Annotated in this window: 56 protein-coding genes, 2 tRNA genes and 1 riboswitch (1 of these 59 cut by a window edge); of the genes, 26 read left to right on the forward strand and 32 right to left on the reverse strand. The window is 68.6% G+C overall.

What is annotated here, in order from left to right; translation table 11 throughout:
- From RMN86_RS07335 to RMN86_RS07345, 3 genes are all read right to left on the reverse strand, one after another.
- On the reverse strand, positions 1–261 hold a 261-nt coding region (locus RMN86_RS07335), incomplete at its 3' end, for a GTP-binding protein (RefSeq protein WP_309605182.1).
- Positions 262–294: 33 nt separating this feature from the next.
- Positions 295–368, reverse strand: a tRNA-Gly gene (locus tag RMN86_RS07340).
- 28 nt (positions 369–396) lie between these two features.
- A tRNA-Tyr gene (locus RMN86_RS07345) sits at positions 397–481 on the reverse strand.
- A gap of 132 nt (positions 482–613) precedes the next feature.
- Between RMN86_RS07345 and rlmB the strand changes: the two genes are divergently transcribed.
- Entirely contained in the window at positions 614–1,414 is an 801-nt protein-coding gene (gene rlmB / locus RMN86_RS07350) for a 23S rRNA (guanosine(2251)-2'-O)-methyltransferase RlmB (RefSeq protein WP_405041331.1), read from the forward strand.
- 36 nt (positions 1,415–1,450) lie between these two features.
- The gene (locus RMN86_RS07355) at positions 1,451–2,191 is read left to right on the forward strand and encodes a YjbE family putative metal transport protein (RefSeq protein WP_309605184.1); all 741 of its coding nucleotides are present in this window, start codon (positions 1,451–1,453) and stop codon (positions 2,189–2,191) included.
- A 22-nt stretch (positions 2,192–2,213) separates the two neighbouring features.
- Here the strand turns inward: RMN86_RS07355 and metG are convergent, their stop codons facing one another.
- Positions 2,214–4,013: a methionine--tRNA ligase gene (metG, locus tag RMN86_RS07360; RefSeq protein WP_309605185.1), complete on the reverse strand. Its 1,800-nt coding sequence runs from the start codon at positions 4,011–4,013 to the stop codon at positions 2,214–2,216.
- A 110-nt stretch (positions 4,014–4,123) separates the two neighbouring features.
- The gene (locus RMN86_RS07365) at positions 4,124–4,477 is read right to left on the reverse strand and encodes a DMT family protein (RefSeq protein WP_309605186.1); all 354 of its coding nucleotides are present in this window, start codon (positions 4,475–4,477) and stop codon (positions 4,124–4,126) included.
- 105 nt (positions 4,478–4,582) lie between these two features.
- Here RMN86_RS07365 and RMN86_RS07370 point away from each other — a divergent pair, with 105 nt between their 5' ends.
- The 4 genes from RMN86_RS07370 to RMN86_RS07385 are packed head-to-tail and all read left to right on the forward strand — an operon-like array spanning position 4,583 to position 8,323.
- Positions 4,583–5,671, forward strand: a complete 1,089-nt coding sequence (locus RMN86_RS07370; RefSeq protein ID WP_309605187.1) for a polyamine ABC transporter substrate-binding protein — start codon at positions 4,583–4,585, stop codon at positions 5,669–5,671.
- A gap of 20 nt (positions 5,672–5,691) precedes the next feature.
- A complete protein-coding gene (locus tag RMN86_RS07375) occupies positions 5,692–6,654 on the forward strand; it encodes an ABC transporter ATP-binding protein (protein ID WP_309605188.1) in 963 nt (320 codons plus the stop codon).
- A complete protein-coding gene (locus RMN86_RS07380; protein ID WP_309605189.1) occupies positions 6,651–7,529 on the forward strand; it encodes an ABC transporter permease subunit in 879 nt (292 codons plus the stop codon). Before RMN86_RS07375 ends, RMN86_RS07380 begins: the two co-directional genes overlap by 4 nt.
- A complete protein-coding gene (locus RMN86_RS07385) occupies positions 7,526–8,323 on the forward strand; it encodes an ABC transporter permease (protein ID WP_309605190.1) in 798 nt (265 codons plus the stop codon). Before RMN86_RS07380 ends, RMN86_RS07385 begins: the two co-directional genes overlap by 4 nt.
- Before the next feature lie 2 nt (positions 8,324–8,325).
- Here RMN86_RS07385 and RMN86_RS07390 read toward each other — a convergent pair whose 3' ends face one another.
- The 3 genes from RMN86_RS07390 to RMN86_RS07400 all read right to left on the reverse strand — a co-directional run bounded on the left by RMN86_RS07390 (position 8,326) and on the right by RMN86_RS07400 (position 11,266).
- On the reverse strand, positions 8,326–9,243 hold the full coding sequence (locus tag RMN86_RS07390; protein ID WP_309605191.1) for a PEPxxWA-CTERM sorting domain-containing protein: 918 nt from the start codon (positions 9,241–9,243) through the stop codon (positions 8,326–8,328).
- 52 nt (positions 9,244–9,295) lie between these two features.
- The gene (locus RMN86_RS07395) at positions 9,296–10,744 is read right to left on the reverse strand and encodes an amidase (protein ID WP_309605192.1); all 1,449 of its coding nucleotides are present in this window, start codon (positions 10,742–10,744) and stop codon (positions 9,296–9,298) included.
- A gap of 81 nt (positions 10,745–10,825) precedes the next feature.
- Positions 10,826–11,266, reverse strand: coding sequence for a VOC family protein (locus RMN86_RS07400; protein WP_309605193.1), 441 nt, complete (start codon positions 11,264–11,266; stop codon positions 10,826–10,828).
- A 230-nt stretch (positions 11,267–11,496) separates the two neighbouring features.
- Here RMN86_RS07400 and RMN86_RS07405 point away from each other — a divergent pair, with 230 nt between their 5' ends.
- The 3 genes from RMN86_RS07405 (at position 11,497) to RMN86_RS07415 (ending at position 16,384) form a co-directional block, all read left to right on the forward strand.
- Complete coding sequence (locus RMN86_RS07405; RefSeq protein ID WP_309605194.1) at positions 11,497–12,561, forward strand: efflux RND transporter periplasmic adaptor subunit; 1,065 nt, start codon at positions 11,497–11,499, stop codon at positions 12,559–12,561.
- A 27-nt stretch (positions 12,562–12,588) separates the two neighbouring features.
- A complete protein-coding gene (locus tag RMN86_RS07410; protein WP_309605195.1) occupies positions 12,589–15,819 on the forward strand; it encodes an efflux RND transporter permease subunit in 3,231 nt (1,076 codons plus the stop codon).
- Between the two features lie 85 nt (positions 15,820–15,904).
- Entirely contained in the window at positions 15,905–16,384 is a 480-nt protein-coding gene (locus RMN86_RS07415) for a GNAT family N-acetyltransferase (RefSeq protein WP_309605257.1), read from the forward strand.
- A gap of 112 nt (positions 16,385–16,496) precedes the next feature.
- Here the strand turns inward: RMN86_RS07415 and RMN86_RS07420 are convergent, their stop codons facing one another.
- Complete coding sequence (locus tag RMN86_RS07420) at positions 16,497–18,335, reverse strand: ABC transporter ATP-binding protein/permease (RefSeq protein ID WP_309605258.1); 1,839 nt, start codon at positions 18,333–18,335, stop codon at positions 16,497–16,499.
- Between the two features lie 36 nt (positions 18,336–18,371).
- Positions 18,372–19,169 carry a hypothetical protein gene (locus RMN86_RS07425; protein ID WP_309605196.1) on the reverse strand — a complete coding sequence of 266 codons (798 nt, stop codon included), beginning with the start codon at positions 19,167–19,169 and terminating at the stop codon, positions 18,372–18,374.
- A gap of 98 nt (positions 19,170–19,267) precedes the next feature.
- Between RMN86_RS07425 and RMN86_RS07430 the strand changes: the two genes are divergently transcribed.
- A complete protein-coding gene (locus tag RMN86_RS07430; RefSeq protein ID WP_309605197.1) occupies positions 19,268–19,855 on the forward strand; it encodes a TIGR00730 family Rossman fold protein in 588 nt (195 codons plus the stop codon).
- Here the strand turns inward: RMN86_RS07430 and RMN86_RS07435 are convergent.
- Positions 19,852–21,894 (reverse strand): NAD(+) synthase, encoded by a 2,043-nt coding sequence (locus RMN86_RS07435; RefSeq protein WP_309605198.1) that lies wholly within the window; start codon positions 21,892–21,894, stop codon positions 19,852–19,854. The genes RMN86_RS07430 and RMN86_RS07435 overlap by 4 nt on opposite strands.
- Before the next feature lie 193 nt (positions 21,895–22,087).
- Between RMN86_RS07435 and RMN86_RS07440 the strand changes: the two genes are divergently transcribed.
- From RMN86_RS07440 to RMN86_RS07455, 4 genes are read left to right on the forward strand one after another with little or no spacing between them, the layout of a single operon-like run.
- Positions 22,088–22,654: a Chromate resistance protein ChrB gene (locus RMN86_RS07440; RefSeq protein ID WP_309605199.1), complete on the forward strand. Its 567-nt coding sequence runs from the start codon at positions 22,088–22,090 to the stop codon at positions 22,652–22,654.
- Positions 22,638–23,174 carry a PepSY-associated TM helix domain-containing protein gene (locus RMN86_RS07445; protein WP_309605200.1) on the forward strand — a complete coding sequence of 179 codons (537 nt, stop codon included), beginning with the start codon at positions 22,638–22,640 and terminating at the stop codon, positions 23,172–23,174. Before RMN86_RS07440 ends, RMN86_RS07445 begins: the two co-directional genes overlap by 17 nt.
- Before the next feature lie 26 nt (positions 23,175–23,200).
- Complete coding sequence (locus RMN86_RS07450; protein WP_309605201.1) at positions 23,201–24,415, forward strand: hypothetical protein; 1,215 nt, start codon at positions 23,201–23,203, stop codon at positions 24,413–24,415.
- Positions 24,416–24,420: 5 nt separating this feature from the next.
- Positions 24,421–25,632, forward strand: coding sequence for an MFS transporter (locus RMN86_RS07455; RefSeq protein WP_309605202.1), 1,212 nt, complete (start codon positions 24,421–24,423; stop codon positions 25,630–25,632).
- A 15-nt stretch (positions 25,633–25,647) separates the two neighbouring features.
- On the opposite strand, the gene dksA is transcribed toward RMN86_RS07455, so the two are convergent.
- Both dksA and RMN86_RS07465 read right to left on the reverse strand, forming a co-directional pair.
- Complete coding sequence (dksA, locus tag RMN86_RS07460; protein WP_309605259.1) at positions 25,648–26,076, reverse strand: RNA polymerase-binding protein DksA; 429 nt, start codon at positions 26,074–26,076, stop codon at positions 25,648–25,650.
- A 92-nt stretch (positions 26,077–26,168) separates the two neighbouring features.
- A complete protein-coding gene (locus tag RMN86_RS07465; RefSeq protein WP_309605203.1) occupies positions 26,169–26,600 on the reverse strand; it encodes a flagellar assembly protein FliX in 432 nt (143 codons plus the stop codon).
- 230 nt (positions 26,601–26,830) lie between these two features.
- Between RMN86_RS07465 and RMN86_RS07470 the strand changes: the two genes are divergently transcribed.
- The 7 genes from RMN86_RS07470 (at position 26,831) to RMN86_RS07500 (ending at position 32,028) form a co-directional block, all read left to right on the forward strand.
- Positions 26,831–27,940 (forward strand): flagellar basal body P-ring protein FlgI, encoded by a 1,110-nt coding sequence (locus tag RMN86_RS07470; protein ID WP_309605204.1) that lies wholly within the window; start codon positions 26,831–26,833, stop codon positions 27,938–27,940.
- Positions 27,940–28,287: a rod-binding protein gene (locus tag RMN86_RS07475; protein WP_309605205.1), complete on the forward strand. Its 348-nt coding sequence runs from the start codon at positions 27,940–27,942 to the stop codon at positions 28,285–28,287. Before RMN86_RS07470 ends, RMN86_RS07475 begins: the two co-directional genes overlap by 1 nt.
- Positions 28,287–28,745, forward strand: coding sequence for a flagellar basal body protein (locus RMN86_RS07480; protein ID WP_309605206.1), 459 nt, complete (start codon positions 28,287–28,289; stop codon positions 28,743–28,745). The genes RMN86_RS07475 and RMN86_RS07480 overlap by 1 nt, the downstream gene beginning before the upstream one ends.
- Positions 28,746–28,822: 77 nt before the next feature.
- Positions 28,823–28,989: riboswitch (FMN riboswitch) on the forward strand.
- Positions 28,990–29,074: 85 nt separating this feature from the next.
- Complete coding sequence (locus RMN86_RS07485; RefSeq protein WP_309605207.1) at positions 29,075–29,602, forward strand: 6,7-dimethyl-8-ribityllumazine synthase; 528 nt, start codon at positions 29,075–29,077, stop codon at positions 29,600–29,602.
- Between the two features lie 11 nt (positions 29,603–29,613).
- On the forward strand, positions 29,614–30,054 hold the full coding sequence (locus RMN86_RS07490) for a PaaI family thioesterase (RefSeq protein WP_309605208.1): 441 nt from the start codon (positions 29,614–29,616) through the stop codon (positions 30,052–30,054).
- Between the two features lie 370 nt (positions 30,055–30,424).
- Complete coding sequence (locus tag RMN86_RS07495; protein WP_309605209.1) at positions 30,425–31,327, forward strand: LysR substrate-binding domain-containing protein; 903 nt, start codon at positions 30,425–30,427, stop codon at positions 31,325–31,327.
- A gap of 230 nt (positions 31,328–31,557) precedes the next feature.
- Positions 31,558–32,028, forward strand: a complete 471-nt coding sequence (locus tag RMN86_RS07500) for a DUF1203 domain-containing protein (RefSeq protein WP_309605210.1) — start codon at positions 31,558–31,560, stop codon at positions 32,026–32,028.
- Positions 32,029–32,065: 37 nt separating this feature from the next.
- On the opposite strand, the gene RMN86_RS07505 is transcribed toward RMN86_RS07500, so the two are convergent.
- Positions 32,066–33,166, reverse strand: coding sequence for an alpha/beta hydrolase-fold protein (locus RMN86_RS07505; RefSeq protein ID WP_309605211.1), 1,101 nt, complete (start codon positions 33,164–33,166; stop codon positions 32,066–32,068).
- A 224-nt stretch (positions 33,167–33,390) separates the two neighbouring features.
- Here RMN86_RS07505 and uvrA point away from each other — a divergent pair, with 224 nt between their 5' ends.
- The 3 genes from uvrA to RMN86_RS07520 all read left to right on the forward strand — a co-directional run bounded on the left by uvrA (position 33,391) and on the right by RMN86_RS07520 (position 37,407).
- Positions 33,391–36,291 (forward strand): excinuclease ABC subunit UvrA, encoded by a 2,901-nt coding sequence (gene uvrA / locus RMN86_RS07510; protein ID WP_309605212.1) that lies wholly within the window; start codon positions 33,391–33,393, stop codon positions 36,289–36,291.
- 69 nt (positions 36,292–36,360) lie between these two features.
- Positions 36,361–36,717: a DUF559 domain-containing protein gene (locus RMN86_RS07515; protein WP_309605213.1), complete on the forward strand. Its 357-nt coding sequence runs from the start codon at positions 36,361–36,363 to the stop codon at positions 36,715–36,717.
- Between the two features lie 63 nt (positions 36,718–36,780).
- Positions 36,781–37,407, forward strand: coding sequence for a glutathione S-transferase family protein (locus RMN86_RS07520; protein WP_309605214.1), 627 nt, complete (start codon positions 36,781–36,783; stop codon positions 37,405–37,407).
- Here the strand turns inward: RMN86_RS07520 and RMN86_RS07525 are convergent.
- Together RMN86_RS07525 and RMN86_RS07530 are read right to left on the reverse strand one after the other, a co-directional pair.
- Positions 37,404–38,222: a hypothetical protein gene (locus RMN86_RS07525; RefSeq protein WP_309605215.1), complete on the reverse strand. Its 819-nt coding sequence runs from the start codon at positions 38,220–38,222 to the stop codon at positions 37,404–37,406. The two genes, RMN86_RS07520 and RMN86_RS07525, sit on opposite strands and share 4 nt — an antisense overlap.
- A 14-nt stretch (positions 38,223–38,236) precedes the next feature.
- Positions 38,237–39,163 (reverse strand): hypothetical protein, encoded by a 927-nt coding sequence (locus RMN86_RS07530; protein WP_309605216.1) that lies wholly within the window; start codon positions 39,161–39,163, stop codon positions 38,237–38,239.
- A gap of 150 nt (positions 39,164–39,313) precedes the next feature.
- Between RMN86_RS07530 and trmFO the strand changes: the two genes are divergently transcribed.
- Positions 39,314–40,792 (forward strand): methylenetetrahydrofolate--tRNA-(uracil(54)-C(5))-methyltransferase (FADH(2)-oxidizing) TrmFO, encoded by a 1,479-nt coding sequence (gene trmFO / locus RMN86_RS07535; RefSeq protein WP_309605217.1) that lies wholly within the window; start codon positions 39,314–39,316, stop codon positions 40,790–40,792.
- On the opposite strand, the gene RMN86_RS07540 is transcribed toward trmFO, so the two are convergent.
- From RMN86_RS07540 to yajC, 6 genes are all read right to left on the reverse strand, one after another.
- Entirely contained in the window at positions 40,730–41,428 is a 699-nt protein-coding gene (locus tag RMN86_RS07540; protein ID WP_309605218.1) for a squalene/phytoene synthase family protein, read from the reverse strand. The two genes, trmFO and RMN86_RS07540, sit on opposite strands and share 63 nt — an antisense overlap.
- A gap of 99 nt (positions 41,429–41,527) precedes the next feature.
- Positions 41,528–42,142 carry a urate hydroxylase PuuD gene (locus RMN86_RS07545; RefSeq protein ID WP_309605219.1) on the reverse strand — a complete coding sequence of 205 codons (615 nt, stop codon included), beginning with the start codon at positions 42,140–42,142 and terminating at the stop codon, positions 41,528–41,530.
- A gap of 68 nt (positions 42,143–42,210) precedes the next feature.
- Entirely contained in the window at positions 42,211–42,570 is a 360-nt protein-coding gene (locus RMN86_RS07550; protein ID WP_309605220.1) for an Mth938-like domain-containing protein, read from the reverse strand.
- 12 nt (positions 42,571–42,582) lie between these two features.
- Positions 42,583–43,548, reverse strand: a complete 966-nt coding sequence (secF, locus tag RMN86_RS07555) for a protein translocase subunit SecF (protein WP_309605221.1) — start codon at positions 43,546–43,548, stop codon at positions 42,583–42,585.
- Positions 43,549–43,560: 12 nt separating this feature from the next.
- On the reverse strand, positions 43,561–45,165 hold the full coding sequence (gene secD, locus RMN86_RS07560) for a protein translocase subunit SecD (protein WP_309605222.1): 1,605 nt from the start codon (positions 45,163–45,165) through the stop codon (positions 43,561–43,563).
- Positions 45,166–45,181: 16 nt separating this feature from the next.
- Positions 45,182–45,547: a preprotein translocase subunit YajC gene (gene yajC / locus RMN86_RS07565; RefSeq protein WP_309605223.1), complete on the reverse strand. Its 366-nt coding sequence runs from the start codon at positions 45,545–45,547 to the stop codon at positions 45,182–45,184.
- A 128-nt stretch (positions 45,548–45,675) separates the two neighbouring features.
- Here yajC and RMN86_RS07570 point away from each other — a divergent pair, with 128 nt between their 5' ends.
- A complete protein-coding gene (locus RMN86_RS07570; RefSeq protein ID WP_309605224.1) occupies positions 45,676–46,533 on the forward strand; it encodes an ATP-binding protein in 858 nt (285 codons plus the stop codon).
- 9 nt (positions 46,534–46,542) lie between these two features.
- Here the strand turns inward: RMN86_RS07570 and RMN86_RS07575 are convergent, their stop codons facing one another.
- The 10 genes from RMN86_RS07575 to nagZ form a co-directional block, all read right to left on the reverse strand.
- Positions 46,543–48,081, reverse strand: coding sequence for a LysM peptidoglycan-binding domain-containing protein (locus RMN86_RS07575; protein ID WP_309605225.1), 1,539 nt, complete (start codon positions 48,079–48,081; stop codon positions 46,543–46,545).
- Positions 48,082–48,190: 109 nt separating this feature from the next.
- Positions 48,191–48,853 carry a protein-L-isoaspartate(D-aspartate) O-methyltransferase gene (locus tag RMN86_RS07580; protein ID WP_309605226.1) on the reverse strand — a complete coding sequence of 221 codons (663 nt, stop codon included), beginning with the start codon at positions 48,851–48,853 and terminating at the stop codon, positions 48,191–48,193.
- 1 nt (position 48,854) lies between these two features.
- Positions 48,855–49,628 (reverse strand): 5'/3'-nucleotidase SurE, encoded by a 774-nt coding sequence (surE, locus tag RMN86_RS07585; RefSeq protein WP_309605227.1) that lies wholly within the window; start codon positions 49,626–49,628, stop codon positions 48,855–48,857.
- Positions 49,625–50,914, reverse strand: a complete 1,290-nt coding sequence (gene serS, locus RMN86_RS07590; RefSeq protein ID WP_309605228.1) for a serine--tRNA ligase — start codon at positions 50,912–50,914, stop codon at positions 49,625–49,627. Before serS ends, surE begins: the two co-directional genes overlap by 4 nt.
- A gap of 65 nt (positions 50,915–50,979) precedes the next feature.
- Entirely contained in the window at positions 50,980–51,900 is a 921-nt protein-coding gene (gene tatC / locus RMN86_RS07595; protein ID WP_309605229.1) for a twin-arginine translocase subunit TatC, read from the reverse strand.
- Positions 51,897–52,406, reverse strand: a complete 510-nt coding sequence (tatB, locus tag RMN86_RS07600; protein ID WP_309605230.1) for a Sec-independent protein translocase protein TatB — start codon at positions 52,404–52,406, stop codon at positions 51,897–51,899. Before tatB ends, tatC begins: the two co-directional genes overlap by 4 nt.
- An 87-nt stretch (positions 52,407–52,493) precedes the next feature.
- Positions 52,494–52,706 carry a twin-arginine translocase TatA/TatE family subunit gene (locus tag RMN86_RS07605; RefSeq protein WP_309605231.1) on the reverse strand — a complete coding sequence of 71 codons (213 nt, stop codon included), beginning with the start codon at positions 52,704–52,706 and terminating at the stop codon, positions 52,494–52,496.
- 96 nt (positions 52,707–52,802) lie between these two features.
- Positions 52,803–53,447 (reverse strand): SMC-Scp complex subunit ScpB, encoded by a 645-nt coding sequence (gene scpB, locus RMN86_RS07610; protein ID WP_309605232.1) that lies wholly within the window; start codon positions 53,445–53,447, stop codon positions 52,803–52,805.
- Positions 53,444–54,253: a ScpA family protein gene (locus RMN86_RS07615; RefSeq protein ID WP_309605233.1), complete on the reverse strand. Its 810-nt coding sequence runs from the start codon at positions 54,251–54,253 to the stop codon at positions 53,444–53,446. The genes scpB and RMN86_RS07615 overlap by 4 nt, the downstream gene beginning before the upstream one ends.
- A protein-coding gene (gene nagZ, locus RMN86_RS07620; RefSeq protein ID WP_309605234.1) for a beta-N-acetylhexosaminidase crosses the window boundary here: on the reverse strand, positions 54,250–55,234 show its 3' portion. 41 nt of this gene lie beyond the right edge of the window; only the last 985 of its 1,026 coding nucleotides appear in the window; its start codon lies off the right edge, out of view; its stop codon occupies positions 54,250–54,252. Before nagZ ends, RMN86_RS07615 begins: the two co-directional genes overlap by 4 nt.

Below are 55,234 nucleotides of genomic sequence, written 5' to 3' on the forward strand. Positions count from 1 at the left end.
GTCCGCGTGGCCCGGGCAGTCGACGTGGGCGTAGTGACGGTTCTTCGTCTCGTACTCCACGTGCGCCGTGTTGATGGTGATCCCGCGCGCCTTCTCCTCCGGCGCCGCGTCAATGTCGGCGTACGCCATCGCCTTGGCCCCGCCCGCCTTCGCCAGGATCATCGTGATCGCCGCCGTCAGCGTCGTCTTGCCGTGGTCAACATGGCCAATCGTGCCAATGTTGCAGTGCGGCTTGTTGCGTTCGAACTTCTCTTTGGCCATCGGGTCCTGCGGGCGTTTGCGTTTCAACTAACCTGGAGCGGGTAGCGGGAATCGAACCCGCATATTCAGCTTGGAAGGCTGCTGCACTACCACTGTGCTATACCCGCGATATCCGTCTCCTATAGCGCCGAGGCGTGGTGGGGGAAGTAGGACTCGAACCTACGAAGGCTACGCCAGGGGATTTACAGTCCCCCCCCTTTGCCGCTCGGGACATTCCCCCTCGCGCTCGGAGCCACACCGAGACCTCGAACAAAAGGCTTCCGCCAGGGCGCGCGCGGGGCATAACAGCGCCCAACCCACGGTTCCCAAGGCGGCTGCCCGTCCGGGGCCCCAATTTGGAGCGCGTCTTATAGTGGCCTCGTCCCCCGAACGCAACGACGCCCGGAAAGGCCGGAGCAAGCGCCCCCACGGGAGTTTTTCGCGACGTCCGGAGGCGGTGGCCGATGACTGGATCTGGGGCTGGCACGCGGTCGAGGCGGCGCTCGCCAATCCCGCGCGCGGCGCGCCCGAACTGATCCTGGCGACGCCCGAACGGATCAAGCAGGTCCTGGCGAAATTCGGGGCCCTGCCGGTGCTGCAGCAGGCTGACAACCAGCAGATCGCCCAGCGCCTGCCGCAAGGCGCGATTCACCAGGGCGTGGCGGTGCGCGGGGCGGTGCTAGAGCCCGCCGACCTGGCCGACTTCGAGCCCCGCCCCGGCGCGGTGCTGCTGATGCTCGACAGCGTCACCGATCCGCAGAACGTCGGCGCCATCCTGCGCTCGGCCGCGGCCTTCGGCGCGGTCGGCGTGGTGCTGCAGGACCGGCACGCGCCGCGGTTCACCGGAGCCCTGGCCAAGGCCGCGGCCGGCGCGGTCGACCGGATCGCCACGGCCCGGGTGGTCAACCTGTCGCGGGCGCTGGACGAGCTGACCGACGCCGGCTGGCGCGCGGTGGGCCTCACCGGCGAGGCGGACAAGGATCTTGGCGACGTGCTGGACGGCGCCCCCACCGTTCTGGTGCTGGGCTCCGAGGGCGAGGGCTTGCGCCGGCTGGTGGCCGAACACTGTGACGAACTGGCCCGGATCCCCATGCCGGGCGGCTTCGAGAGCCTGAACGTCTCGGCCGCGGCCGCCGTGGCGATGTATGAGGCGTCGCGTCCCAGGGGGCGGTAGCTTGCAGCCAAGCGCCCCCTGTCGCATTCAGGGGCGATGCAACTGTCCGACCTCTTGACCGCCGGCGCCCTGGCCGCCTTTGTCCAGGTGGTGCTGATTGACCTGGCGCTGGCCGGCGACAACGCCGTGGCCGTGGGCATGGCCGCCGCCGGGCTGCCGCCGCATCAGCGCCGCCGCGCCATCGTCCTGGGGCTGGCCGGGGCCGTGGTGATGTTGATCGGCTTTGCGCTGATCACCACCCAGCTGCTGAACGTGGTTGGCCTGCTGGTGGCCGGCGGCATCCTGCTGCTGTGGGTCTGCTGGAAGATGTGGCGCGACCTGCGCGCCCAGGGCCGCGAGGAAAGCGCCGAGGGCGAGGCCGCGCTGGAGGCGGCGACAGGGGTGGAGATCGGCGGGACGCCCGCGCACCAGGCGAAGCCGAAGACCCTGCGCCAGGCGCTGATCCAGATCCTGCTGGCCGACCTGGCCATGTCACTGGACAATGTGCTGGCCGTGGCCGGCGCGGCCCGCGAGCACCCGATGGTGCTGGTGGCCGGCCTGATCCTGTCGATCACGCTCACCGGACTGGCCGCCAGCTGGATCGCCAAACTGCTGCACCGCCACCGCTGGATCGGCTACCTCGGCCTGGCGATCGTCGTCTATGTGGCGCTGCACATGATCTGGCAAGGCTCACGCACCGTCGCCATCGATCTGGACAAGACCGGCGCCTACAACGCCGCCATGCCCAAACCGCTGGACATCGCGCCCTCCGAAGTGGTCCGGCGCAAGGGGAAGTAGAACGCTCGGGTTCCCCGTAGTGCTAACTGCCGAAGCGTTCGCGCCAGGCGGTGACCTGATCGTCCTCGACCTTTTTGAAGAGCACCTCGGGCGCTTTCACCGGACGGCCGGGGGGCAGCATGTCCAACGGCGCCTTCCCCGTCAGGCCTGGCCACCTGCCCGGGACGCTCTCACCGACCGACAGAGCGATGGTTTCGGCGGTGAACGGAATGAACGGTTCGGCGACCCTGGCGAACAGGGCCACGAGGTTGAGCCCGGTGCGCACGGCGACCGCGGCGCGCTCGGGATCGGTCTTCAGCGCCGTCCAGGGGGCGGCCTCGGTAAGGTACTGATTGCCCAGCACCCAAAGCTGGCGGATCGCGGTCGAGGCCTTGCGAAACTCACGAGCCTCCAGGTGTTCGGTAAGCTCGCGCAGCTTGGCCAGGACATCGACGTCGAGCCTGACCTCGAGGGGACCGGGTTCTCCCCCCGCCGGGACCACGCCCTCGAACCGGGTTTCGGTGAACTTGCAGATGCGGTTGACGAAGTTGCCCAGCACGTCGGCCAGGTCGGCGTTCACCTGGGCCTGGAACTGTTCCCAGACGAAGCTGGCGTCGGAGGTCTCCGGCGCATTGGCGATGATCCACCAGCGCCAGTAGTCGGGGGCCAGCAGCTCCAGCGCCTGGTCCATGAACACGCCGCGGTTCTGCGAGGTCGAGAACCGCCCGCCATAGTAGTCCAGCCAGTTGAAGCCTTTCAGCTCGTCGACCAGTTTCCACGGCGCGTTGCTAGTCGGCGACCAGGCGCCGTCCGCCGCGCGCGTTTCGTTCAGGCCGATCAGGGTGCAGGGAAAGCCCACGGTGTGGAAGGGCACGTTGTCCTTTCCCATGAACTCCACGTAGGTCACGTCGGACGCCTGCGGCAGCCGCCACCAGCGTTCCCAGTCGGCTTCCTGCGCGGCGCCCTTGCCGGCGGTGGCGGCCCGTGCGTCCGCCCACTCCCAGGTCGCGGCGATATATTCGATGGGCGCGTCGAACCAGACGTAGAACACCTTGCCCGCTAGGCCCGCGATGTCCGGGGTCGCGCCGTCCGGGTTGGGGCCCCAGTCGGCGGCGTTGACCGGCACGCCCCAGTCCAGGTCGCGGGTGACGCCGCGGTCCTGCAGCCCCTCGTCCAGCCACTTCAGCGCGATGGAGGTGACCAGCAAGGGCCAGCCGCCCCGCTTGGCGTCGATCCAGGCGCGCAGCTTGTCGGCGAACAGGCTCTGGCGCAGGAACAGGTGCTTGGAATCGCGGATCTCAATGTCGGTGGATCCGGAGATCGCCGAGCGCGGATGCAACAGGTCGGCGGGGTCCAGCACGCGGGTGCAGTTTTCGCACTGGTCGCCGCGAGCGGCCTCATAGCCACAGTGCGGGCAGGTCCCGATCACATAGCGGTCGGGCAGGAACCGCCGGTCGGCCTTGGAATAGACCTGCTGGGTCACCCGCTCCTCGAGGAAGCCGGCCTCCCACAGCTGCTGGGCAAAGCGCTGGGTGAGCCTGTGGTTCTGGGGCGAGGACGAGCGGCCGAAGTGGTCCCAGGATAGGCCGAACCGGCGGCCCAGGTCGTCTTGGATGGCATGCTGTTCGGCGCAGAAGGTCGCGGGGTCCTGACCTTTTTCGGCGGCGGCCAGTTCGGTCGGCGTGCCGTGCTCGTCCGTCGCGCAGATGTAAAGGGTCTCATTGCCACGCGCACGCTGGAAGCGGGCGTAGACATCGGCCGGCAGCATCGAGCCCGCCAGCGTCCCCAGATGCTTGATCCCGTTGATGTAGGGCAGCGCGGACGTGATCAGGACGCGGGGCATGACGGCTCTCGAAAGGGGGAGAAGGCGCGGCTTATAGGCCGGGCGCCGCAATTCGCCAAAACGTTCGCCAGGGCTTGCAGCAAACCTCCGGCGCAATGCTGGCGGCGGGGCTAGAATGGCCCCTTGAAGACGAAGAAGGCGCCCAGGCCGATGAAGGCGAAACCAAGCGCGTGATTCAGGGTGACCGGCTCCTTCAGCCAGGCCACCGAGAACACCGCAAAAACAACCAGGGTGATCACCTCTTGAATGGCCTTGAGCTCGGCGGGATCATAGACCGCGCGGCCGATGCGGTTGGCCGGGACCGCCAGGCAATATTCGAAGAAGGCGATCCCCCAGCTGATCAGAACGATGGTCCACAGCGCCCGGTGTCTGACATTCAGCTGCCCGTACCAGGCGAAGGTCATGAACACGTTGGAGACGATCAGCAGCAGGATCGGGCTGAGCGCGGTCCAGTTGATCGGCATAGGCGAACTCCGGAAGCTTTGGCGTTGAGGCGCGCCGTACCCACCCTATAACTGCCCCGGGACCTGGGGGGCGCGGCGATGCCGAAATGGCTGAGATTCGGATCTATGGCGACGGCGCTTGCCCTGGCGGCGTGTGGGCCGTCGGCCAAGACCAATGGTGCTGGGGCCGCGTCCGGCACACTGAATATCTATAACTGGTCGGACTATATCGACCCGGCGCTGCTCGCCCAGTTCACCAGGGAGACCGGGATCAAGGTGCGCTACGACACCTTCGATTCCAACGAGGTGCTGGAGACCAAGGTCCTGCAGGGTCGCACCGGCTACGATCTGGTGGTCCCCTCCAACCACAATGTGCCGCGCTACATCGAAGCCAGGGCGATCCAGCCGCTCGACAAGGCAAGGCTGCCCGGCCTGAAAAACCTCGCGCCCGACGTCATGGCCCACATGGCGCCGTTCGATCCGGGGGCAAAGTACGCCGTGCCCTACATGCAGGGCACCATCGGCGTCGGCTACAACATCGACGCTGTCGCCAAGCGCCTGCCCGGGGTGAAGATCGACAGCTGGGCGGTGGTGTTCGACCCGCGGAACCTGGCCAGGTTGAAGGACTGCGGGGTCTATTTCCTCGACGCCTCGGAAGACATGTACGCCGTGGCGCTCAACTACCTGGGCAAGGACCCCAATTCGCACGACCTGAAGGACTATGCGGCGGCGACCGACCTCTTGATGAAGGCACGGCCCTATGTGCGCAAGTTCCACTCGTCCGAGTATATCGACGCGCTGGCCAACGGCGATATCTGCGTGGCCATCGGCTATTCCGGCGACGTGATGCAGGCCAAGGCCCGCGCCCAGGAGGCCAAGGCCAAGGTCCGGCTGGCCTATGCCGTGCCCAAGGAAGGCAGCCAGGTGTGGTTCGACGTCTTCACCCTTCCCGCCGACGCGCCCAACGCCGCGGCCGCCTACAGCTTCCTGACCTTCATGCTGCGGCCGGAGATCATCGCCCGGGCGTCGAACTTCACGAAATACGCCGACGCCAATGCCGCCGCGACCCCTCTGGTGGACGCCTCGGTGCGCGACGATCCCGGCGCCTATCCGCCGCCGGAACTGGCGAGGCGGTTGTTCGTCACCACGACGAAGGACCAGGCCCTGCTGCGCGAGGTCAACCGCCAGTGGACCCGCGTCCTGACCGGCCAGTGAGCGGAGAGCCTGCGCCCCTCGTGCGTTTCGAAGGCGTCACCCGACGCTTCGGCGAGGTCGTGGCGGTCGACGGGGTGGACCTGGATATCCGGGCCGGCGAGTTCTTCGCGCTGCTGGGCCCGTCGGGCTGCGGCAAGACCACGCTGATGCGGATGCTGGCCGGCTTCGAGGCGCCGGACGCGGGCCGCATCCTGCTGAACGGCCAGGACATCGCCGGCCTGCCCCCGCACCGGCGGCCGTCGAGCATGATGTTCCAGTCCTACGCCCTGTTCCCGCACCTCCACGTCGAGCCGTACGTGGGGTTCGGGCTGCGCCAGCAGGGCTGGTCGAAGGCCGCCGTCGGGCCCCGCCGCGAGGAGATGCTGAGCCTGGTGCGGCTGGAGGGCCTCAACCGCCGCCGGCCCGACCAGCTCTCCGGCGGCCAGAAGCAGCGCGTGGCGCTGGCCCGCGCGCTGGCCCCCAACCCGCAGATCCTGCTGCTCGACGAGCCGCTGGCGGCGCTCGACCGCAAGCTGCGCGAAGAAACCCAGCTGGAGCTGATGGCCTTGCAGCGGCGGCTGGGCCTGACCTTTCTGATCGTCACCCACGACCAGGACGAGGCCATGGTGGTCGCCGACCGCCTGGCGGTGATGCAGGCCGGCCGCATCGTCCAGGTGGGGCCGCCCCGCGAGGTCTATGAGCGGCCGGCCAGCCGCTATGTGGCCGGCTTCCTCGGCGAGACCAACCTCTTCACCGAGGGCGCGGGCTGGCGGGCGGTGCGGCCCGAGGCGATGCGCCTCACGGCGGCCCCGACCCCCGCCTCGATGGCCGGCCGGCTGACCGAGATCGCCTATTTCGGCGACCGCACGCGCTACGTCGTTCAGGTCGACGGCCAGAAGGTCCTGGTCAGCCGCGCCAACCTCGGCCCGCCCCTGGGCTTGAGCGTCGGCGCGCCTGCCTGGGTCGGATACGCCCCTGACGCCGGCGTGGTGCTGACCTCATGAGGCGACCGTGGCGCGCAGCCCTCGCGCCCTATCTGTGGCTGCTGCTGTTCTTCGCCCTGCCGTTCGCGCTGGTTGCCAAGCTGTCGCTGTCGCACACGGTGCTGGCCATGCCGCCCTATGCGCCGCAACTCGACCTGTCGCGGGGCCTGGGCGGGGTGAGCGCCTTCGTTCGTCAACTGAGCGTCGAGACCTATGGGCGACTGGCCAGCGACCGGCTCTATCTGGCGGCCTATCTGTCGAGCGTGCGGCTGGCAGGCCTGGCGACGGCGATCCTGCTCGCGATCGGCTATCCCATCGCCTATGGCATGAGCCGGTTCGCAGCCGGCGCGCGGCAGGTCCTGCTGATGGCGGTGATCCTGCCGTTCTGGACCAGCTTCCTGATCCGCATCTACGCCTGGATCGCGATCCTCAAGCCGGCGGGCCTGCTGAACCAGGCGCTGGGGACCCTGCGCCTGGGGCCGCTCGACCTGCTGAACACCGACTCCGCCGTGATCATCGGCCTTGTCTACGCCTATCTGCCGTTCATGGTGCTCCCGATCTACGCGGTGCTGGAGCGGCAGGACGCGAGCCTGATCGAGGCGGCCGAGGATCTCGGCTGCACGCCGACCATCGCGTTCTGGCGGGTGACCTTTCCCCTGTCGCTGCCGGGCGTGGCGGCCGGCGCCCTGCTGTGCTTCATCCCGATGGTCGGCGAGTTCGTGATCCCCGACCTGCTCGGCGGATCGCAGACCCTGATGCTGGGCCGCACGATCTGGACCGAGTTCTTCGCCGACCGCGACTGGCCGGCCGCCTCGGCCGTGGCCGTGGTGCTGCTGGCCACGCTGATCGCGCCGATCCTGCTGTTCCAGCGCCAGCAGGCCAAGGTGCTGTCGTGAGCCGCCGTGGCCGCAGCGGCGGCCCCTCGGCGTTTAATTGGGGCAGTGTGGTCCTGGGCCTGGCCTTCCTCTACGGGCCCATCGTCCTGCTGGTGATCTATTCGTTCAACGCCAGCCGGTTGGTGACCGTGTGGGGCGGCGTCTCCATCCGCTGGTACGCGGCCCTGGCGCGGGACAGCCAGATGCTCGACGCAGTCTGGGTGACGTTGAGGGTCGGCCTGGTTTCGGCCACGGCGGCCACCGTGCTGGGAACCCTGGCGGCGGTGACGCTGGCGCGCTCGGCGCGATTTCCCGGCCGGACGCTGCTGGCCGGAATGATCTATGCGCCGCTGGTGATGCCGGAGGTGATCCTTGGGCTATCGCTGCTGCTGCTGTTCGTGGCGCTGGACCTGCCGCGCGGCTTCTGGACGGTGACCGTCAGCCACGCCACGGTGACGCTGTGCTACGCGACGGTGGTCATCCAGGCGCGGCTGGCGTCCTTCGACCTAAGCCTGGAGGAAGCCGCCCAGGACCTGGGCTGCACGCCGGTCGGGGCCTTCGTGAAGGTCACCCTGCCGACCATCGCTCCGGCCGTGGCCGCGGCCTGGATGCTGGCCTTCACCCTGTCGCTGGATGATCTGGTGATCGCCAGTTTCACCTCGGGCCCCGGCGCCACCACCTTGCCGATGCGGCTCTACAGCCAGGTGCGGCTGGGGGTGAATCCAGAGATCAACGCCGTCTCGACACTGCTGATCGCGGTGGTTTCGCTGGGGGTGGTCGCCGCCGCCCTGATCCAGCGGCGGCGCACGGCCTGAGCTCAGACCCGAGCCTGAGCCCGGCGGGGCTGGGCGCGCAAGGCCGAGCCCAGAGCCGCGAAGCCCGCCAGCAGCATCAGCCAGGTCGCCGGCTCGGGAACGCCGCCAGCATGGCTCCCCGCGGGGCCGTCGCCCGGACCGCCGCCGACCGGGAGCGGCTCAAATCCGCCTCCGGGCGGGGTGAAGGGGCCGCCCGGGCCGGGGGCGGTGGGTCCAAAGCTGGTCGGCGTCAGCACGGGCGGGCCGCCTGCGGGCGGGTCGATGCAGAGTGCGCCGACGCAGACGCCGCCAACCGGGCCAGGATCCGTGATCGGGCCGGTCGGGCCGCCGGATGGCGGGGTCGGGCCGCCGCCCGAGCCCCCGCCCGAGCCGCCACCACCCCCGCCGCCAGAGCCGCCCCCGCCGCCCCCGCTGGGAACGCCGCCGGTCCCCTCCGCGCCCGCGGTGAATCCGTCGGGTTCTGTCGCCAATCCGAGGTCTCCGTCGGGACCCGGCTTGCCACCCTGGTTGGGATTGTTGTCGCCCGCGGCCAGCGCCTGGACATAGTCGACCAGCGACATCAGCCCGTCTTCGCCATTGGGCATGACGTCATGCGACGAGCGGTCATAACCTTCGCCGGGGCCATAGGGGCCGTGCGGCGCCTCGCCGGTCTGAGGCAGGGATCCTGCTCCCGAAGAGCCCGCGCCGCCCGATCCGCCGCCACTTCCGCCGCCGCCAGGGGGCTTCGAGGTCGGCCCGCCCTCGGCCGCCGGGCCGCCGTCCGCCGAGCCGCCGCCAGGACCGCCGGCGGATGTGCCGGCCTGGGCGCGGTTGTGCAGGACCCCGCTGGTGAAGGCCAGGGCGGCCAACGCGGCCATGGCCGCGGCGACGCCGCCGGCCAGCCGCCGGGTCTGTTTCGAATTGGAACGAACCTGATCCATCGACCGCGCATTGCAAGGACTGTGCGCGGTGGGACCCGACGGATCGGCGGGATCAGAGGGGCGCGATCCTGTCGAACCAGGGCCGGGCCCACTCCAACTGTCCCGCCAGATTGAACAGCCTGGCCTCCTCCCCCATCGGGGCCACGAACTGCACGCCGATGGGCAGGCCGTCGCGGCTCCAGGCCAGGGGCACGGTCATCGCCGGCTGCCCGGTGTTGTTGAACGCCTGGGTGTTGGGCATGAAGGCGAACAGCCGCTCGGCGATTGCCCGCGGGTCCTCGGTGATCCAGCCGATCGGGATGGCCGGGCGGCCCAGCGTCGAGAGCAACAGCACGTCGCAGGTGGCGAACAGCGCCGCCTGAGCCCGCGCGTAGGCGTGCAGGGCCGTCAGGCCGCGCACATAGTCGGCGCCGCTGACCGCCAGGCCGCGACGATAGGTGGCGAAGGTCAGCGCCTCGACATCGCCCTCGGCGATGGGTCGGCCGCGACGCGCGGCCTCGGCCTCCAGGCTGGCGGCGATGCTGGCGGAGATCACCACGCCGGCGGCGGCCGGCATGGCGGCCACATCGCCGGGAATCCGCACCTCCTCGACGTGGTGGCCGAGATCTTCGCACAGGCGCGCGGCGTCGCGGACGGCGGCTTCGCATTCCGGATCGAGCCCCGGCGCCTGCATGGCCGCCGTGGTGAAACCGATGCGCAGGCGTCCCGGCTCGCGCTCGACCTCCTCGGCGAAGGGCCGATGCGGCGCGGCCAGGAAATAGGGGTCGCCGGGTTGCGGCTGACAGGCGATGTCCAGCAGCACCGCCGAATCCCGCACCGAGCGGGTCACGGCGTGATGCACCGAGGCGCCCGCCCAGCCTTCACCGAGCGGGGCGAACGACACCCGCCCGCGCGAGGGCTTCAGGCCGAACAGGCCGCAGCAGGAGGCTGGCATGCGGATCGATCCGCCGCCATCGCTGGCGTGGGCGGCCGGCGCGATGCCCGCCGCGACCGCCGCCGCCGCGCCGCCCGACGAGCCGCCCGGCGTGCGGCTCAGGTCCCAGGGATTGCGGCAGACGCCGAGCAGCTCCGATTCCGTCACCGGCCACAGGCCGAACTCCGGGGTATTGGTCTTGCCGAACACGCAGAGCCCCGCGCCGCGATAGGCGGCGGCCAGCGCGCTGTCGGCAGGCGCCAACGCGTCGGCGAACATCCGCGAGCCTCCGGTGGTCGGCGTGCCGGCCAGGGTGACGCCCAGGTCCTTGAGCAGGAAGGGCACGCCGGACAGCGGCCCATGGGCCGGGGTCTCGGCCCGGGCGCGGGCGGTCAGGTCCTGGGTCACCGCATTGATCGCCGGATTGACCTGCGCCATCCGCGCCGCGGCCGCCTCCAGCAGTTCCGCCGCGCTCACCTCGCGCCGCGCCACCAGCCCGGCCAGGCCCACCGCGTCCTGCCGCCGATAGTCCTCGAAGTCCATGCCGATCCCCTTATGCCGCCACGCCGCCACGTCCCGCGCCGCCACGCAAGCACAGCCTGACCGCAGATCCAACCTTGGCGTTGCGGCCCCGCCAGGAGGTTCGCGGCCGCCGGGCGCGTCGCGGCCCTACCAGGCCCCGATGTTGGGCATCGACGACCACGGCTCGGCGGGCGGCAGGGCGGGTCCTGCCTGCAAGAGTTCAATAGAGATGTTGTCGGGCGAGCGGACGAAGGCCATGCGGCCGTCGCGCGGCGGGCGGTTGATGGTCACGCCCTTGTCCTTGAGCCGCTGGCAGAGCGCGTAGATGTCGTCCACGGCATAGGCCAGGTGGCCGAAGTTGCGGCCGCCGTCGTAGGGCTCGGGATCCCAGTTGTAGGTCAGCTCAACCATCGGCGCCTTGCCCGCCTTGACCGCGACCTCGTCCCCGGGCGCGCTGAGGAACACCAGGGTGAAGCGGCCGCCGGGATTCTCGGCGCGCGACGCCTCCACCAGGCCCAGTTTGTCGCAATAGAAGTCCAGAGAGGCGTCGAGATCGGTCACGCGGACCATGGTATGAAGGTATTTCACCGGCGGTTTTCCCCTTACCGTGTACGCTGCGCCACAGGATGGCCCGAAAACGCGGGCGTCATGCTGCTATTAAGGTTCGTGGCCGATAGAATAGCCATCACGCTCCCAGCCTGTCCGCGATTTCATTTGCGCTCGCGCTATGGTGGCATGAAAAGCGCAAAACCTCAGGATAGGGGGCGCGGAGACAGCGGGCGCCGATTCGCGAACCGCTTAGGGCCGGGGACAGCTTGATGCGGATGAAATCCCAGTATGTGTTCGTGATCGCGGTGCTTGCCGTGGTCGCGCTCTATTTCATCGTCCGCAGCCTGTTCGGCCTTGGCCATCACGAGGGCGCGCAGGCCAAGCCCACAGCCCCCGCCCTGCCCAGCGTCCAGGCCCAGATGGTCCCCGAGGTGGTGCGCCAGTACGACGTGGTGGTGCGCGGCCGAACCCAGGCGACCCGCTCGGTCGTGGTGCGCTCTGAGACCGCCGGGGTGGTGGCCGCCGCGCCGGTGTTGCAGGGCTCCACCGTCCAGGCCGGGCAGGTGCTCTGCCGCCTGTCGGTTGATGCGCGCCAGGCGGCGCTGGACCAGGCCCGCGCCGGGCTGAAGTCCATGCAGTTGCAACAGCAGGGCTCGGTCGAACTGGCGAGCCGGGGGTTCCGGTCGCAGACCCAGGTGCTGCAGACCCAGGCCAACCTCGACGCGGCCACCGCCGCCGTGCGCCAGGGGGAGATCGCCCTGGCCCAGGTGAACATCAAGGCGCCGTTCGCCGGCGTGTTCGACCACCGCGACGCCGAGGTCGGAACCTATCTGTCGCCCGGCCAGTCCTGCGGCACAATGATCGAGCTCAATCCCCTGCTGGTGGTCGGCGATGTGCCGGAAACCCAGGCGGCCAGCCTCAAGGTCGGCGCCCCGGCCACCGCCAGGCTGGTCTCCGGCCAGGTGCTCAACGGGCGCATCCGCTATGTGGCGCACGACGCCGATCCGCAGACCCGAACCTATCACCTGGAGGTGGCCATCGCCAATCCGAGGCTGGATGTCCGCTCGGGCCTCTCCGCCGAGGTGCATATCGGCGCGGGCTCCGGCCCGGCGCACCTGATGCCGGTGTCGGCCATGGTGCTGGACTCCGCCGGCCGGCAGGGCGTCCGCTATGTGCTGCCCGATGATCGCGTGGCCTTCGCCCCGGTGACGGTCGTCGAGGAAACCCCGGCCGGAGTCTGGGTGACGGGCCTGCGCGGCCCGGTGCGATTGATCGTCGTCGGCCAGTCCTTTGTCGCCGACGGCCAGAAGGTTCGTGTCGCCCTGGCGCGCTAGCGCCGGGCGACCTGGAGTGCCAGACAGATGATCGCCTCGCTGATCGATGGAGCCATCAAGCGCCGCAAGGTCGTGCTGGGCGTCACCCTGATCGCCTGCATCTTCGGCTTCTTTTCCTATCTTTCGATGCCCCGCGAGGCGCAGCCGGACATCAACCTTCCCTACATCTCGGTGATCGTGCCGTTCCCGGGCGTGAGCCCCGAGGACGCCGAACGCCTGCTGGTCAAGCCGCTGGAGGTCCAGCTTCAGACCATCCAGGGCATCAAGCACATGAACGCCATCGCCCGGCAAAGCGTGGCCATCGTGACGCTGGAGTTCGAGCCAGACTTCTCCAAGGACAAGGCGCTGGCCGATGTCCGCGCCAAGACCGACCTGGCGCGCGGCCGTTTTCCACCGGACGCCGAAGCGCCGATCATCCAGGAACAGAATTTTTCCGACCAGCCGATCATCGGCATCGTGCTGCACGGCGCGGCCCCGGAACGCGAACTGGCCAGGATTTCGAAGGACCTGAAGGAGCGGCTGGAAAGCGCGCCGGGCGTGCAGGAGGCCTTCGAGAGCGGCGCCCGCGAAGAGCTCCTCGACGTGACCATCGATCCGCTGCGGATGGAGGCCTACAATGTCACCGCCAATGATCTGGCCGCAGTGATCGCGCGCAACAACCAGCTGGTGCCGGCCGGCAACCTGCGCTCCGGCCCTGGCCTGTTCGCCGTCAAGGTCCCTGGCGTCGTGCAGAAGCCAGAAGACATCCTGGCCCTGACCGTCAAGCGCAACGGCGACCGCCTGGTGACCATCGGCGACATCGGCGACGTGCGCCGCACCTTCAAGGAGCCGTCGTTCATCACCCGCTACAACGGCCAGCAAGCTGTGGCGCTCGACGTCAGCAAGCGCAGCGGCGCCAACATTCTGGAGACCGTCAAGACCATTCGCGCCGTGGTCGCCGAGGAATCCAAGCACTGGCCATCGACCGTCCAGGTCGACTTCACCTATGACAACTCCGACTTCATCGGCCGCACCCTGACGGTGCTGGAAAGCGGCATCATGACCGCCAGCCTGCTGGTGATGCTGATCGTCGTCGCCAGCCTGGGCATTCGCCAGGGCCTGATCGTCGGCCTGGCGATCCCGACCTGCTTCCTCATCGCCTTCCTGATGATCCACGCCAAGGGGGTGACGCTGAACCAGATGGTGATGTTCGGCATGGTGCTGGCGGTCGGCATCCTGGTCGACGGCGGCATCGTCGTGGTCGAGTACGCCGACCGGAAATTGGCCGAGGGCCTGCCGCGCGAGCAGGCCTTCGCCGCCGCGGCCAAGCGGATGTTCTGGCCGGTGGTCAACGGCACCCTGACCACGCTGTGCGCCTTCCTGCCGTTCATGTTCTGGAACTCCATCCCTGGGAAGTTCATGAGCTTCCTGCCGCTGACCCTGTTCTTCGTGCTGGGCGCCTCGATCTTCGTGGCCCTGATCTTCACCCCCGCTCTGGGCTCGATCTTCGGCCGCCGGACCGCGATCGACGCCGAGCACCTGGCCGAAATCGAGAAGTCCGAGCACGGCGACCCGCGCGAGATGAAGGGCTTCATGGGCTGGTACGCCCGGACGATCTCCTACCTTGGCGCCCACCCGGGGCGCACCGTCCTGGCGACGCTGTTGATCATCTTCGGCATCGGGTTCTGGTTTGCCCACACGCCGCACCGGACGTTGTTCTTCCTCGATCAGGATCCCGAGGAGGTGACGGTCTTCGTCAAGGCCCGCGGCAACCTGTCGCCCGAGGCCCAGGACGGTCTGATGCGCCAGGTCGAGGCCCGGCTGGTCGGCGTGCGGGGCATCCAGTCGCTCTATGTCCGTTCCGGAAGCAACAGTTCCAACGGCGGCCCCAATTCACCGCCCAACGACACCATCGGACGCATCCAGGTGGAGTTCAAAAACTATGAGCAGCGCAAGGCGCTGGGCCTCAACGGCAAGGACATCGCCGGCGCGATCCGCGGCCGGGTGGCCGACCTGCCGGGCTTGGCCGTCGAGGTGCGCGAGCCGGAAGGCGGGCCGCCCACCGGCAAGGCCGTGCAGGTGCAGCTGACCAGCCACGATCCCGTGGCCCTGGGCCGCGCCGCCGACCTGGTGAAGGCCAGGCTGGTCGCCGATCCGCAGCTGATCGAGCTGGAGGACAACCGCACCTCGCCCGGCATCGAATACAACCTGACCGTCGATCGCGAGGCCGCCGGCCGCTACGGCGTCGACGTGCTGTCGGTCGGCCAGGCGATCCAGTTCCTCACCGGCGGGGTGCTGGTCGGCCGCTTCCGCCCCGATGACGCCCAGGACGAGCTCGACATCCGGGTGCGTTTCCCCAGCGACGCGCGCACGGTGGCGGCCTTCGATCAGCTGAAGATCACCACGCCCACCGGACCGGTTCCGGCGAGCTATTTCGTCAAGCGGCTGCCCAGCCAGCAGGTCACCCAGATCCAGCGGCGGGAGGGCCAGAGGATGGTGCTGATCCAGGCCAACGCGATCAAGGGCGTCGCCGCCAACCAGAAGATCGCCGAGCTGAAGCCCTGGATCGCCAAGGCCGCCATCGACCCGGAAGTGCATGTGAGGTTCACCGGCGCCGACGAGGAAGGCCAGAACGCCGCCAAGTTCTTCATGGTGGCCATGGCCGTCTCGCTGTTCCTGATGGCGGTGATCCTGCTGTGGCAGTTCAACAGCTTCTACGGGGTGCTGGTGACGCTGTCGGCGGTGGCGCTGTCGACGATCGGCGTCCTGCTGGGTATCCAGGTGAACCTGCTGCACACCTTCGACTACGTCTCGGTGATCATGCTGGGGACCGGCGTGGTGGCGCTGGCTGGGGTGGTGGTCGGCCACAACATCGTGCTGGTGGACACCTACTATCAGCTGCGGCGACAGGGTTTCGAGGCCGACGAAGCCGCCGTGCGCGCCGCGGCCCAGCGGTTCCGCCCGGTGATGCTGACCACCCTGGTGACGGTGGTGGGCCTGCTGCCGCTGATGTTCCAGGTCCATCCGAACTTCCACAACGGCCACATCGAACTGAAGGCGCCGGGGTCCGAGTGGTGGGTGCAGCTTTCCGCCGCCGTGGTCTGGGGGCTGTCGTTCGCCACCTTGCTGACGCTGGTGTTGACGCCGGTGTTGCTGGCCGCGCCGAAGATCGCCTCCGCCCGCTTCAAGAGCTACTGGCGCTGGGCCCAGCGGCAGGCCGGGGTGACACCCAAGCCGCAGGCGGTGAAGCCTTACGACATCCCGCGGGCGGCGGAGTAGCGGATTGCCAGGGTTATCCTCCCGCCTGGCGGGGCTATCCTCTCGCCTGGGGGGGCCGGGCGACTTCGCCGCGCTCGAAACGGTGATGGCGGCGGCGATCGGCGAACTCCAGCGGCCCTTCCTGAGCCCTGAGCAGATCGCCGCCAGCCGCGCGATCATGGGGCTCGACCGCCAGCTGATCACTGACGGGACCTATTTTGTGGTTGAGGCTGAAGGCCGGATCGCCGGCTGCGGCGGCTGGAGCCGGCGCGCGACGCTCTATGGCGGCGATCATTCGCCGGGCCGCGACGCCGCCTTGCTGGACCCCGCCAGCGACCCGGCGCGGGTCAGGGCCATGTACACTCACCCCGAATTTGCCCGGCGCGGCGTCGGCCGGCTGATCCTGGCGCGCTGCGAAGACGCCGCGCGCGCCGAGGGGTTCACCCGCCTGGAACTGATGGCCACCCTCTCGGGTCAGCCGCTCTACAGCCGCTGCGGATACACTGAGATCGAGCGGATCGAGGATCCGCGGGGCGGCGCCCCTGTGCCGCTGATCCGCATGGGCAAGGCCATTCAAACGATCTGATCGTCATGGCCCGACTTGTTCGGGCCACCCATGATCTCCGCCTCTGGGGATTTTCCTGAGCGTTCCGCGCCTATGGGTCTCCCGGACAAGCCGGGGATGACGAGTTTTGTTTTCAGACCTCCCGCGTCTGCCGTCGCCAGAGCGCGGCGTATTCGCCGGTGCGGGCCAGCAGGTCGGCGTGGGTTCCGCGCTCGACGATGCGGCCGCGCCGCAGCACCACGATCTGGTCGGCGTCGACGATGGTCGACAGGCGGTGGGCGATCACCAGGGTGGTGCGCCCGGCCTTGACCTTGCGCAGGGTCTCCTGGATGGCCGCCTCCGTGGGGCCGTCCAGAGCGCTGGTGGCCTCGTCGAGGATCAGCACGCGCGGATTGGCCAGCAGGGCGCGCGCGATCCCCACCCGCTGGCGTTCGCCCCCGGAGAGCTTCAGACCGCGCTCGCCGACCATCGTCGACATGCCGTTCGGCAGGCTGTCGATGAATGGGCCGAGCTCGGCCGCGTCAGCAGCGGCGCGCACGTCGGCGTTCCCGGCGCTGGGCCGGGCGAAGGCGATGTTGGCATAGAGGCTGTCGTTGAACAGGGCCACGTCCTGCGGCACCAGGGCGACGGCCCCGCGCAGGGCGGCCTGCGTCACCTGCCGCATGTCGAACCCGTCGAGGCTCACCCGACCTTCCTGAGGGTCGATCAGGCGCATGGCCAGGCGGACGGCCGTGGTCTTGCCCGCGCCGGAAGGACCGACCAGCGCCGTCGTCGTCCCCGGGGGAATCTCGAAGCTCACGTCGCGCAGGCCCACCGCACGGGCGTCATGCTTGAAGCTGACGTGTTCGAAGGCCACGGACGCGCCCTGCCCGCCGGTTCCGGTGTCGCCGGACGGAGGCAGCTCCGTGGCGTCGGCAGCGTCGGTGATGTCGGGCTTGACGGCGCGCAGGTCGACCATCTGCTCCATGTCGATGAAGGCCTGGCGGATCTCGCGGTAGTTGAAGCCCAGCATACCCAGCGGCTGGTACAGGCCGCGCAGCAGGAAGATCGCCATGGTGATGTCGCCAATGCGAAGCTCGCCCCGCGACACAGCTGCGCCGGCCATTACGGTCATGATCGCAAGGCCGGCGGTCAGGATCAGCGACTGGGCGCCGTTCAGTAGGTTTAGCGAGTTGTTGGCCCGCACCGCGACGTCCACGTAGCGGTCCATGGCCTTGCTGTAGTCGGCGACCACGCGCCCCTCCGAGCCGAAGGTCTTGACGGTCTCGTAGTTGATGAGGGCGTCGACCGAGAGGCCGGCCACACGGGAGTCGGCGTCAGCCCATTCGCGCCGATGGCTCAGCCGCCAGTCGGTGATCTTGAACGTCACCACAGTGTAGATGATGATGGTCACCAGGGTCGTCAGCGAGAACCGCCATCCCAGCCGGCTCCACAGCACCGCCATGGCCATCACCAGCTCGACAGCGGTCGGGCCGATGTTGAACACCACGCTGCGGATCAGGAAATCCGCCGAGCGCGAGCCGCGGTCGATGATCCGCGACAGAGCCCCCATCTGCTTGGACTGGTGGAAGTCCATCGACAGGGCCAGCGAATGGGCGAAGGTCTCCACCGCCGCCTTGGCCATGGTGGCCTGAGAGACCCGGCTGAAGATCGCATCGCGGGCATAGGGGGTCCAGACGGAGACGAGGTTCAGGCCGGCGTAGCCCACTGTGCCCATGATGAAGGCCGTGGAAAGCGCATGGCTGATCGCGCCGGGCTGACCCAGGCCGCTGATCGCATCGCCCAGCACCACCGGCGCCCAGACCCCGGCGAACTTGCCGATGAACACCAGGCCGAGCGCGGCGGCGATCCGCAGCCGCAGATAGGGCGCGCCAGAACGCATGACCAGCCGGCCGAGGTCGGCCATGGAACGCCAGAAGCTGAACTTGACGCCGGCCGCGGCCGGCGTCCCCCCGAAGCGGCCGCCGATCATTCCGGGATGGTGGAAGGCCAAACCGCTGGGACTCCGTCAGTGAACGAGAAGGGTGGATTGCACGCCGCCGCCCGGCGTCATCCAATCGACCCGCAGGCCGGCCGAGGTCAGCTGGCTACGCAAGGGTCCCTGCGCAAGGGGCGCCGCCGTCGAGACCTGGAAGGTGACGGTGTCGGCGAAGCCGTCGCCATAGACCTGGATCTGGTGGGGCCCCCGGCGGATCGGCGCCGAGGCGCCGGGGCTGGGCAAGCTGGCGTCATAGTGGCCGGCGGCGTCGGCCCGGCCCTGCGCCACCTGGCGTCCGTCGAGGCGCAGGATCACCGTGGCCCCGGGCGGGGTCAGAGCGGAGACCTCGACCCCGCCGCCACCGTCGAAATCGATGGCCCGCAGACCCGCGCCCCGCGCCGGGTCGAACCGCCGGGCGCCCGCGCCGGCGCGTAGCAGCGCGGCCTGACCCGGCGGTGTCACCAGCACATAACCCTGCGCCTGCATCTGGCGACCCTGCGCCGTGGCCGAGAGTCCGAAGATCCGCGGCTCGGCGCCGCCGCCGACATCGAGGGTCCAGCGGCCCCGACGATCGGCGTCGGCGAACAACGCCTCGCCAAGAGGGGTCGCCAGCCGCACCCTGGCGCCCGGCGCCGCGCTGCCCGACAGGATGACGCGGCCGGCGACAAGGCGGACGGCCAGCGGCGCCGGCGAGGCCAGATCGCCTGCATCCGCGACGGCCGGGCGGGGGCCGAGGGGGTTGGAGACCTTGCCGCCGCAACCGGCCGACAGCAGGCTCGACGCGACCACGCCGACGACGAGGGCAGTTGAGGACTTCGCGAGCGCCACCGCTTGGTTGAAACTCCTTAACCCGGAGCCTAGCTAATCGGGCTTTCGTCGCCCGCCCGCAAGCGCGCGGATGACGGTATCAGCGAGGGAAGTGGCCCGTGACCCACGGCTTGCGAAGCGTCTGCGTGTTCTGCGGCTCGTCCGACGCCGCCGATCCCGCCTATCTGGCCGCCGCCACGGCGCTGGGCCAGGCGCTGGCCTCAGCCACGCTGCGGCTGGTCTATGGAGGTGGCGGAGTGGGCCTGATGGGCGCCGTGGCCCGAGGCGCCCATGACGCCGGCGGTCAGGTGCTGGGGATCATTCCCGATTTCCTGGTCGGCAAGGAACGCGCCCTGGAAACGGTGGAACATGTCGTCGTCACCTCCATGCACAAGCGCAAGCAGATGTTCTTCGAGGAATCCGACGGCTTCGTGATCCTGCCGGGCGGCATCGGCACCCTGGAGGAGGTGATCGAGCTGCTGTCGTGGCGCCGCCTCGACCTGCACACCCTGCCAGTGGTGTTCTACAATCCCGACGGCTTCTGGCAGCCGTTGTTCGAACTCTTTCAGCACACCGTCGACGCCCGGCTGACCCCGCCGGACTTCATGGACGCCTGGACGGTGGTCGACCGGGTGGACGCGATCATCCCGGCGCTTTTGGCCGGGCCAAAAGCCGGCGTATCGCCGATGCTGACCAGCGTCACCTAAGGGACGTTGGCCTCCAGCTCATCGAGCCAGACCCGCGCGTTGCCGTCCGACGGCGCGCGCCAGTCGCCGCGCGGCGACAGCGCCCCGCCGGAGATAACCTTGGGCCCGTTGGGCATGGCCGATCGCTTGAACTGGCTGATCTCGAAGAAGCGGAACAGGAAGACGCCCAGCCAGCGCTTGATCGTCGCCAGGTCATAGGCGTTGCGCGTGCCGTCCGGGAAGTTCGGCGGCCAGGCGCCCACGGCCGCGTCACGCCAGGCGTGCCAGGCCAGGAACGCCACCTTCGAGGGCCGCAGGCCAAAGCGGGTGATGTGGAACAGGCTGAAGTCCTGCAGCTCGTAGGGCCCGACCTTGGCCTGGGTCGACTGGATGGCGCCGGCGGCGTCGGCCGGCACCAGCTCGGGCGAGATCTCGGTGTCGAGGATGGCGTGCAGGGTCTCGGCCGCCCCGCCGAACTGGCCGGTCTTCAGGGTCCAGCGGATCAGGTGTTGGATCAGGGTCTTGGCCAGTGAGCTGTTGACGTTGTAGTGGCTCATCTGGTCGCCGACGCCATAGGTGCACCAGCCCAGCGCCAGCTCCGAAAGGTCCCCGGTGCCCAGCACCAGACCCTGACGCTGATTGGCCAGCCGGAACAGATAGTCGGTGCGCAGGCCGGCCTGCACGTTCTCGAAGGTCACGTCATAAACCGGCTCCCCCTTGGCGAAGGGATGGCCCAGGTCCTCAAGCACCCGCCGCGCCGCCGGCTTGATGTCGATCTCCTCCGCCGTGATCCCCAAGGCCGTCATCAGCGCCCAGGCGTTGGCCTTGGTCGCCTCGCCGGTGGCGAAGCCCGGCAGGGTGAAACCCAGGATATTGGCCCTTGGCAGGCCCAGCCCGTCGAACGCCTTGGCCGCCACCAGCAGGGCATGGGTGGAATCCAGCCCGCCCGAGATGCCGACGACCAGGTGCTCGGTCTTCGTCGCCCGCAGCCGCTGGCTGAGCCCCTGCACCTGGATGTTGAACGCCTCGTAGCAGTCCTGATCGAGCCGCGCCGGATCGTCGGGCACGAAGGGGAAGCGATCCAGCGGCCGCTCCAGGCCCACGTCTTCGAACGTCGGCTGGTGCTCGAAGGACACCTGGCGGAAGGCCGTCTCCGGGCGGCCGGCCGCGACCGCGGCGTTGTTGAAGGTCGGCGTGCGCAGGCGTTCCAGACGCAGGCGCTCGACGTCGATGTCGGCAACCGCCATCTGCGCCGTCGAGGGGAACCGCTCGGTCTGGGCCATCAGCCGGCCAAGCTCGTGGATCGAGGCCTGGCCGTCCCAGGCCAGGTCGGTGGTGCTCTCCCCCGGTCCGGCGGCGGAATAGAGGTAGGCGGCCATGCAGCGCATGGACTGCGAGGCGCAGAGGATCGCCCGATCCTCGGCCTTGCCGACGACGATGTTGGAGGCCGACAGGTTGCAGAGGATCAGGGCGCCGGCCAGGGCGGCCCGCGTCGAGGGCGGTGTCGGGCTCCAGAAGTCCTCGCAGATCTCGGCGGCGAAGCTGAAGTCGGCAAGGTCGGCGGCCGCGAAGATCAGGTCGGTCCCGAACGGGACGCTCTGGCCGGCCAGTCGCATCGTCAGACCGGCGACGCCAACGCCCGGCGCGAACCAGCGATTCTCGTAATATTCCCGATAGTTGGGAAGAAAACTTTTGGGCACGACACCCAGGATCCTGCCGCGCGCGATCACCACGGCCGTATTGTAGAGCGCCCCATTGTGCGCCACCGGCGCGCCGACGATCAGCACCGGCGCCAGGTCCGTGCTGGCCGCCGCCAGGCCCTCGATCTCCGCCTCCACCCGGCGCAGCAGCGCGTCCTGTAGCAGAAGGTCGTCGATCGCATAGGCCGACAGCCCCAGTTCCGGGAACAGCATCAGGTCGCAGCCACGCGCATGGCCGTCCCGGGCCAGCGCCAAAGTCTGGGCGGCGTTGAAACCGGGATCGCCGACGCTCACGGCCGGCGTACAGACCGCGACGCGGACGAAGCCGTGGCTGTGGATCGCATGGAACGGTGTCTTCACCGGCGGCTGGCCCCTTGATCCCCGGTCACATGCGACTGATTTGCCGCCCAGGAGAAATGCTCACTTTGAGCATATATAGGTCAGGGCTGAAGATTTGGCAAAAGAGCCCCATCCTTCCCTCTCCGGGCTAGATGATTGAAACACCTGTTGCCCTGTCGCCGGCGCGCATCTATTGGAGTGCAACAGGTGTTGCATGCCATTGGATGACCGGCCACACTGGCTGATATTTCTAGCTCAGCTGCCCGCCTCTCCCTCCAGCGCACGAGTAGCGCTTTGGCGGAGACTACGCGCGGCGGGGGCGGCCAGCCTGACGAACGGCGCCTGGTTCCTTCCGGTGAGTGATGAACACGCCGCGTTGGTCACACAGCTGGCGGCGCTGGTCCGCACCCAGGAGGGGCAAGCGGCGGTGTTCAAGGCTCAGTCGGCGGAGATCGATGACCATGCTGTCATAGAGCGTTTTCAGTCGGATAGAGCCCGCGAATACGCCGAGTTCGACCAACGTTGCCGCGCGCTCCTGGAGGAAATCGACAAAGAGCGACGCCTGGAGAAATTCACGTTCGCGGAACTGGAGGAGATCGAGGACGACCTCCAGAAACTCACGGCCTGGCTTGGCAAGGTCCAGGCGCGTGACTTCTTTCCAGGACATCAGCAGGTGGCCGCCAAGGGCTTGCTGCGGGATTGCGAAGCGGCGTGCGCGAGCTTCGCACAGGATGTTTACGGCCGTGAGGGGCTTGGGGAAGCAGATGAGAAAAATCCATAGGTGGATCAGTGTCGGCGCGGCGCTCTTCCTGCTGATCGTCGCGAGCACCGGCGTCATTCTTCAGGCTCAGAAACTGCTCGGCGGAGACGAGAAGGACCAGGACAGGCGCCGCGTGGTGCCCGGCGCCATGACCACCTCGAGCGATGCGGCGACATATGGCGCGCTGCTCTCCAAGACCCTCGAGGCGGCGCGCGCACGGGCGCCTCGCAAGCCCATCGCCTCCGTCGAGCTGAGGTTCGCGCAAGACGAGCCACGCGGCATCGTCACACTTCCCGGAGATCCCGGCCGGCGGATCACGGTCGATCCGCGCGACGGCAAGGTGGTGACGGACGAGACGTTCGAAGGCGACTCGATCTTCCTGAGGATTCACAGCGGCGAAATCCTTGGCGAGCCGGGCGTGGTCCTGGGATTGCTGTGGGGTCTGGCGCTGGTCGTCCTTAGCGTGACGGGCGGCTGGATGTATCTCCACATGTACCGAAAACGCCGCAAGGCGCGCGGCAAGGGTCAGGCGTTCTGGTAGTGACAACCCGGTTCTGCCTCTTCTGGGTGGCGGTCGCGGCCGCGGTGTGCGCCGCCGGATCGGCCGCCGCGGACGACGCGGTGGCGAGGCCGACCGCGGCCGCACCGTCGGGTTGGTCCTTCAAGCCCGACGCCGGCTACGTCTATCAGTCCGGTGATTTCAAACTGACGACCTGGGGTTTCGCCGAGCGCCTTTTCGATCCCGGCGGACACGATGCCTATCGTCGCGTGCGTCAGGGCGCGGAGGTTGATTTCCCGCCGATTGCCTCGGGCCTGCGGCCCGCACTGGTCTATGAAATCGACCTGACGGACAGCAACTTCTTCGACAACGGCATTGGCGGGCGCTCGGGCTTTGGCCGGCGTGATTTCGAGAACCTGTTCATCGCGCTGCAGGACCCCGACGATCCGGGCAGGTTCCGCGTCTTGATCGGAGAGAACACCCACATCCTGTCGCGCGACGACAACCTCTCCTCAGGCAACCTGGCGACCATCAACCGCTCGCTGATCCTGGAGGAGCACGGCTCGGTCAACAGCTTCGGCACGCAGTTCGGTGTTCAGGTTCAGAAGGCGTTTTCCGACAACCTGACGCTCCAGCTCTCGGCGCAGGACAATCGCGGCTCGTTCAACACGCCCGAGCCCCGCTACCGGGTCGGAAATTCACTCGCGGCCAAGATGATCCTGACGCCGCTCAACGATCCCGGCGCCGGCCGAAAGCTCAGCCTGGGTCTCGCGCTCGATAGGACCGGCTCCATCCGGGACCGGACGTTCACACTCGCGACCGCTATCGCTCAGACCCCGTTGGGCGGCGTGGCGGCGACCGGCAACAAGCTCACCTGGGAGGCTGACGCCGCCTATACCTTCCCGCTCGCGGGACACCCGACGACCGTCGAAGGTGAGCTGATCTACTCCAGCTTTTCGCAGAGCCGCAGCGCGGTGGGCGGCGGGTACGCTATGCTTCAGTGGTCAGCGTTCGAAACGCCCAGGTCCGGCGATCTTGATCTCTTTCTCCGCTATGATCTCGTCAGCCTTGAACAAGACTCCATCGTCGGTCGCGCCACCCAGCGCGCGATCAGAACGGGCGCCAACTACAACCTGCCCTACACACGCAAGCTCGCCAACCTGCACCTGGAGTACGCTCATAATACCGTCTCGGGGCCGGCCGCCATCGTGACCGGAGACCGTTTGAAGGATGAGTTTCGCGTCGAGTTGCGGATTAGCCTGCAGCAATACGTTCGACATTGAGACTCATGTCGCGGCGCCGCTTCCTGAACCTGAGAGCTGTGCCCCGCGGGATCTGGGCGCTGGGCTTCGTGTCCCTGTTCATGGACACCTCCTCGGAGATGATCCACAGCCTCCTGCCAGCGTTCCTGGTAGGGACCCTGGGCGCCAGCGTCGCCACCTTGGGGCTGATCGAGGGGGTCGCCGAGGCCACGGCTTCGATCACCAAGATTTTTTCCGGATGGATTTCGGATTGGCTTGGCAAGCGCAAGGTCCTGGTCGTGCTCGGCTACGGCTTGAGCGCGCTGACCAAGCCCATTTTCCCGCTGGCGCTCACCCCGCTTGAAGTGCTGGGCGCACGCCTCGCTGATCGCGTCGGCAAGGGCGTTCGGGGCGCGCCACGCGATGCGTTGGTCGCCGACATCAGCCCCCCTTCCATCCGCGGCGTCGCCTATGGCGTCCGCCAGGGCATCGACACCGTGGGCGCGTTCCTTGGACCGGTCGTGGCGATGGGTCTCATGCTGATCCTTGCCGGCGACATCCGAGCGGTTTTCGCCTGGGCGGTAGTCCCAGCGCTGATCGCGGTCGCCCTGTTGGTGTTCGGCGTCGATGAGCCCAAGCGGCCCGAGACGCAGACGAAGCGCGCCGCGCCCATGCGATGGTCAGAGGTCCGCGCCATGGGCGCGCCGTTCTGGTCAGTCGTGTTCGTGGGCATGGTCTTCACCCTCGCCCGGTTCAGCGAAGCGTTCCTGGTGTTGCGCGCGCAGGCCGTGGGGCTTGCGGTCGCGCTCGTGCCCGTCGTGCTGGTGGTCATGAACGCGGTCTATTCCGTGGTCGCGCCAGCCGCTGGCGGCCTCTCCGACCGCATGGACCGGCGACTGGTGCTGCTTGCGGGCTTGGCTGTGCTGGTCTTCGCGGACCTGGTTCTAGCGCGATCTGGAGGCCTCTCCGGCGTGCTCATCGGGGTCGCGCTATGGGGCCTGCACATGGGCCTGACGCAGGGCATCTTGGCAGCCCTTGTCGCCGACGCCGCGCCTGAGCGGTTGCGCGGCACTGCCTTCGGGGTGTTCAACCTGGCGAGCGGCGTGACGCTGCTCGGGGCAAGCATCCTGGCGGGAGCGCTGTGGACGCTCCTGGGGGCTGCGGCGACGTTTTACGCTGGCGCCGCGTTCGCGTTGATCGCTGCCGGCGGCCTTGTCACCGTCATGCGCCAGAAGCCCGCGATCACCACCAACGAGTGAGGCAAAAAAGCCCCCTCAGTCGTCCCGGTGAACCCGTTCGCGGCGCTCGTGGCGTTCCTGGGCTTCCAGGCTCAGCGTGGCGATCGGCCGCGCGTCGAGGCGGGCGACGCCGATCGGCTCGCCGGTCTCCTCGCAATAGCCGTAACTGCCGTCCTCGATCCGGCGCATCGCCTCGTCGATCTTGGCGATCAGCTTGCGCTGTCGATCACGCGTGCGCAGCTCCAGCGAGCGATCCGTTTCCGACGACGCGCGATCGGCGAAGTCGGGGTGATTTTCGGTCTCGCTTTGCAGGTGCTTGAGGGTTTCCCCGGACTCCCGGAGAATCTCCTCTTTCCAATCGATGAGCTTCTGCCTGAAATATTCAAGCTGGCGCTCGTTCATGAACGGCTCGCCCTCGGAAGGACGGTACCTAGGCCGCTCAGCCAGAACTTCGGCTGTCTTAATGGACACTTTGAGCCCTCTACAACCCCGAGACGCGCGCGGCGCTTATAGCAAAAGAAACCGTCGGTTCAATCCGCCTCGACGCCGGCCGGCAACTAGGTCGCATGGTCGGCGCGCTCCAACTTGGCCACCTCGACGGCGGCGCGCAACTCGATGTCGTCGAGCACGGCCTCCAGCCCGGGATCATCGGTGCCCTCGCGCCGATCGCGCACCGCGCGGCGCAGCAGGTCAAGATCGCCGGCGCGAAGCTCGCCCTCGAGCAGGCCCAGCCGCAGGGCGTCGAGCACGTCGAGAATCCGGCCGGCGCGGCGGACAGCCCGGCGCTTGCGCTCCAGCGGCCCACCGATGTCCTGCAGGGCCAGGAGGGCGTCGACGCCCATCACCGCACCCGGGGCGGACACCGAAGCGACCTGACCGGCCCCACGAACCGCCCCGGTCGAGGCGAGGCTGAATCCCTCGCCGCCGCCGCCCCGCGTCGGACGCGAGGCCGGTGGCGATCCCACCGCGCCTGGAGCCCCCACCTTCATGCGACCCGGACCTTCATGCGACGCGCTTCAACCCCTCGGAACTCGACTGGACACCACATCTGCGCCGGCAAGCTTGCGGCATGGTTAATGCCGGGCAATTTCTGCCGACGGGTGCGGATCGCGAGGCGGGACCTAGCGGCGTGCTGGCTGTTTTCACTGACGATTCCGCCGCCAAGGCGCTGGCACGCGGATCGCAAGGGGACCAACCAGGCAGCTTCAACCGGTCCTTCATGCGTCGTATCATCCTGGTCTTTGGCGTTCTCCTGCTGGCGACCGGCCTGCTGAGCGGCGCGGCGGACGCCAAGTCGCGGATCAAGGACATCGTGGCGTTCGAAGGCGTGCGCGACAACCAGCTCGTCGGCTATGGCATCGTGGTCGGGCTGAACGGCACCGGCGACGCCCTGCGCAACGCCCCCTTCACCAAGCAGAGCCTCGAGGCGATGCTGGAACGCCTGGGCGTCAACACCCGCGACGCCAGCCTGAACACCAAGAACGTCGCCGCGGTGATGGTCACCGCCAAACTGCCGCCCTTCGCCGCGGCCGGCTCAGAGATCGACGCCACGGTTTCCGCGCTCGGCGACGCCAAGAGTCTGCTCGGCGGCACCCTGCTGGTCACCCCGCTGATGGGCGCCGACGGCAAGGCCTACGCCAGCGCGCAAGGCACCGTGCAGACCGGCTCGGTGAGCGCGTCCGGCGCCTCCGGCTCCAGTGTCTCCAAGGGCGTGCCGACCGCCGGCCGCATCGCGGCCGGGGCGATCGTCGAGGCCGAGACCGGCTTCCAGCTGGCCAGCATGGGCAGCCTGCGCATGACGTTGCGCAACCCCGACTTCACCACCGCCGGGCGGATCGCCGATGTGATCAACGCCCGCTTTCCGGGGGCCGCCATCGCCGAGAACCCGACCATCGTCGCCATCCACCCGGTGGGCGGCCAGGACATGATGGGCTTTCTCGGCCAGGTCGAGAACCTCACCGTCGAACCCGATTCTCCCGCCAAGGTGGTGATCGACGAGGTGGCTGGTGTCATTGTCATGGGCGAGAGTGTCCGGCTCTCCACCGTCGCCATCCAGCAGGGCAACCTGACGATCACGGTGCGCGAGACCTCCGCCGTCAGCCAGCCCAACGCCTTCTCCAAGGGCGGAACCACCGCGGTTGTGCCGCAGTCGGACGTTTCGGTGGATGAGGAGAAGGGCAAGCAGTTCGTCACGCTCCGGACGGGCGCCTCCCTGGCCAGTCTGGTGACTGGCCTGAACGCCCTGGGCGTCACTCCGCGCGACATGATTTCGATCCTCCAGACGATCAAGACCGCCGGCGCCCTGCAGGCCGAAATCGAGGTGATGTAGTGGCCGACCTGACTGCCCTGGCTGTTCCGCCCAGCCTGCTCGCGGCGCCGCGAACCGCCCAGAGCCTCTCCCCGCCGAGCCCCGCCGCGCCGGGCGTCGGAGACCTGGCCAAGCGCAGCCAGATCGCGGAGACGGCCCGGAAATTCGAAGCCTCGTTCCTATCGATCATGGTGCAGCAGATGTTCGAAGGCGTGGACACCGCCGCCCCGTTCGGCGGCGGCCCCGGCGAGTCGATGTTCAAGTCGTTCATGTCCGAGGCCATCGCCGGCAAGATGACCAAGGCCGGCGGTGTCGGCGTCGCCGCCTCGGTGCAGCGCGAGATGCTGAAGATGCAGGGGCTGAACTGATGTCGGCGGTCTCCGCGGACGCGCCGGATTCCGCGGCGGCCGAGCGTGTCGAGCAGCTCACCCTGCTGACCGAACGGCTGACCGGCCTCGTGGCCCTGGGGGCGCAGGCCTTCGAGGCGCGCCGGCCGCAGGACGCCATCGGCCACGTTGAAGAGACCGGCCGCCTGGCCAACATGTACCGTCACGAATCAGCCCGGGTGCGGGGCAATCCGGCGCTCATCGCCGGCGCGAGCCGGGTCCAGCGCGCGCGCCTGATCCGCGCCACCGAGGCTTTTGACGCCGTGCTCGCCCGCCAGACCCGGGCGGTGGCGGCCGCCCAGTTCATCACCGAGGGCCTGGTCCACGCCATCGCCGACGAGGTGGCCGCGCAGCGTCAGCAGAGCGCGACCTACGGCCCCGGCGCGCTGGCCGCCCCCACCGCGGCGGCCACCGCCATCACCCTGAACAAGCGGGCCTGACGCTGCCAATTCAAACGCTTGTTTGACCCTGCGGAACGGCGCTATGCTAGGAACGTCGCCGGAGCGTTTCCGGCGATCTACGTTCTCAGGGCGGGGTGAAAGTCCCCACCGGCGGTAATGCCTTCTGGCGACAGGAGGACGAGCCCGCGGGCGCCCTGCGTAGCTCCTCGGAGCCAAGCAGGGGACTAGCAGACACCGGTGCGATCCCGGGGCCGACGGTTAGAGTCCGGTTATGAGAACCGTCGACGGCGTGTGTCCGGCTTCGGCTGAACGCGCGTCCGCGGCGTCTCCCTGAGTCGTGGTTCCTCGCACCCGTCCGGGAGATGACCATGACCCAAGCGACCCAGACCCCCCAGTCCGCGCCCCTGTTCGCGCCGGAACTTCCCACCGCCAACGGCGCCTTCCGCGCCGCGCGGATCGCGTTTGTCCACGCGCTCTGGCACGCCGAGATCGTCGAGCAGGCCCATCTGGGCTTCCTCGAGGAAATCGCGGGCCTCGGCTTCGGCCCGGATAGCGTCGAGCGTTTCGAGACCCCCGGCGCCTTCGAGATCCCGCTGCACGCCCAGGCCCTGGCGCGCAGCGGCCGCTATGCCGCCATAGTCGGGGCCGCGTTCGTCGTCGACGGCGGCATCTATCGCCACGAATTCGTCGCCGAGACGGTGGTGGCCGCCCTGATGCAGGTGCAGTTGGCCACCGAGACGCCGATCTTCTCGGTGGTGCTGACCCCGCACCATTTCCACGAGCATGAGGTTCATCAGCGGTTCTTCCACGACCACTTCCGGGTGAAGGGCCGCGAGGCGGCGCGGGCCTGCGCCGGCACGCTGCAAAGCCTCGCTCGCCTCGCGGCGGCGGCGTGAAGGGGGCAAGCATGGACATCCCGACGCGAGACCCGCCGATCGGCTTCGCCCCCCACGAGCGCAAGAGCCCCCTCACCGACCCCTGGGAGCCGCTCTACAGCCGCAAGACCCAGGGCGCGGTGGTCCTTGGCCTGCGCGCTGGCCCGGCCCACACAAACAGCCGCGGCTTCGTCCACGGCGGCCTGATCGGCGCGATGGCCGACAACGCCATGGGCCTATCCTGCAAACGCCGCACGAACCACGCCGGCGGCCTGGTCACCGTGAACCTCAACATCGACTTCCTGGGCACGGCTTTCGAGGGCCAGTGGCTGGAGTTCGACACGGTGTTCGTCAAGCCGGGGAAGACACTTTGTTTCGCCCAGGCTTTCGTCACCGCCGACGGCCAGCCCTGCGCGCGGGCAAACGCTGTGTTCCGGGTGGTTGGCGGCGAAGGTCGGGCATCCGCGGCGTGACCTGACCTCACGAAGCCGCGCCCCAATGGTCGTTTGAGGCGGCGCGGCCTTTTGGAGATCATCGGGGCGTTGAAAGGAGGTCCCTCCGATGAACGTCGAACGCCTGGCCTTGCCGCCTTTGAGTCTCCTCCCCCTGCGGTCGGCGCTGCGCCAGGCGTTGGACTGCTGGTGGTGGCTGTTGCGCGTCCATGTTGCCGATGCTCATGGCCTGCGGAGGGACGAAGCCCTGGGCCCGCCTCCTGCGCCTTGGCTGGAAGGCTGGCCTCGCACGCTCCTGTGATCTGAACTCACGGACTTTCCGCCGAGATGTCGTTTACGCCGACGCGGGTTGGCGGCTATATCCGGCCGGAAACTTGTGAGCTGAGATCACATGGCCAAGCGTAGCCAACTGCCGTTGACAGCCCTTCGGGCGTTCGAAGCCTTCGCCCGCCTGGGCAAGATGAGCCTGGCGGCCGACGAACTGTGCGTCACCCACGGCGCGGTCAGTCGCCAGGTCCGCGGCCTTGAGGCGCTGAGCGGGGTCAAGCTCACGCAAGGGCCGCGCAACGCCCTGAAGCTCACCGATGCGGGGGATCGCATGGCGCGGTCGCTGGGCCGCACCTTCGACGAACTGGAGGAAACCTTTCGCGAGGTTCGCGCCGGGGCCGAACGCGAACTACACATATCCTGCGTCGGCACCCTGGCGATGAAGTGGCTGATCCCACGCCTTTCGGGCTTCCACGCCCTGCATCCGGACCTGTCCATCCGGGTCACCGAGGCCTACGGGCCGGTGGATTTCACCCGCGAACCCTTCGACGCGGCCATCCGGCTGGCCGAGACGGTCACCGGCGGCGACCTCACCGCAACACCATTCCTCGATAACTACCACGGCCCGGTGGTGGCGCCGGCATTGGTCGAGGGCCGCCTGGACCTCGCCCGGACGGCGCGGCTGCACACCCGCCCTCACCGGCAGGCCTGGGCCGAATGGTCCGACCACGCCGGGGTGCCAGTGCCGGAGGCGCGCGAGAACCGCGAGTACGAGCACCTGTTCTACATGCTGGAAGCCGCCGTCGCGGGCCAGGGCGTCGGCCTCTCGCCGTGGATCTACGTCGCCAACGACATCGCCGCGGGCCGGCTGGCGGCGCCGTTCGGCTTCACCCCGACGCCGGCGCGGTTCCAGCTGATCCAGCCGGACGCTCCGCCCAAGCGCGGCCTGAAGGCCTTCCGCCAATGGCTGATCGAGGAAGCCGCCACCGCCCCGGCCCCGCCGATGCTGGCGACGGCCGAAGCCTGAGCACCTGCCGCCGGAGCGTCGACCAGGTCCGGCTCTCGGGGCTGAGCGATATGGGCTGCGTCAGTTCACCCCAATCCCGCTTGACCCAATACAGTCGCCGGTTTTCGCGAACCGCGAAACCGGGCTGACCTGAGGTGTGCTGGCCTTAGCGGCTTTCGGACATGTGTTGATTTCGCCCCATTGGCCCGGGGTCCCCGTGCGCCGATCTTCCGGGAAACAGGAGATCGCCCATGTCCTTCGTCGTCACCGGCCTGCCGCTCGAGCCGTTCCGCTCGCTGTTCGGGCTGTCCGACGCGGCCCTGACCGAGCGCGGGGTCATCCGCCGCACCGTGGACGCCAACCCCGGCTTTCCCTGCCGCGTCACCCTGGAGGACGCCCGGCCCGGCGAGACCGTCCTGCTGCTCAACTATGAGCACCAGAGCGCCGACACCCCCTATCGCGCCCGCCACGCGATCTACGTCAGCGAGCAGGCGCGCGAGACCCGCCGGGCGGTCGATGTGGTTCCCGGCGCGCTGCGGGTGCGCAAGGCCATCTCGCTGCGCGCCTTCGACGAGGCGGGCATGATGCTGGAGGCCGAGGTCGCGCCAGGAGATGGTCTGGAGCCGGTCATCGAACGCCTGCTCGCCCTCCCCGGCGTCATCTACCTGCACGCCCACGACGCCGCCATGGGCTGTTACGCCGCGCGCATCGACCGGGGCTGACGCCTTCGTCACATAGGTTGAGGCCCACCCTTTTTCGCTAGCGCACACGCGCCGCGACGGCGTCGATGCCAAGCGCGCGCAAGGAGACAGCCTCGCCACTCTTGAAGCGCACCTCACCCGGCTCGCTGTCGAGCGCGAAGACGTCATCTGACCGGGCGACAAGCTCACGCTGGGCGTAGCCGGGCATTTGCAGGAAGAACTGGTCTCCTCGGCGCTGGAACGTGACGACACGTCCGTCAGGCAGGCGGTAGTCACCAGCGTGAGCCTGGAGCGTCCTGGTGTCGAGCTTCACGGTCGGGGTTGGCGGCAGCAACCACGGGAAGGCATCCGGGATGAGTGCGGCGTAGTAGGTCAAGTGGCGGGCCGCCGCGTAGACGCGGCTTCTGACCACGAAACCAGACGGCGAGCTCGACAGTGCTTGGGCGAGCCTGGCCTCTCCATCGATCATCACCGGTACCTCAGCGCCACCCACAGACAGGTAGACGCGGCGGCCAGCGCCCTTCGACGCAACCCTGGCGACCCGCTCGACAATGTCGGGTTGCAGCCACACCGAAGGACTCGCGATCAGGTAGCCAGCGAAGGCGTCCGGCCTCTCGGCGAGCACGTTGGCGGCAAAGATCGCGCCCTCAGAGTGACCAAACAGGACCGCCCTCGTCGGATCGACCGGATAGCGGCTCTCGATGAACGGGCGCAGTTCGTCGAGCAGGAAGGCCTGGAACGCCGCCCCGCCGCCCGGAAACGTCCGGCCGTCGTACTTGGTCTGCAAATGCATCAGGTCGCTGTCGCGCATGCCATATTGTGCGGGCAGGTAGCCGACGGAGATCACAAAGGAAGGCTCCATGGCGCCTGAGCCGCCGAGCAGGGCTCCGAGTGGCCCGGCCACGCCATAGCCGCCGTCCAAGGCGTAGATCGCCGGGGCGCGGTGGCCGACGGCTGGAGGGCCAAAGGGCGGGGCTACCTCGATGAGAAAATTCCGGCCGACGCGCTCGGAATGCAGCACGAACTGGACGCCCCCCAGCTGCACTGTTGGCCCTTGGGAGACCACAGTAACCGCCGCCGAGACGCTGGCTGGCCGGGCGAAACCGAGCACGATGACGATCAGGGCCGCCAAACCGCCGAGCCGGAAAAAGGCATACATCGCGAACCGCTCCCACGCAGGGGTCCATGAAGACCAAGCTCCGTGAAGGGTCAATCGGATCCTCTCCGCGCACCCTGCCGCCAGCCTGGTGTCAGCAACATGGAGCTGACTTGCGCCAGAGCCAGTTTGTTCGCACTATGTTCCTGTGTTATCTCTGAGTCCCGGCACTACATTGGGGGCGCCGCCGGGCAACCGCCTGAGGCGCCGAGGGTTCCTGGGACAGCATGGCCGAACAGCTGAATTTCATCCGCGTGCGCGGCGCGCGCGAGCACAACCTGAAGAACGTCAGCGTGGACATTCCGCGCGGCGAACTGGTGGTGCTGACCGGCCTGTCGGGGTCGGGCAAGAGCTCGCTGGCCTTTGACACCATCTACGCCGAGGGACAGCGGCGCTACGTCGAGAGCCTGTCGTCCTATGCGCGCCAGTTCTTGGAGCTGATGAGCAAGCCCGACGTCGACCTGATCGAGGGCCTGTCGCCGGCGATCTCCATCGAGCAGAAGACCACCAGCCGCAACCCGCGCTCCACGGTCGGCACGGTGACCGAGATCCACGACTACATGCGCCTGCTCTGGGCCCGTGTTGGCGTGCCCTATTCGCCGGCCACCGGCCTGCCGATCGAGAGCCAGACCGTCTCGATGATGGTCGACAAGCTGACCGCATTGCCCGAGGGCGAGCGGCTCTATCTGCTGGCCCCCGTCGTCCGTGGCCGCAAGGGCGAGTACCGAAAGGAGATCGCCGAGTGGCAGAAGGCCGGCTTCCAGCGGCTGAAGATCGACGGCGAATTCTTCCCCATCGAGGACGCGCCAACCCTCGACAAGAAATTCAAGCACGACATCGACATCGTCGTCGATCGCCTGGTCACCAAGGCCGGCCAGGAAACCCGCTACGCCGATTCCATCGAGACCGCGCTGAAGCTGGCCGACGGCATCGCGGTTGCCGAATGGGCCGACAGACTCGAGGGCGAGGAAGAGCCCCGGCGCCTGCTGTTCTCCGAGAAATTCGCCTGCCCGGTCTCCGGCTTCACCATCAGCGAGATCGAGCCCCGGCTGTTCTCGTTTAACAACCCTTACGGCGCCTGCCCGGTCTGCGACGGCCTGGGCATGAAGCTGGCGTTCGACGCCGACCGGGTGGTCCCCGACAAGGACAAGACCCTGCACAAGGGCGCGATCTCGCCCTGGGCCAAGGGCCCCTCGCCGCTCTACACCCAGACCCTGCAGGCCCTGGCCCGGCACTACGAATTCTCGATGGACACCCCGTTCTGGAAGCTGCCCGACGAGGCCAAAAAGGTCATCCTGCACGGCTCCGGCGGCGACAAGATCCGCTTCATCTATGACGACAACGCCCGCAAATATGAGGTCAACAAGACCTTTGAGGGCGTGCTGCCGAACCTGGAGCGCCGCTGGCGCGAGACCGACTCGTCGTGGGTCCGCGAGGAGCTGGGCCGCTACCAGTCCGAAACGCCCTGCGAGGCGTGCGACGGCTACCGCCTGAAGCCGGAGGCGCTGGCGGTGAAGATCGCCGGCCAGCACGTGGGTCAGGTCAGCCACCTGTCGATCCGCCACGCCAAGGAATGGTTCGAGGGCCTGGAACCCCGGCTGACCGAGAAGCAGATGGAGATCGCGCGCAGGATCCTGAAGGAGATCGTCGATCGGCTGCGGTTCCTGGTCAATGTCGGCCTCGACTACCTGGACCTGTCGCGCGCCTCGGGCACGCTCAGCGGCGGCGAGAGCCAGCGCATCCGGCTGGCCAGCCAGATCGGCTCGGGCCTGACCGGGGTGCTCTACGTGCTCGACGAGCCGTCCATCGGCCTGCATCAGCGCGACAACGCCCGCCTGCTGGTCAGCCTCAAGGGCCTGCGCGACCTGGGCAATTCGGTGCTGGTGGTCGAGCACGACGAGGAGGCGATCCTGACGGCCGACTACGTCATCGACATGGGCCCGGCCGCCGGCGTCCACGGCGGCGAGGTGATCGCCCAAGGCTCGGCCGCCGACATCATGGCAGAGCCCCGCAGTCTGACCGGCCAGTACCTTTCCGGCGCCCGCGAGATCGAGGTGCCCCAGGAGCGCCGACCGATTTCCAGGAAGAACGTCCTGCGGGTGATCGGCGCCAACGGCAACAACCTGAAGAACGTCACCGCCGAGATCCCGCAAGGCACCTTCACCTGCATCACCGGGGTCTCCGGCGGCGGCAAGTCGACCTTCACCATCGAGACCCTCTACAAGGCCGCCGCGCGCCGGCTGCACAACGCCTCGGACGCGCCCGCGCCCTATGAGCGGATCGAAGGGTTGGAGCTCTTCGACAAGGTCATCGACATCGACCAGTCGCCGATCGGCCGCACGCCGCGGTCCAACCCGGCGACCTACACCGGAGCCTTTCAACCCATCCGCGACTGGTTCGCCGGCCTACCGGAATCCAAGGCCCGCGGCTATGGGCCGGGCCGGTTCAGCTTCAACGTCAAGGGCGGCCGCTGCGAGGCCTGCCAGGGCGACGGCCTGATCAAGATCGAGATGCACTTCCTGCCCGACGTCTATGTCACCTGCGATGTCTGCCACGGCCACCGCTACAACCGCGAGACGCTGGAAATCTTGTTCAAGGGCAAGAGTATCGCCGACGTTCTTGACATGACGGTCGATGAGGCCGCCGAGTTCTTCAAGGCCGTGCCGGTGCTGCGCGAGAAGATGCAGACCCTCAATCGCGTGGGCCTGGGCTACGTCAAGGTCGGGCAATCCTCGACCACACTGTCGGGCGGCGAGGCCCAGCGGGTGAAACTCAGCAAGGAGCTATCGCGCCGAGCCACGGGCAAGACCCTCTACATCCTTGACGAGCCGACCACCGGCCTGCACTTCGAAGACACCCGCAAGCTGCTGGAGGTGCTGCACGAATTGGTCGACCAGGGGAATACCGTGGTGGTCATCGAGCATAACCTTGACGTGGTGAAGACCGCCGACTGGGTGGTGGATTTCGGCCCGGAAGGCGGCGACGGCGGCGGCGAGATCGTGGCCACCGGCACCCCCGAACAGGTCGCCGCGACGTCCAGGAGCTGGACCGGGCGGTATCTGGCTGAGCTGTTGGAACGGCATGAGACGCGCAGAAAGGGTCGAGTTCGCAAGCTGGTGAGCGCATAATCATCGGACTTTTCCCTCCCCTCTATGGGGAGGGTGTCCCGCGCTTGCGCGGGACGGGTGGGCAGACCAATGACCGCCCACACACAGAAAGCTCTTCGCGCTCGCGACCTGCGCAACGCGATGACCGAACCGGAAATAATCCTCTGGTCGCGGCTGAAGACGTTGAGAAGCCAGGGCTTTCATATCCGCCGGCAGGTCCCCATTCGAGGCGACTACCTCGACTTCGCCTGCCTGGCTCGTCGGCTGGTGATCGAAGTCGATGGTGGGCATCACAGTGAAGCCGCTCAAGCGGCCCATGACGCAGTCCGTGACGACGTCCTGCGACGCGAAGGCTTTCGCGTCCTGCGGTTCTGGAACAGCGCCGTTCGCCAAAACCTTGATGGCGTGATTTACTCCATCATGGCGGCGCTTAAAGGCGGGGATTAGGCGCAGGTCTCCTCACCCGGCTGTCGCTTCGCTCCAGCCACCCTCCCCATAAAGGGGAGGGAAATGAAAGACCCCGGAATGATCCTCTACGGCGCGCCGAACCCCGCCCCCAATCCGCGCCGCGTGCGCATCTTCCTGGCGGAGAAGGGTATCGATCTGCCGGAGACGCGGATCGACATGATGAAACGCGAGCACAAGTCGCCGGAGTTCCGCGCCAAGAACACGCTGGGCCAGGTGCCGGCCCTGGAGCTCGACGACGGCACGGTGATCGCCGAGACCGTGGCCATCTGCCGGTACTTCGACGAGGTGCAGCCGCAGCCGCCGATGTTCGGGACGACGCCGGTGGAAAAGGCCCTGGTCGACATGTGGGTGCGGCGCGTCGAGTTCACGACGATGACCCCGGTGGGCAACTTCTGGCGCCACGCCCACCCGCGCACGGCGGCGCTGCTGACCCAGTTCAAGGACTTCGGGGAAAGCAACACCGAGACCTTCAAGGGCGCGCAGAAGTATCTGGACCGCGAGCTGGAGGGTCGAACCTGGCTGACCGGCGAGACCTATTCGATGGCTGACATCTGCCTGTTGACCACCCTCGACTTCGCCGGTTGGATCGGCCTGCCTCTGGAGCCGGAGCATGCGAATCTGAAAGCCTGGCGCGATCGCGCCTCGGCCCGGCCGAGCGCGACCGCCTAGTCGGGGTCCCTGAGCGCCCGGTAGACCGCGACGAACGGCGCCTGGGCGATCACCAGGAACACCGGCGCGAGCGCCAGTTCGGCGACGATCTGCAGGGCGTAGCGGCCCGGATGGGCGACCAGGCTCTCAGCGCCAGACAGCCCCAGGTCATCGAAGCCGGTCAGAAGGCCGCCCAGGACAAACAGCGCCAGCCAGATCGCCGCGCCGATCACCGCCAGCAGGCTCGCAACCAGCAGCGCCATGCCCAGCAGGAGCCAGGCGTTTCCCCGGCTGAGCCGCCAGGCGGGCGCCATCGGCACGCCGCCCTCGACGAAGCCGATCACCGGAACCAAGGCGAACCGCAAAGCCACGCCGAGCACCAGGACCATCCCGACGGCGGCGCACAGCATCGCCAGCGGCAGGGACCGCTCGCCCACGGCGCCTACCCCGAGCGTAACGGCGAAGGCCAGAGGCGCGAGCGCCACCGCCGGCGCCAGAAAGCCCACAAACACCCTGAGCTCTGTGCGACCCAGCCGCAGGTGCAGAAACCCGGGCTCCGTCGGACGCAGCATCAACCGGTAGAGCCCGGTCACGATGACCACCTGCGTCAGGCCATAGCCCAGGGCCGCGATGGCGCCGCTCACCTGACCGGCGAGCTGGGGTCGAAGGCTGGCCCCGCCCACAGTGGCGAACGACACCAGGACGATCACCGTCGTTGTGACCATGGCGACCATGGCCAGGAGGTTGAAGGCCGCCCAGCCGACCACCACCCGCCAATGTCGGGCGATCACCTGAAACCCCTCCAGCGCCGCGTCGCCTGGCGAGAACCTGCTCATCGGGTTGCGGGCGATCAGCCGGCCTCGGTCTGGGCCGTCAGCGGCTGGCCGGGCGGGACGCCGTGCAGGTGCCGGTAGGCGACCGCACCGGGGGCGGCGATCACGGCATAGTAGAGCGCGCTGAACACGCTGCCGATCAGCATGTAGGCGATCAGGCCGAGGTTGAAATAGGTGCGGAACGAGGTCTCGTCGGGCGAGAAGATCGCGGCAAGATCTGAGAGTTGCCGGCCGGTCATCAGCAACACCACACCGGCCACGCCGGTGAACACCACCAGGGCCAGGAACCCGACCACGGCGATACAGGCCAGCGCCAGGGCATAGGCGCCGAACAGCCGCCAGAAATGCCCCCGGGTCAGCGACCAGGATTCGAACACCGCCAGCCGCCGCTCGGCGAACGTCGCCACCGGCGCCAGCGACAGCCGCACCAACACGAAGACCACCAGACCCAGCGAGAACAACTCCGCCACCCCGCCCAGGAAGATCGCCGCCCCCTGGCCACCGATGGCCGCCAGCCCGGCGATCATCGCCGCGCCCAGGGTCACGCCGACCAGCAGGCCGATGATCAGGACGACATAGATCAGCGTCAGCGCCATGAGCCGAAGCTCGTCGGCGCCCAGCCGCAGATAGCCGAACGGGGTGTCGTCGTGGCGCAGGATCAGCCGATAGACGGCCGCGGCCATGATGCACTGGACCGCCAGGCCCAGGACCAGGATCGGGGCGACGGCGATCAGGGCGTCGATGAGCTTTGCCGCGTCCGGCGTCTCGTCGGCGCGCAGGGTCTCCAGGCCATGGCGCACCTCGGCGGGCATCAGCACCGTGACGATGGCGCCGAGCACGCTGATCAGCAGCGAGACCCCGACCCAGACGCCGAAGGCCCGCGGATTCTCCCGCGTGATGCGGAACCCTTCCAACGCGGCATCTAAGGGATTGAACGCCGACATTTTCGATCCCAGACCCAACTCGACTACGAAGGCCCGACGTGACCTCACAGGAACGAGTCGGCCTCCCCTTCGGATACAAGGTGCGACCGGGCCCCGTCGCGTGCAAGGGCCCGCTCGCAATCTCGGCGGATCGTTGCTAGTTCGCCACGCATGACGCGCGCAATTTCTTCCGATCCTGTGAACGCCCAGCCGGTGCACGTGGTGGGCGGCGGCCTCGCGGGCTCAGAGGCCGCCTGGCAGATCGCCAGGGCTGGCGTGCCGGTGGTGCTGCACGAGATGCGACCGGTGCGCGGCACCGACGCCCATCACACCGACCAGCTGGCCGAACTGGTCTGTTCCAACTCCTTCCGGGCCGACGACTGGACCGCCAACGCCGTCGGCCTGCTGCATGCGGAGATGCGGCGCCTGGACTCCATCATCCTGTCCTGCGGCGACGCCCACCAGGTGCCCGCCGGCGGGGCGCTGGCGGTGGACCGTGACGGGTTCGCCCAGGCCGTCACCCAACGGCTGGAGGCCCATCGCCTGGTGACCATCGCGCGTGAGGAGATCGCCGGCCTGCCGCCCGCCAACTGGTCGAGCGTGATCGTCGCCACCGGCCCCCTCACCTCCCCGGCCCTGTCGGCCGCCATCCTGGAGCTGACCGGCGAGGGCGAGCTTTCGTTCTTCGACGCCATCGCCCCCATCGTGCACCTCGAGAGCGTCGACATGGGGGTGGCCTGGCGCCAATCGCGCTACGACAAGGAAGGTCCCGGCGGGGACGCCGCCGCCTACATCAACTGCCCAATGGACAAGGCGCGCTACGAAGCCTTCATCGACGCGCTCCTGGCCGGCCCCAAGTCAGAGTTCAAGGATTGGGAGCACGTCCCCTATTTCGACGGCTGCCTGCCAATCGAGGTGATGGCCGAGCGCGGCCGCGAGACCCTGCGCCACGGGCCGATGAAGCCGGTCGGCCTGACCAACGAGCATGACCCGCAGACCAAGGCCTGGGCAGTGGTCCAGCTCAGGCAGGACAATGCTCTGGGCACCCTGTGGAACATGGTGGGCTTCCAGACCAAGCTGAAGCACGCCGCCCAGGCCGAGGTGTTCCGGATGATTCCCGGACTGGAAAAGGCGGTGTTCGCCCGGCTGGGCGGCCTGCACCGCAACACGTTCCTGAACAGCCCTCGCCTGCTGGACGGTTCGCTGCGGCTGAAGGCTGATCCGCGCCTGCGGTTTGCCGGCCAGGTGACCGGCGTCGAGGGCTATGTTGAAAGCGCCGCCATCGGCCTGCTGGCCGGCCGCTTCGCCGCGGCCGAGCGCCTGGGCAAGGCCGTGACGCTTCCGCCACCGACCACGGCCCTGGGCGCCCTGATCGGCCACATCACCGGCGGGCATCTGAACGGCGGCCCCCATGTCGGAATTGGGGGCTCGTTCCAGCCGATGAACATCAACTATGGCCTCCTGCCGCCACTGGAGGGCCCCAGGCACGGCCCCGACGGCAAACGCCTGCCGCACAAAGAGCGCGGCCGGGCGAAGAAGCGGCTAATGGGCGAACGCGCGCTGGCCGACCTCGACGCCTGGAGCGGCTCAGATACGTCCTCGGGCCACGCTCAGGGTGAGCCGCAGGCGCCGCGCGAGGTCGTGGGTTGACGGCCGGCCCGCCAGCGCGGCGTGGGCAACGGCGGGGAAAGCCGCCAAGCTGAGCCCCCGACAGGCGCTGCGCGCGGCGTGGATCACCTTCAGGAACGTCGGGCGAAGCTCAGGGGTATCGGCCAGCCGCTTGCCCAGCGCCCAGGCCGAGCCGCCGGCCAGCGCCATCTTCGCTTCCGTCGCAGGGTCGAGAATCCGCGCGGCCAGCTGGGCGCACACGCCGCCGGTATCGCGCGCCCAGTCCAGCGCCTCGGCCTCGCTCATCGCGGCCGCGTCGAGTTCGCGGTAGCGGGCGTCGATCAGGGTCTCCAGCTGGGTCCGGTCGAGACCGTGGCGCGCCACCGCCTGGGCCAGGGCCTGGGCGGTGGGGTGGCGCCGCACCGGCCGTCCTTCGAAGATCTCGTCCAGCGCCTCGCGCCACCAGGTCAGCCGGATTTCCCCCAGCAGGGCGTTGGAGGCGACCCTGGGCGCGCGGGCCAGCTCGTTGTCGAAGGCGTAGAGCGCGATGACGTCGGCGCGCGCGGCCGGATCGCCGATGAACCGGCTGGACAGCCAGCGGTCCGGGTCGATCCGACGCACCAGGGCGTCCAGGTCCCCGGTGTCCATGGCGGACGCCTCGTCGCCGATCGAGCTCATGGACGGAAAGGCGCCATCGGGGCAGACGCTGATGAAACGGTCGCGCTCATGAAAAGGCCCGCCGGTTCAGGCGGGCCTTCGCAACACGTTTCGTCGCGATCAGCCGAAGATCGTCTGCGACATGGTCATGGCGACCAGCATCGGCAGCGACAGCAGCAGGTTGGTGCGCGAGCCCAGCATCGCCATCCTGGCCGATTTGGCCTTGGTGTCGGCATCGGCCTCGACGAGGCCCAGCGCGCGCTTCTGGTTCGGCCAGATGATGCCCCAGACGTTGAGCATCATGATAATCCCCAGCCACATACCCAGTCCCAACAGGGCGTACTGCTTGTGGCTGGCCGGATCGGCCCCGCCCGCCAGGCCGAACGACAGGGTCTGGACGAGGTAGTGGCGGCCCCCGGCGATCGCCAGGCCCATGATCACCGTCGCCAGCGCCGACCAGCGAAACCAGAACAGCGCCTCGGGCGCGATATATTTGGTGACCCCAGGCTTCAGCTCGGCGGGCACCGCCGGCATCACCCGGATCTGCACGAAATTGAAATAATAGAGCAGGCCGATCCACAGGATGCCGAAGACCACATGCATCCAGCGGAAAACGGCCACGAAGAAGACCTCGCCGGCCCCTTGCGGACCCTGCGAATAGGCCCAGATCATCACCCCGGCCAGAACCAGGCCGACGATGAAGGTGTTGCGGAAGTTGGAAAGTAGTCCGGCCATGGTCTTGCCCTCGCGATTCCTGCCCTGAACCGCTGGTATAGGTCCTTTCCGCGCGCGCGGAAACCACATCAGACGGCGATCAGCGCCGCGGCCAGCCGGCGGCCTTCCGAGGTCAGCACATTGTAGAGCCGGGCCGCGGCCGCGGTGTCCATGAACTCCAGGCCCAGGCCGGCCGCCAGCAGGGCCTCGCGGATCGCCCGCGACGGCTGGGCGTTGCGGGACCCCACGCCCAGCAGCAGGAACTCGACCTCGGCCCGGCCGGCGGCGAACACCGGTTCCAGCGCGGCCACGCTCAGCTGGGCTAGGTCGGTGACCGGCCAGGGCCGGGCCACGTCGCTGACGATCAGCAGCGAGCCCGCATGCCAGTCGCCCGAGAGCCGGAACCCGCCTGCGCCGAAGGCGTCGATGGAAGGCGCGTCGCGGGACATGCGGCTGGCGCCCTAGCGGACGGTGGCGGGCTTCAGCGGCTCGGCGTCCTCGTCGGCGCGCTTGACGCCCCACAGCAGGATCACCGGGGCTGCGATATAGATCGAGGAATAGGTGCCGATACCGATGCCGAACAGCATGATCACCGATAGGCCGTAGAGCGAGGGCCCGCCGAACACCGCCAGGGCCACCAGGGCCAGCACCGCGGTCATGCTGGTGATGATGGTCCGGGTCAGCATCTCGTTGATCGACATGTCGATCACCTCGCCCACCGGCATGCGCTTGTATTTGCGCAGATTCTCGCGGAACCGGTCGAACACCACGACGGTGTCGTTCATCGAATAGCCGATGATCGTCAGGATCGCGGCCACCGCGCGCAGGTCGAATTCGATCCGCAGGATGGCGATCATGCCGAACGTCAGGAAGACGTCGTGGAACAGGGCGGCCACCGCGCCCAGGCCGAACTGGAGCTCGAAGCGGAACCAGATGTAGAGCAGCATCGCCAGGATCGCCAGGCCGAGGCCCAGCAGGCCCTTGCCGAACAGCTCGCTGGAAACCTTTGGCCCGACCAGGTCGGTGCGCACGAAGCGGACCGCGCCCAGGGTCTGGGTGAGCCGCTGCTCGACGCGGGTCACCGTGGCGCTGGCGTCGGCGCCGGGGGCGACCTGGAACCGGACCATTGCCGAGGAGGGCGCCCCGAAGCCCACCACCTGGACGTCACCGATGCCCATGCCACCCAGCGCAGCGCGGGCGCGGGCCAGGTCGACCGCCTTGGGCGCGGTGGTGATCTCCAGCACCGTGCCGCCCTTGAAGTCGATGCCGCAGGCCAGGCCCCCGCACGGCGGGGTAAACGGATAGAGGGTCAAGGCCAGCGAGCCGATCACCGCGATGATCGAAAGCGTCGCGAACAGCCGCGACAGGCGCACGAAGCGAAAGTGCGTGCGGACCGGAAGAACCTTGATCAGGGGCCAGAATTTCATGGGCGCGGTCCCTCAGGCGATCGGCAGGGTCTTCGGGCGGGTGGCGCGGAACCACCAGGCCAGAAGCACTTGGGTGACGAGGACCGCCGAGAACACGGTGGTCAGAACGCCGAAGAACAGGGTCCAGGCAAAGCCCTTCACCGGCCCGGAGCCCAGGCTGAACATGATCGCCGCCGAGAAAATGTGGGTCATGTTGGCGTCGAAGATGGTCCCCCAGGCGCGCGCGAAGCCCGCCTCCATCGAGGCGATCAGGGTGCGGCCGGCGCGCAGTTCGTCGCGCATCCGCTCATAGATCAGCACGTTGGCGTCCACCGCCACGGCCAGCGTCAGGATCAGGCCGGCGATGCCCGGAAGCGTCAACGTCGCCTGGGTGAAGCTCATCACCCCGATGATCATCAAAGCGTTGACCGCCAGGGCGATCAGCGAGATGCCGCCGAACAGGCCGCCATAGATCAGCAGCATGAACACCATGGTGGCCACCAGGCCGACGATGGCCGAGGTGGCGCCGGCCTGCACGGCGTCGGCGCCCAGCTCGGCGCCGACGGTGCGCTGTTCCTCGACTTTCAGCGGCGCCGGCAGGGCGCCGGCGCGCAGCAGCACCGACAGGTCATTGGCGCTTTCGGCGGTGAAGTGCCCGGTGATCTGGCCCGAGCCGCCGGTGATCGCCGACTGGATGACCGGCGCCGAAATGACCTTCCGGTCGAGAACGATGGCGAACCGCTTGCCGAGGTTCTGGCGGGTGACGTCACCGAACCGCCGCGCGCCGATGCCGTTGAAGCGGAACGACACCAGCGAGCCGCCGCCGTTCTGGTCGAAGCCCGGCTGGGCGTTGGTCAGCATCTCGCCGGTGACCACCGAGCGCTTCTTGACGACGTAGCTCCCCGTGAATCCGTCGGTGGAGGGCAGCACTTCGTCGCCCGGCGGAATGCGGCCGGCGGCGGCCTCCTGCGGCGAGGCCTCCTCGTCGACCATCTGGAAGGTCAGTTTGGCGGTCTGGCCGATGACATTCTTCAGCCGCTCGGGATCGCTTTCGCCGGCCGCCTGGATGACGATGCGGTCCTTGCCCTGGCGGGCGATGTCCGGCTCCTTGGTGCCCATCTGGTCGATGCGCCGGCGGATGATCTCGATCGACTGCTCGACGGCGCGGGAGACCTCCGCGTCGAAGGCGTCGGCGACGAAGGCCACGCGCAGCCGCTGGTCTGGTGCGGTGGAAACCTGCGTCTCGCGGCCGCCGGCCGCGCCCGGCAGCGCGCCGCCCACGGAGCTGCGAAGCAAGCTCGCGGCGGCGTCGAACTGGCCGGGGTCGGTGATCCGCACGCCGATCTCGCCGCCCACCACCGCCAGATCGGTGAAGGCGATGTCCTTTTCCCGCAACGAAGACCGCACATCCTCGGCCAGGTTGTTCAGCCGCTCGTTGCGCAGCGCCACCGTGTCCACCGAATAGAGCAGATAGGAGCCGCCCTGCAGGTCGAGGCCGAGCTTCAGCGTGTTCTTCGGCATGAACGCCGGCAGGCCGTCGCGCACTTTGGCGGGCAACAGGTTCGGCAGCGTGAACAGGAGGCCCAGGACCGTCGCCAGGACGACGAGGACCACCTTCCAGCGGGCGAGATTCATCATGGCGGGGGCTTGGGCCTCAGGTCTTGGAGTCGTTGGCCGGGGCCGGGGCGCCGCGGGTCTGGACCTCGGCGATCATGCCCTTGCGCACCTTGATGGTGACCCCCGTGGCGATCTCCACGCCGACCTCGGTCTCTTCGACCCGGACGACCTTGCCCAGGACTCCCGACGACAGCACCACGGTATCGCCGCGCTTGATCGCGCCAAGGGTCGCCTGGTGATCCTTCGCGCGCCGCTGCTGCGGGCGGATCATCAGGAAATAGAACAGCACGACCAGGGCCACCAGCGGCAGGATCGAGCCGATCGGTCCCGACAGGAAACTGGCGATCTCCCCTTGAGGCGCGGCGGCGCCGGCGGCTTGGGCATAGGCTGGGGTGGCGAACATGGCCTCTCCGGAAATGGGCGCGGACGCGGGCCTTTCTGAAGGCCCCCGCTCGAAGTCGGCGGAAGCTATGCGTTGCGACCCCGATTTGCAATGGAACGCACCCAGGTCAGGGTTTAAGCGTCGCGGCGATGACCCATGAGCTTGAGCCTGTGCTGGGGCGGATCGCCGAGGCCCTGGAGCGCCTGGCGCCCGCGCGACCGCCGGAGCCGGCGTTTTCGGCCGCGCGACTGTTCCGCCATGATCCGGCCAGCGGCGTCTTCCATCCCGCTCCGGACTATCCCCTGCCGCTGGCCGCCCTGGTGGGAATCGACCGGCAGAAAGAGCGGTTTGTCGAGAACCTGCGCCGGTTCGCCGGCGGCCTGCCCTGCAATCACGCCCTGCTCTGGGGCGTTCGCGGGACCGGCAAGAGCTCGCTGGCCAAGGCCGCCTTCATGGCCGTGGCGACTGAGACGCCCGAGCTCAAGCTGGTGGAGGTCGACCGCGACCAGGTGACCGCGCTGCCCGGCCTGTTCGACCGCCTGCGCGCACGGCCGCAGCGGTTTGTGGTGCTCTGCGACGATCTGTCCTTCGAGGAGGGCGCGGCCGCCGCCAAGGCGTTGAAGTCGGCGCTGGAGGGCGGGGTCTCGGGACCGCCGGCCAATGTGCTGTTCGTCGCCACCTCCAACCGCCGCCACCTGATGCCCAGATCCCACGGGGAAAAAAGCGGCCACGCGGAGGGTCGCGGCCTGATCGCGCTGGCCGAGGACACCGAGGAGGAGGTCAGTGTCTCCGACCGCTTCGGCCTGTGGATCGGCTTCCCGCCCATGGACCAGCCGACCTATCTGGAGGCGGTGAAGGGCTATGCCAAACGCTATCGGCTGAAGGCGCCGGACCTGGAGCGCCGCGCCCTGCAATGGGCCCAGTTGCGCGGCGCCCGCTCCGGCCGCGTCGCCTGGCAATTCATCCGCGACCTGGCGGGGGAACTGGGCAAGACCCTGCCGCTGTAGGCGGTCCCCCTACCTCGGCAGCACCAATTTCGGGTCGACAGGGCGGGCGCGTTCCAGGGGGTTGGGGGCGTAGCGGACCTCGAAGTGCAGTTGCGGCTCGGAGACTCCGCCCGAGACGCCGGCCTGGCCGATCTGCTGACCCTGCACGACCTTCTGCTGCATCTTCACATCGACGTGACTGAGGTGGCCATAGGCCGTGACCCAGCCGTCGGCGTGCTTGACCAGCACCAGGTTGCCGAAGCCCGGCACCTGGTCGCCAGCATAGACCACGTCGCCGTCGGCCGCCGAGCGCACGGCCGCGCCGCTGTCGGCGCGGATATTGATACCGTCGTTGCGCTGGCCGCCGTCCCTGGGGCCGAACTCGGAGATCAGATCACCGCGGATCGGCCAGCTGAAGCGGCCCTTGCCCAGCTGCGAGACCTGGGCGTCGCTGGGCGCAGGCGTTGACCCCGGCACGACCGCCGGCGGGACGTAGATCCGCTGGGGGGATCCGGACGGCTGATAGGGTTGCGGGTGCGACGGCAGGTCGGACGCGCGCTGGGTGGTGATCGCCTCGTCGCGCGGTGGCTCCGCCGGGCGCGGATAGCTCCGCGAGGGACGCTCGACAACCGCGCCGGGCTCGGCGGCGCGCAAGGGTCCGTGGTCGCGATATCCGGACGGCAGGCGCAGTTTCTGGCCGGGCTTGAGGCGCGTGCGGCGCGACAGGCCGTTCTCGGCGCGCAGGCGTTCGACGCTGACGCCGAAACGCTGAGCGACCAGGGCCAGGGTGTCGCCCGGCCCCGCCACATAGCCCTTGGCCGAGATGCCCGGACCGCGCAGCACCTGGCCGGGACGCAGCGCCGAGCTCTTCAGATGATTGTCGCCCTTCAGGCTGTCGATGTCGGTATCCAGCTTGCGGGCGATCTTCTCCAGGGTGTCGCCCTTGCGGACCCGGTAGGGTGCGCCGCGACCCTCGATATTGACCAGCCGGCCGGTGACACTACGACCGCCCGTGACGGGCAGGTCCGCGGCGTCGTCGGGGCCAGGCGCGGTCGCGTGACGCCCGCGCGCGCCCTTGGCCGGCGCCCCATCGTCCCGCGTCTCGACCGCCGGCGGCGCGCCCTCCGCGCCGGGAATACGCAGTTTCTGGCCGGTCTGCAGCGTGGTCTTCAGCGACAGGCCATTGGCGGTGCGCAGGTCCTCGATCGACACGTGGAACCGCTTGGCGATCGAGAACAGCGTGTCCCCACGGACCACCGCATAGGCCTTCTTGGCCGCGCGCGGGCCGTGCAGCACGTCGCCCGGCTGAATCACGGCGGATTTCAGCCCGTTCAGCGCCTTCAGATCCTCGACGGTGGTGTCGAGCTTGTCGGCGATCTTTTCCAGGGTGTCGCCCTTGCGGACGACATAGGCTCCGCGGTCGCCGGCGACGCCGACGACCTTGCCGTTGGCGGCCACAGGCTTGGCGGCATGATGGTGGTGGCGGTGCGAGCGCGCCTCGGCGGGACCGGCGCAGAGCGCGCTGGTGGCCAGAAGCATCAGGGCCGATCGCTGGAGAAATTGCGTCATCGCCGCTCCGGAAGAAGATGTGGAATGAGTCGGGGCGTTAGGGTTGATGATGAGTTAACCGCCCCCGTCGCGCCAACCCGCAAACTGGCTGAGGGTCAGCACGTCTTCGTTAGAGTTCCTTGGCCACCCCATCGAGCAGCGGCACGAAGCGGACGTCGGTCAGGGCCTCGATCACAAACCCACCCTTACCGTCACCCGTGTAGCGCCGCAGGCTCTGCACCGGCCCCTTGCCGATGGGTGCGACGAGCACGCCCCCCGGCTTAAGCTGGGCCAGCAGGGCCTTGGGTTCATCTGACGCCGCGGCTGTGACCATAATGCGGTCAAAGGGCGCCTGTTCGGGCCAGCCTTCCCCGCCATCGCCAAACCGGGTGATCACATTGGTCAGACCCAGCGTCTTGAAGCGCTCTTCGGCGTCGCGCATCAGGGTGCGGTAGCGCTCCACCGTATAGACCAGCCGCGAGAGCTTGGAGAGAATCGTCGTCTGGTAGCCTGAGCCGGTGCCGATCTCCAGCACCCGGTCGCGTTTGTCGACCCTCAGCGCCTGGGTCATCAGGCCGACGATGAACGGCTGGCTGATGGTCTGACCGCAGGCGATCGGCAGGGCCGAGTCCTCGAAAGCGCGGTCCTTGAACAGGTCCTGGGTGAACAGCGGCCGGGGCGTGGTCTCGATGGCGCCCAGCACCGCCGGCTCGGTGACGCCCTGCGAGCGCAGCGCCAGGATCAGGCGGGCCAGCTGCGTCTCGTGAGTGTCCTTGTGCGGGAGCTTGGCCATGTCAGAGCTTCGGCGGGACGCCGCCCAGCACCGCTTTCAGCGCACGAACGCTGGGCATGTGGGTCAGGTCGATGTGCAGCGGGGTCACCGAGATGCGGCCCTCGTAGAGCGCGCGCAGGTCCGTACCCTCGGCGGGCTTGGACCGCTCCTGGCGGAACCCCATCCAGTAGTAGTCGCGGCCGCGCAGGTCGGTGCGCTTCTCGGCGTGGCGTATGTGGGCGTCGCGGAAGCCCTGCCGGGTGACCTCCACCTCGGTGATCGACGCCACCTCCCCGTTCGGAAAGTTGATGTTCATCACCACGTCGTCGGCCCAGCCGGCCTCCAACAACGCCTTGATGATCCCCGGCGCGAAGGCTTCGGCCGGCGCGTAGCTGGCGTCCGGCTCATAGAATCCCATCTGCGATAGCGCGATGCCCGGCACGCCCAACGCCATGGCCTCGATGGCGCCGGCCACCGTGCCCGACATGGTCACGTCCTCGGCCAGGTTCGCGCCGCGATTGACGCCCGACAGCACCAGGTCGGGCCGCTTGCCCTCGACCAGGGTGTTGAGGCCCATCAGCACGCAGTCGGTGGGCGTGCCCGTGGTCGAAAACCGCCGCGCGTCCAGTCGCCGCACGCGGATCGGGTCCGCCAGGGTGAGCGCCCGCCCGGCGCCCGACTGCTCGTATTCCGGTGCGCAGATCCAGACATCGTCGGAGAGGCAGGCCGCGATCCGCTCCAGCGCCGCCAGCCCCTCAGCATGGATCCCGTCGTCGTTGGTGAGCAGGATCCTCAAGCGGCCTTGCCCCCGATGTGGGTCAGGCCGGGCAGGTAGGGATGCAGCGCCTGCGGAATGGCGATGCGGCCGTCCTCGTCCTGATAGTTCTCCATCAGCGCCACCAGGGTGCGGCCGACCGCAAGACCCGAGCCGTTCAGGGTGTGGACGAAGCGCGCGCCCTTTTCCCCAGGCGCCTTGGTGCGGGCGTCCATGCGCCGGGCCTGAAAATCCCCGCAGTTGGAGCAGGAGCTGATCTCGCGATAGCGTCCTTCCGACGGCAGCCAGACCTCCAGGTCGTAGGTCTTCTTCGCCCCGAACCCCATGTCGCCGGTGCAGAGCAACATGGTGCGGAACGGCAGCTCCAGCCGCTTGAGGATCGCCTCGGCGCAGCCGACCATCCGCTCGTGCTCGGCCTCGGACTGTTCGGGCTCGACGATGGAGACCAGTTCGACCTTGTAGAACTGGTGCTGGCGGATCATCCCGCGCGTGTCGCGCCCCGACGCGCCGGCTTCGGAGCGGAAGCAGGGCGTCAGCGCGGTGTAGCGGAGCGGCAGGTCGTCCTGCGGGACGATCTGGCCCATCACCAGACTGGTCAGCGGCACTTCCGCCGTCGGGATCAGCCAGCGGCCGTCGGTGGTCTGGAAGAGGTCGTCGGCGAACTTCGGCAGCTTGTCGGTGCCATAGGCCGAAGCGTCATTGACCAGCAGCGGCGGCGAGACCTCGGTGTAGCCATGCTCGGTGGTCTGGAAGTCCAGCATGAACTGGCCAAGCGCCCGCTCCAGCCGCGCCAATTCGCCCTTCAGCACCACGAACCGCGCGCCGCTCATGCGCGTCGCCGCCTCGAAATCCAGAAGCCCCAGGCCCTCGCCCAGGTCGACGTGGTCCTTCGGGTTGGAGATCGCGAACGGCGTCCCCCAGCGGCGGACCTCGATGTTGTCGTGCTCGTCCTTGCCGGCCGGCACGTCGGGCGCCGGAATGTTCGGCAGCCCGGCCAAAAGGTCGTTCAGCGCCTGGCCCGCGACCCGCTCGGCCTCGCTCTCGGTGTCCAGCCGGGCCTTCAGCGCCTCGACCTGAGCCATCAGGCGCGCGGCCCGCGCCTCGTCCCTGGCGGCCTTGGCGGCGCCGATCTGCTTGGACGCGTCGTTGCGCTCAGCCTGTGCCGACTGCCAGGCGGTCTGGGCGGCGCGCAACCGGCCATCGAGGTCGAGGATCCGCGCCACCAGTTCGGCTCCGGACAGCCCTTTCGCGTCCCAGCCTTTGACGTAGGGCTCGGGCGTCTCGCGAAGGGCTCGGATATCGTGCATGGCGGCCGCAAGGTGGGAGGGAAGCGGCTCTCTCTAGAGCGCGTCGGCAGGGGCGCCAAGGAAACTCAAATCGTCGCCACGTCGCGGGCGTCGTCTTCCTTCCTGCGGCGTCGCTCGATGATCCAGACGCAGCCGATGGAGACGAAATAGAGCCCGATGATCGGGATCGACAGCAGGGTCTGGCTGATCGGATCGGGCGGCGTGATGATCGCGGCCACAAAGACCACCGCCACCACGGCGTAGCGCCAGCCGGCCATCAGCATCTTCGAGGTGACCAGCCCCGCCATGCCCAGCAGGGTGAGCACCACCGGCAACTGGAAACACAGCCCAAAGGCCATCAGCAGGGTCGTCACCAGGTCGAAGTATTCGGAGACCTTGGGCAGCAGGTTCACCGAAATGCCGCTCACCTCAACGATCTGCTGCGACGCGGCGAACCAAAGTACGAACGGCAGGATCATGAAGTAGACCATCGCCGCGCCCAGCCCGAAGAGCACCGGCGAGGCGATCAGGAACGGCAGGAAAGCGCGGCGCTCGCGCTTGTAGAGGCCCGGCGCCACGAAGGCGTAGACCTGCTGGGCCAGGACCGGGAACGTCAGGGCGACACCGCCCAGGGCCGCGAGTTTCACCTTGGTGAAGAAGAATTCCAGCGGGGCGGTGAACACGAGGTGGGTGACGTTGCCGGGGGCCGGCGGGGCGTCCCGCAGCCCGGCCAACACCAGGAACATGTTCCTCGCGCCGGTGAGCGCAGCCACGACGTCGAAGCCCCCGCCGCCCTTCGCCTCCTGGGCGCGAACGGCCAGGAGCCCCGAGGCCACATTGAAGGGATGCAGCAGCAGCGTGAAGATCTGGGTTGAGAAGACGAAGCAGACGATAAAGCCGATGAACAGCGCGATCACGCAGATGATCAGGCGCTTGCGAAGCTCGACCAGGTGATCCAGCAGCGGCGCGCGGGAGGCCTCGATCTCGTCGTCAGGCGCGTCGCTCATGCGTCTGTCTTCGCGGACTTGCGGGCCCGGGCGGCCGGTTTGGCGGCCGGCTTCGAGGCTGTGGGTTTGGCGACGGGCGTGGGCTTAGCCTTAGCGGTCTTTCGCGCCACGGGCTTGGCGGCAGGCGCCTGGGCGGTGGCTTTCTTCGCGCGGGGTTGGCGGGTCTTCGCCAGCGGCTGCATCTGCACGCCCGTCTCGGTCGCCGCATAGGGATAGCTCACCGGCTGGTTCAGCTGGACGCCGACGTCGGTGAGGCCCTGGCTGATCTCATCGAAGGTCTGGGTCATCTCGGGTGAGCCGGCGACATCGCCGAACTGGCCCTGGCGCATGGCCTCGACCTCCTTGCGCAGTTCGTCGAGTTCGGATTGGCGGGCCATTTCGTCGAAGCTGGCGCGGAATTCGGCGGCCATGGCGCGCACCCTGGCCATGAACTGGCCGAGCTTGCGCAGCAGCACGGGCAGGTCCTTGGGACCCACCACGATCAACGCCACGATTCCGGCGAGCATGATTTCGAGCAGACGACCTTCAGGAAACATGGCCGTGCCTTAGCGTGGTTTCGGGCGGGGTGGAACCGGACCGCGCGGCCGGCCGGATCAGCCCTTGGCCTTGGTGCTGGCGCGGGTCTTCGGCAGCGGCTTGGCCGGCTCTTCCTCGTGCGCCTCTTCCTCGCCCTTCAGGCCCTCGCGGAACGCCTTGATGCCCTTGGCGGTGTCGCCCATGATTCCACTGATCCGCCCGCGCCCGCCGAACAGCAGCGCGACCACGACCACGACGGCCAGAATGTGCCAGATGGAAAGCGCGCCCATGGCGTCGAAACTCCTAAGCCGTCGCGCAACGGCGACATCGTCATGGCGCTATATAGTCTGTCCGCGCGCGCCACGCCACGCGACAATCCGGTGCAGCTACCCCGTTTCCTCGCCGAGGAAGTCGGTGTGGAATTCCGGGGCGTCGCCGGCGTCCAGCGGATCCTCGTCGGGCGACAGCGCGCCAGGGTCAGGCACGGCGAAGTCGGCCGGTAGGTCCAGCGACAGCAGGCCCGCCGCGCGCATCTCCACGGCGCCGGGCAGATCGCCGAGGCTGGCCAGGCCATAGTGCTCGAGGAAGGCGTCGGTGGACCCGTAGGTGATCGGCCGGCCGGGCGTGCGCCGACGGCCGCGCATCCGCACCAGGCCCAGTTCCAGCAGGACGTCGAGCGTGCCGCGGCTGGCCTGCACGCCACGCACCGCCTCGATCTCGGCGCGGGTCACCGGCTGGTGGTAGGCGATGATCGCCAAGGTCTCCTGGGCCGCCTTGGAGAGCCTGCGGGCCTCTCCGCGCACATCGGTCATCAGCCAGGCCAGGTCGGCCGCCGTCTGGAACCGCCAGCGCTCGGCCACGCAGACCAGCTCCACGCCCCGACCGGCATAGCGGCCTTGCAGTGTCGCGATGGCCCCCGCCACGTCGGCGCCTTCGGTCAGTCGCTTGGCGAGATCGGCCAGGCTGAGCGGGCCGGCGGCGGCGAACAGCAGCGCCTCGACCTCGCGCTGGGTGTCGGCGGGGTCGCTCATGGGGCCCGGCGGGCGGCGCGCGACCGCAGATAGATGTCGGCGAACGCTTCGAGCTGGCGGGCCTCCAGCGCGCCTTCCCGGACCAGCTCCAGGCCGGCGGAGAGCGTCGAGGCGACGTAGGACGCACGGCTCGGCCCGGACTCGCCGGTCTCCAGCGGCGCGACGCCGGTCAGCGGCGTCCAGCGGCCGAGTTCCGGCAGCAGACCGCGTAGGCGATCGCGCGCCGCCTCCAACGGATAGGCGGTGGACGCGGCCGGCATGTAGCGGCGGCTGGCTTCCCTGGTCCGTTGGCCGATATAGGCGCTCATCAGGCTATAGAGGTCGCCCTCGATCCGGCCCGACGGGATCACGGTCATGGCTTGCGGATCGCCGCGCGCGAACACGTCACGACCGAGTTGCGGCAGCGCCTTCAGCGCCTCGACGGCCTGGCGCATGGCGTCAAGCTTGGCCAGCCGGTACGCCAGCCGGGCGGCGACCTCCTCGGCCGGCGCCTCATCGGCGCGCGGCTGCTCGGCCCTGGGCAGCAGCAGGCGCGACTTCAGATAGGCCAGCCAGGCGGCCATCACCAGATAGTCGGCGGCCAGCGAGAACTGCGCGCGCCGCGCCTGCTGGACGAAGGCCAGGTACTGCTCTGCGAGCTTCAGGATGCTGAGCTGCAACAGGTCGACCTTCTGGCCCCGCGCCAGCGCCAACAGCACATGCAGCGGGCCTTCATAGCCCTCCAGGTCGATGATCAGCGCCTCGCCGTCCTCGGCCGCGTGAGCCGCGGCGGCGAAATCCAGATTCGGTTGAAAGCCCTGGCTCATAGGGCGAACCGTCCCTCGAACGCGGCGTCGAAGCGCGCCCGGCCCTCGGCGAGGTCGAACGGCTCCGGCGCCCTGGCGATGCGGGCCAGCGCCGCCCTGGCCCGTTGCGCCGCGCGGCCTGACAGCGCGCCAGCGCCCTCGACCACAGCCTCCATCTCGAGCGCGTCGCCGTTACAGTGCAGGACCACGTCGCAGCCGGCCGCCCGGCTGGCCCGAGCCCGGTCGATGAAGTCACCGGTCAACGCCTTCATGGAAAGGTCGTCGCTCATCACCAGCCCGTCGAAGCCGATGGCGCCGCGCACCACGCGCCGCATGACGCTGCGGGAGGTGGTGGCGGGACGCTTCGGATCGATCGCCGAATAGATCACATGGGCGGTCATCGCCATGGGCATGTCGGAGAGCACCCGGAACGGGGCGAAATCGCGAGCGTCGAGGTCGGCCAGGCAGGCGTCCACCACCGGCAGGTCGTGATGGCTGTCAGACCGGGCGCGTCCATGGCCGGGGATGTGCTTGACCACCGGCAGCACGCCGCCGGCGATCAAGCCCTCGGCGGCGGCGCGGCCCAGCAGCGCCACCTCGTCCGGGGTCCGGCCGTAGGCGCGGTCGCCAATGATCTCGTGGCCGGCGGGGTCCGGCACGTCCAGCACCGGCACGCAGTCGACATTGATCCCCAGCGCCGCCAGGTCGTGGGCCATCAGTCGCGCGCCCAGCCGGGTGATCTCGCGCCTCAGCAGCGGGTCATTGCCGGCCAGGTCGCCGTAGGCCCGGCCCGGCGGAAAGCGGCCCCAGTGCGGCGGGCCCAGCCGCTGCACACGCCCGCCTTCCTGGTCGATCAGCACCGGCGCATCGGCGCGGCCGACGGTGTCCCGCAGCGCGCTCACCAGACCCCGCACCTGATCGGGGCTCGCCACATTGCGGCCGAAGAGAATGAACCCCCAGGGCTTTGCTGCGCGAAAGAACGCCTGCTCGCGCGCGGTCAGC

The sequence above is a fragment of the Phenylobacterium sp. genome, assembly GCF_031360265.1.
Lineage (GTDB): Bacteria > Pseudomonadota > Alphaproteobacteria > Caulobacterales > Caulobacteraceae > Phenylobacterium.

Excerpts from the sequence above, each read along its gene's own strand:
- RMN86_RS07505 (WP_309605211.1), bottom strand. The coding sequence starts at position 33,166 with ATGTATGCCTTTTTCCGGCTCGGCGGTTTGGCGGCCCTGATCGTCATC.
- RMN86_RS07520 (WP_309605214.1), top strand. The coding sequence starts at position 36,781 with ATGAAAGACCCCGGAATGATCCTCTACGGCGCGCCGAACCCCGCCCCC.
- RMN86_RS07365 (WP_309605186.1), bottom strand. The coding sequence starts at position 4,477 with ATGCCGATCAACTGGACCGCGCTCAGCCCGATCCTGCTGCTGATCGTC.
- RMN86_RS07540 (WP_309605218.1), bottom strand. The coding sequence starts at position 41,428 with ATGAGCTCGATCGGCGACGAGGCGTCCGCCATGGACACCGGGGACCTG.
- RMN86_RS07420 (WP_309605258.1), bottom strand. The coding sequence starts at position 18,335 with ATGATCGGCGGCCGCTTCGGGGGGACGCCGGCCGCGGCCGGCGTCAAG.
- uvrA (WP_309605212.1), top strand. The coding sequence starts at position 33,391 with ATGGCCGAACAGCTGAATTTCATCCGCGTGCGCGGCGCGCGCGAGCAC.
- metG (WP_309605185.1), bottom strand. The coding sequence starts at position 4,013 with ATGCCCCGCGTCCTGATCACGTCCGCGCTGCCCTACATCAACGGGATC.
- RMN86_RS07615 (WP_309605233.1), bottom strand. The coding sequence starts at position 54,253 with ATGAGCCAGGGCTTTCAACCGAATCTGGATTTCGCCGCCGCGGCTCAC.
- RMN86_RS07525 (WP_309605215.1), bottom strand. The coding sequence starts at position 38,222 with ATGAGCAGGTTCTCGCCAGGCGACGCGGCGCTGGAGGGGTTTCAGGTG.
- RMN86_RS07470 (WP_309605204.1), top strand. The coding sequence starts at position 26,831 with ATGCGTCGTATCATCCTGGTCTTTGGCGTTCTCCTGCTGGCGACCGGC.
- RMN86_RS07605 (WP_309605231.1), bottom strand. The coding sequence starts at position 52,706 with ATGGGCGCGCTTTCCATCTGGCACATTCTGGCCGTCGTGGTCGTGGTC.
- tatC (WP_309605229.1), bottom strand. The coding sequence starts at position 51,900 with ATGAGCGACGCGCCTGACGACGAGATCGAGGCCTCCCGCGCGCCGCTG.
- trmFO (WP_309605217.1), top strand. The coding sequence starts at position 39,314 with ATGACGCGCGCAATTTCTTCCGATCCTGTGAACGCCCAGCCGGTGCAC.
- RMN86_RS07545 (WP_309605219.1), bottom strand. The coding sequence starts at position 42,142 with ATGGCCGGACTACTTTCCAACTTCCGCAACACCTTCATCGTCGGCCTG.
- yajC (WP_309605223.1), bottom strand. The coding sequence starts at position 45,547 with ATGTTCGCCACCCCAGCCTATGCCCAAGCCGCCGGCGCCGCCGCGCCT.
- RMN86_RS07455 (WP_309605202.1), top strand. The coding sequence starts at position 24,421 with ATGTCGCGGCGCCGCTTCCTGAACCTGAGAGCTGTGCCCCGCGGGATC.
- RMN86_RS07410 (WP_309605195.1), top strand. The coding sequence starts at position 12,589 with ATGATCGCCTCGCTGATCGATGGAGCCATCAAGCGCCGCAAGGTCGTG.
- RMN86_RS07355 (WP_309605184.1), top strand. The coding sequence starts at position 1,451 with ATGCAACTGTCCGACCTCTTGACCGCCGGCGCCCTGGCCGCCTTTGTC.
- RMN86_RS07370 (WP_309605187.1), top strand. The coding sequence starts at position 4,583 with ATGGCGACGGCGCTTGCCCTGGCGGCGTGTGGGCCGTCGGCCAAGACC.
- RMN86_RS07575 (WP_309605225.1), bottom strand. The coding sequence starts at position 48,081 with ATGACGCAATTTCTCCAGCGATCGGCCCTGATGCTTCTGGCCACCAGC.
- RMN86_RS07440 (WP_309605199.1), top strand. The coding sequence starts at position 22,088 with ATGCCATTGGATGACCGGCCACACTGGCTGATATTTCTAGCTCAGCTG.
- RMN86_RS07500 (WP_309605210.1), top strand. The coding sequence starts at position 31,558 with ATGTCCTTCGTCGTCACCGGCCTGCCGCTCGAGCCGTTCCGCTCGCTG.
- secD (WP_309605222.1), bottom strand. The coding sequence starts at position 45,165 with ATGATGAATCTCGCCCGCTGGAAGGTGGTCCTCGTCGTCCTGGCGACG.
- RMN86_RS07580 (WP_309605226.1), bottom strand. The coding sequence starts at position 48,853 with ATGGCCAAGCTCCCGCACAAGGACACTCACGAGACGCAGCTGGCCCGC.
- serS (WP_309605228.1), bottom strand. The coding sequence starts at position 50,914 with ATGCACGATATCCGAGCCCTTCGCGAGACGCCCGAGCCCTACGTCAAA.
- RMN86_RS07515 (WP_309605213.1), top strand. The coding sequence starts at position 36,361 with ATGACCGCCCACACACAGAAAGCTCTTCGCGCTCGCGACCTGCGCAAC.
- scpB (WP_309605232.1), bottom strand. The coding sequence starts at position 53,447 with ATGAGCGACCCCGCCGACACCCAGCGCGAGGTCGAGGCGCTGCTGTTC.
- RMN86_RS07550 (WP_309605220.1), bottom strand. The coding sequence starts at position 42,570 with ATGTCCCGCGACGCGCCTTCCATCGACGCCTTCGGCGCAGGCGGGTTC.
- RMN86_RS07380 (WP_309605189.1), top strand. The coding sequence starts at position 6,651 with ATGAGGCGACCGTGGCGCGCAGCCCTCGCGCCCTATCTGTGGCTGCTG.
- RMN86_RS07570 (WP_309605224.1), top strand. The coding sequence starts at position 45,676 with ATGACCCATGAGCTTGAGCCTGTGCTGGGGCGGATCGCCGAGGCCCTG.
- RMN86_RS07415 (WP_309605257.1), top strand. The coding sequence starts at position 15,905 with ATGGCGGCGGCGATCGGCGAACTCCAGCGGCCCTTCCTGAGCCCTGAG.
- RMN86_RS07480 (WP_309605206.1), top strand. The coding sequence starts at position 28,287 with ATGTCGGCGGTCTCCGCGGACGCGCCGGATTCCGCGGCGGCCGAGCGT.
- RMN86_RS07445 (WP_309605200.1), top strand. The coding sequence starts at position 22,638 with ATGAGAAAAATCCATAGGTGGATCAGTGTCGGCGCGGCGCTCTTCCTG.
- RMN86_RS07495 (WP_309605209.1), top strand. The coding sequence starts at position 30,425 with ATGGCCAAGCGTAGCCAACTGCCGTTGACAGCCCTTCGGGCGTTCGAA.
- secF (WP_309605221.1), bottom strand. The coding sequence starts at position 43,548 with ATGAAATTCTGGCCCCTGATCAAGGTTCTTCCGGTCCGCACGCACTTT.
- RMN86_RS07405 (WP_309605194.1), top strand. The coding sequence starts at position 11,497 with ATGCGGATGAAATCCCAGTATGTGTTCGTGATCGCGGTGCTTGCCGTG.
- RMN86_RS07490 (WP_309605208.1), top strand. The coding sequence starts at position 29,614 with ATGGACATCCCGACGCGAGACCCGCCGATCGGCTTCGCCCCCCACGAG.
- RMN86_RS07530 (WP_309605216.1), bottom strand. The coding sequence starts at position 39,163 with ATGTCGGCGTTCAATCCCTTAGATGCCGCGTTGGAAGGGTTCCGCATC.
- tatB (WP_309605230.1), bottom strand. The coding sequence starts at position 52,406 with ATGCTCGCCGGAATCGTGGCGTTGATCGTGGTGGGTCCCAAGGACCTG.
- RMN86_RS07465 (WP_309605203.1), bottom strand. The coding sequence starts at position 26,600 with ATGAAGGTGGGGGCTCCAGGCGCGGTGGGATCGCCACCGGCCTCGCGT.
- RMN86_RS07390 (WP_309605191.1), bottom strand. The coding sequence starts at position 9,243 with ATGGATCAGGTTCGTTCCAATTCGAAACAGACCCGGCGGCTGGCCGGC.
- RMN86_RS07485 (WP_309605207.1), top strand. The coding sequence starts at position 29,075 with ATGACCCAAGCGACCCAGACCCCCCAGTCCGCGCCCCTGTTCGCGCCG.